The following is a 57,671-nucleotide window of genomic DNA, read 5'->3' on the forward strand; positions in this document are numbered from 1 at the left end:
CCCCGGCTGCCCCGGCGCGTCGACGCGCTCGAGCAGCGAGACCGCGCGCGTCCGCTCGCCGTCGCCGCTGTGGAACTCCAACGTCCACGGGCGCGTACCGTCGATCGATGGCACCTGCCGCACCGCACCCGTGATCACTTCGAGTTCGTCCGGTGTCCACTCGGTGGCATCCGTCGCACCATCATCGAGGCCGGCCGCTCTGCGGTCGGGCGCGGAAGCCGTCGCGTCGCTCATGGACCGCTCCGCACCATGTCGTCGATCGATGCCGACCGCAGGAGTGCGCCGAGCACGTCCCTGCGCGACACGACACCGACCAGCACACCTCTCGGGTCGACCACGTACAGCCGCCGAACGCCCTTGCGCACCAGCAGCCGAATCGCGGCGGTCACCGACTGGTCCTCACCGATCGTCACCACCGGGGTGGTCATCAGGTCACGTGCGGTGAGTCCGCCGTCCCGGTCCCGCCGGTGCCAGCCACGCCGGTGGTCGCCGGCGGCGGCCAGGTCCGCCTCGGACACCACACCGACCGGCCGGTAGGCGTTGTCGACCACCGGCACACCACTGATCCCGTACCCGGTCATCAGGGCCTGGAGTTCCCGGGCCGTGGTGCTCACCCTGGCCGTGACGACCTCGGTGGTCATCAGGGACGCCACCGCGGAGGAGGCCGGCGCGTGCCCACCGGACCCCGTGGTCCGGTGGGGGCCGCCCCGCTGCTGGTGCTCGTCACGGTAGGCAGCGGCACTGATCAACCGCTCCACGGTGCTGGCGCCGGGGACCCCGGCCCGCCCCGCGAGATCGGCGCGCGCTTCCTTGGCCATGCGATAGCTCTCGTCTGACATCGTGCGCACCTCCCGGATCAAGCAGACCAGGCCACCCCCGCACCCCACAGCGGCACGACGTCCCTCATGAACGGGACCTAGGACTCCCACCGGCGACCGGATCGCCGCCGAGCTTCCTGGTGCGTAGCACGAGGCGCCGCAACTCGTCGGCGCCCCACACCACCACCGGGAAGACCGCCAGGACCGCGAGGTGCCCGGCCGGGGGTGGTGCCGTGCCGAACACCTCGCGCAGCGGTGGCAGGGTCACCACCATCGCGGCGAAGGCGACCTCGAAGACGATCCCCCACAGCAGCATCGGTTGCTCAGCGGTCCGATCGCGCGCAGGGAGGCGTACCGGGTGCGGGCCGCGAAGGCGGTACCGACCTGACAGGCGACGATGCGGAGGAAGGTCATGGTGGTGGCCTGTACCCAGATGTCGTGCAGCGGGGTGCCCACACCGGTCGGCGCTCCCAGGTACCAGCCACCGGAAAGCAGGGTCACGAAGTAGCCGGCGACCACCAGGACCGCGGAGATGCCCCCGAGGAATCCCCAGCCGCGGATCAACATCTGGCGGTCGACCACGTTCTCGTTCCGGCGGCGGGGTGGCCGGTTCATCAACCCCAGCTCGGCGGGTACGTGGCCGAGTGCGAGCGCCGGAAGGGTCTCGGTGCCGAGGTCGATGGCCAGGATCTGGAGGACGGTCAGCGGGAGCGGGATGCCACCGCCCGACAAGGCGAACACCAGGAACGGGACCACCTCGGGAGTGAGGTGGGCGAAGATGTAGAGAATGAACTTGCGGACGTTGTCGTAGACCTGCCGCCCGGACTTCACGGCGGTGACGATGGTGGCGAAATTGTCGTCGGTGAGCACCATGGTCGCCGCCTCGCGCGCGACATCGGTGCCCGCCACCCCCATGGCCACCCCGATGTCCGCGCGCCGCAGCGCCAGGGCGTCGTTGACCCCGGTCCCCGGTCATGGCGACGACGTTGTCCTGGGCACGCAGCGCGTCGGCGACCCGCAGCTTCACCTCCGGTGAGCTGCGGGCGAAGATGAGCTCCTGCCCGCCGCGAAGCAGTTCGTCCAGCGCGGCCTCGCTCATGGACTCCAGTTCGGCGCCGGTGAGCACGGCGGTGCTTTCCCTGGCGATGCCCACCTGGTGGGCGATCTCGGTCGCGGTCAGGGCGTGGTCGCCGGTCACGAGGATCAGCCGGATACCCGCCGCGTGACACGTGGCCACCGCACCGGCGACCTCCGGTCTCGGCGGATCGAACATGGCCGCGAGGCCGAGCAGGGCGAGATCCCGCTCGGCGGCCGCACGCCGCTCAGGCACCGGTTCGGCGTCGGTGAGCGTTCGCTGGGCGACGGCCAGTACCCGAAGGCCGCGTTCGGCGTAGCCCGCGATCACCGAGGTGATCCCGGACCGGTCCACCTCGGTCAGCGGCCGCGAGCCCGTGCCGGTGGCGACAGCCGTGGTGAGCGCGAGCACCTACTCCGGTGCTCCCTTGACGTTGATCACCCGGCGCTCACCGTCCTGGTCCACGGTGGACATCAGACGGCGCGCGGGGTCGAAGTGGAACTGGCGCAGGCGTCGCCGCGCACGTCGGGACGGGGAGACGTCGGTACCCAGCGTCGCCGACGCCCGCAGCAGCGCCACCTCGGTGGGGTCGCCGGTCGCCGACCCGGGATCGTCGACACTGAGTTCAGCGTTGGAACACGCCGCCATCGACGCCGCGAGCGCGGACAGGGTGGGGTCGCCGAGGCGCGCACCGTCCGGGCTCGTCGGGCCGGACGCCGTCCACAGGTCGGTGACCCGCATCCGGTTCTGGGTCAACGCGGCGATCAGCCACGCCACCCGCTTGGCCTGACGCTCCAGTGGACTCTCGTCCCGGCCGACCCGCTGGGACAGCGCGGCGATGCGACCCAGTTCGGTGCGCATCCCGGTGGCGAACACCAGTGCCCGCGCCTGGCCGCTGGTACAGGAGGTTCCGCTGAACAGCAGATCCCGCGCGGTCAACAGCGTACCGCCCACATCGGTCAACTCGGCCGAGCGGAACGCGGGAAGCGACTCCCCCGTCAACGTCGACAGGTCCACCTCGATCCCACCGGACAGCAACCGCGCGTCCGCCGAGACCCGATCACCCTCCTCGACGACCAGAATGTCACCCGGCACCAGGTCCCGGGCCTGGACCGTCCTCCGTTCACCGTCGCGGATCACCGTGGCCCGCGCAGGCAGATAGGCCGCCAACGCCTCAACGGCACGCTCCGCCTGCTGTTCCTGCACAAACGCCAGCACCGCGTTCAACACGATCACCGCGACGATCGCCAGCCCGAGCACCACAGTGCCGGACAGAACAGCAAGGGCAGCCGCCAGCCACAGCAGCAGAGCGAGAGGATGGGTGAACTGGCCCAACAGCTGCCGTGGCCAGTCCCAGCCGGCCCGGCGTACCAGCTCGTTCGGGCCATGCACCTCCAGACGTCGGGTGACCTCGCGCTCCGACAGACCTTCCGGCCGGGCGCGCAGGTCCCGAAGCAGCCGCTCCAGCGGCTCACGGGAATCACCGGTTTCGAGTCCAGGATCCGCTGTCACCGGGCCAGGGTCCCAACGTCGACGTGGGACCGGCCAGGGACCAACGACCGCAGGTCGCCGGCAGAGGTCCCGAACACGCCCAGTACGTCAGGTCACCGGCCAAGGGAAACCAGGCGGCCGCGCGCGCTTCTCGGCGGGAGGCCGTCTGGGTCCGGAGAGTGCTTGGAGGTTGCCGCCGTGCTCACGGTGCTTGGTCGGCGAGCACATCGATGGTGCCAACGCGGTGACCTCGGCGTTCTGCCGGAACCATCGTAACCCCATCACCGCTTGACGAAACCAGGTCAGTGCCCTGCTGTTCTTGCGAGTACCGGGTCGACGGCGTTCGGTATGCAGTAGTGAGCTAGGTCACTGTTGAGGTTGACCTCAGGTCAAGGTGCACGCTCGTCCCAGCGGCACGACATACCGCGATCTGGGAAGCATTGATGCGAAGGAGCAACCGCCATGTCCACCACGAACCCCACCACCACCGCAGCCCGGCAGGATCGCCCGGAACTGCAGAAGGTGATTGAGGAGATCGTTGATTCCGGTTTCACCGGGGTGACGCTGCGCGTGCGCGATGAGCGGGGCGACTGGGTCGGCAGCGCCGGGGTCGCCGAATTGGGCAGTACCGCGAAGCCGCCTGTCGACGGCCATGTCCGGATCGCCAGCAACACCAAGACCTTCGTCGCGACCCTGGTGCTGCAACTGGTGGCCGAGGGCGAGGTCGACCTGGACGCCCCGGTAGCCGGCTACCTGCCCGAGTTCGGGCTCGACGGGCGGATCACGGTGCGGATGCTGTTGCAGCACACTAGCGGGCTGTTCAACTTCACCGGCGAGGTCTACGAGGACGGGTCGGTCGTGCACGGTGTCTCCGTGCCCTACGGCGTCGCGGGCAGGGAGTGGGTGGACAAGCGGTTCCACACCTACCAGCTGGAGGAGCTGGTCCGGCTGGCGTTGTCCAAGCCACCGCGGTTCGCGCCGGGGACGGGCTGGAGCTACTCCAACACCAACTACGTGCTGGCCAGGCTGCTGATCGAGAAGGTCACCGGCCACCGGCTGGCCGAGGAGATGCGGTCGCGAATCCTGGGGCCGCTCGGCCTGTCGGGAACGGTGGTGCCGGACGCCTCGCCGGAGATCCCCGAGCCGCACGCCCACGCCTATTACCGCTACGAGGACGACGGCCTGCAGAAGACGATCGACATCACCCGCTACAACCCGTCCTGGGTCTCCACCGGTGGCGACATGATCTCGACCACCGAGGATCTGGCCACGTTCATCTCCGCGTTGCTGGGCGGTGAGCTCCTTCCCGCCGGACTGCTGGCCGAGATGTGCACGCCGCGGCCGACGGGAATCCCGAAGATGAGCTACGGCCTGGGGGTGTTCGTGCAGGAAACTGACCGCGGCGGCACGATCATCACGCACAACGGCGGCCAGACCGGCCACGTGGCACTGATGTACAGCACGCCCGACGGCAGCAGGATCCTGACCGCCGCACTGAACTACGTGGACGACGCCGAACTGTCCACCGCCGCGGCGATGGCGAACGCCCAGCAGCGGCTCGTCAACGAGGTGTTCTGCGGCCAGCCGGCGGGGTGTGTGTAGTCACCGGGCTCGAGCACAAGGCAGGCTGAGCAGATGAGGCACGGGGTCACGATCGGGCAAGCGGCGGCATTCGTCGGCGTCACGGTGAAGACGGTGCGGCACTATCACAAGCTTGGCCTGGTCGAGGAACCGGAACGCGACAGCTCCGGCTACCGTCGGTACGGGTCGGCGGAGTTGTTGCGGCTGGTCCAGGTCAGGACGCTGGCCACCGCCGGCGTACCGCTGGCCGAGATCGGATCTTTGCTCGACGCCGACGCCGAGCAGTTCGCCGCCGCTCTCGCCGCCGCCGAGCGGCGGCTGACCGACCGGATCACGGACCTGATCGCGCAACGCGACACCCTGCAGCGGCTTGCCGACGGTGACCAAGCCCTGCTGCCCGACCGTGCCTGCGCGATCCTGGACCGCATGTCCACTCTCGGCTTCAGCCCCGACTACGTGGGAGCCCAACGCGAGGCCTTGGTGCTGACCCGTGCCCTGGTGCCGAACAGCTTCGACAACCTCCTGGCCCAGCTGGAACACCGGCTCGAGGATCCCGGGTACGTCGATCTGACCAAGCGCGCTTCGGCGGCCGAGACCTGGGAACAGGACGACCCGAGGATTGAAGAACTCGCGACCGCCATCGCCGACCACTACCTCGCCAACCCCACACTGCTGGGCAACCCCACCGGCCTGCGTACCTGGACCAACGCCGCCACCCAGTACACGCTGATCAACAACCACCGGGAGGACCAAGCACCGATCTCAGCCCGGCTCACCGCGCTCACCGAGATGAAACTCCGCTCCGCGGGCATACCCATCCCACGCCAGTGATGGGCACCTCGCAGCACAGTGGCCCACCCCAACGAAGACCGTCGACCGATCAGCGCTGGAAACCAAGCTCTCCAGCCTCGACAAGGCACGTCAGCACCACACGAGGGGTTTGGGGGCTTTCCCGTGATCGGTGTTTCCGGCGTGTCGATCAGTAGGTTTCGACTCCCGGCCAGCGGTCACCGAACGTGATGGCGAAGGCGTTGAGTACGGGTTTCCAGTGCATCGTCCATCGGCGCGGCCTGTGCCGGCGGGGTCCAGGCCGCGGGTCACAAGATACAGGCACTTCATCGCTGCCTGTTCGGTCGGGAAGTGCCCGCGGTGTATTTCTTCCCCTATTCCTCGTCGAGTGTGTCCAGTACCGCTAACTGTTACCGGCCAGTTCGACGATCAGGCTCTCAAAGCCATCGCAGAGATCGCCACCTGGACTGCCCGACCATGAACACCCACCCACCTGTCAGTACCGTCCTACAACCACCTGACCAGCGCGTCCAGCGACACACGCTCGACACATCGTCACAGAAGCCGCAGGTCAACCGCACAGGTCAGTCTGGGGACGTGGGGCTGCTCGGTCCTCGGACACGCACACTATTCACCCGCATCGAAATCTCAGCGGTGAATGTCTCCGGCTCATACAGAACCTGCAGGTCAGCCCCTGCGTACAGCTCTGCGAGCCCCTCCCCTGCCGCGTCGTTGAGCTTGGCCGCGACGTTGCCCAGCATGTCGATCCGCGCGTACACCTCCGCCGCGTCCATCAGGTCCGAAGGTGGCGCGTTGTCGACCTCGGCCTGAGCCACCACGCGCTCGGCGTGCGCGCCGTTGATCACCTCAACCAACGCCGCCGGATCCACGCCGGCTGTGATCGCCGCTTGATACTTCCTGAGTCGGCGCTCGGCATCCGCCAGCCGCTTCCGAGCCGCCTCTCCCCCGTCCCGTCTCTGCGACGCACCCTCCCAGGAGGCCACGAGAGCGGCCACCGCGCGATCCACATTGTCACGGTCGAACAGCTCCGCGAACCATCCATTCACGGCGTCCCGGATCGTGTCCTCACGCAGATACACGGCCGGCGGATGCTGAGCCAGAACAGGTGATTCCGGCGCGAGCGTGCGCGCGGGGCAGCGGTAGTACATGGCGTGCTTGCGTGGACTGCCCTCCACCTTCCGCGAGCACACCGCGCACCTGATGCGGCCTCGGAACAAGTACGGCCGCTTCACCGGCCGCCCCGTTCGCTCGGTCTTCCGCGCCGTCCGCAACCCGCCCGCCGCCTTCGATCGGCGCAGCAACTGAGCTTGGGTGAAATCCTCAACCGAGATGATCTCCGGATGAGCCGGCCGCCGTGACCGGACGACCCGGTCCGGTGTGGAGCGTCGGAACCGCACCACATGCCCGGCAGCGACGTCCTCCGGGTCCATCAGGACTTCGCGCTTGGTCCACCGCCCGAACACCGCATAGCCGGTATAACGCGGGTTCTCCAGCACCGACCTGCTCGCCCGCGCGCAACCGGGCCAACAACGCGCGCGGGTCGCCCTCCAGTTCCGCCAGGGTGGCCGACGCGCCGACCGGAAACGTCACTGGATCTGGACGGTGGGCACCGGCCACCGGATGACCGAACTACGCGCGGTGGCCGGACTGCTGGACGTGGAGCTGATCGTGATGGTGTGACCTTGAGTGTCCATGTCCTTTCGCCGAGTGACCTCAAGTGGTATAAACCAATCGGGAACCATGTGAAACGTGCCCCGGGCCCGGCAGGCCGGGTCCTGAGGGAAGGACGTCCATGACACGCTCACGACATTCGCGCCGGACCATCTGGGTAGCCGGGCTCGTCCTCGCAATCAGCGCCGGGACGCCATCGGTCGCCGAGCAGGAGCCCGCCCCGGTAAGCGACGTCGGGGTGCAAGCCATCCGCAACACGTTCAACGTCGATTTCAACCGATGGGCCGCCGGTCCGTACTCACGGTCGGAGGCGGCCGAGGACTTCGGCAACGTGTCCGACATGAACGAGGCTCGCTCCATGATCAGCGGGGGCAGGTTCCGCGCCACGCTGGAACCTGGCCTGCTCAGCGGGGCGGGCGGCAACCTCTGGTCGGTCGACGTCACCGACGGCACCGAATACGAGATGCGCTACACCATCAACTTCCACAGCCAGTTCGACTGGAGCCGCGGCGGCAAGGTCGGCTGGGGTTTCTCCGTCGGTGACGGCGCGTCAGGCTGCGTCAAGGCCAACGGAAACGGCGGCAGCCTGCGACTCATGTGGTACACCAACGACTCCGGGCGGACCTACTTCCAGCCCTATCTCTACCACGCGGGAATGCCGTCGAACTGCGGCGACACCTTCGGCAAGACCTACCCCTCATCAGGGTCGATCCAGCGCCAGACGAACTACGCGGTCACCATGCGGATCAAGAGCAACACCGGCACCAGCCGAAACGGCCACGCCCTGGTCATGATCAACGGCACCACCGTACTCGACACCCCCGTTCAGTGGACCTCCAACGACGTCAAGCGCCAGATCAGGAACATCTGGTCACACTCGTTCCGCGGTGGCAGCCAGGACTACTGGACATCGGACACCGTTGGCTACATCTACTACGACGACTTCTCCATCAGGCACATCGCCTCCTAGACGTGTCCAGCCGCCACGTCGTCCGGATCAAGCAGCGTCTCACCGCCCGAAGACCGCGTACTCGGTGTAGCGCGGGTCCCATGATCGGTGGTTACGGCGTTGTTGATCAGTAGGTCTCGGCTCCCGGCCAGCGGTCACCGACCGTGATGGCGAACGCGTTGATCACGGACGTCCACCGCATCGTCCACCTGGCGCGGCCCGTCCCGGTTGGGTCCAGGCCGCGGGTCACAAGATGCAGACACTTCATCGCGGCCTGCTCGGTCGGGAAATGCCCTCGAGCACGGATCGCCCGGCGATAGCGCGCGTTCAACGACTCGATCGCATTCGTCGAGCAGATCATCGGCCGGATCTCGACGTCGTAGTCGAGGAACGGAGTGAATTCTTCCCAGGCATTACGCCAGACAACAACGTGGGCCTGACCAGATCAGATCGAGATCTGGAAGACGGCACGGTCCTTGCCAGGTCCCTTGAAGTTGGCGATGACGGGGACCCCGTTGACGATGCGATCGCCGCCGGCGTTGGAGAAGCCCATCGATTCCCACGCGGCTTGTGCGGCCGCGTTCTCCGGTTCAGAGGTGAGGTATATCCGTGTGCAGTTCCAGGCGGTTGCCTGCTCTCGGACGTGGCCGATCAGCGACTGGGCGATGCCGGCGCGGCGGTGGTCGGGATGGGTCATGACGTCCTGGATGTAGACCTCGTTCGGGGCGTCCTGGCTGCGGAAAGCGATAGCCGCTCCGGCGAGTTCATCGTTGATGACGGCGGTGGGGCATGTGGAGGAGAAGAGGGTGGCGTAGAGCCAGTAGTCGGAGGCGGTACGGGCCCTGACGTAGGGTGCGCCGAGGTCCATGAGCGCGAGGATCTGTGGGATGAGGTCAATGCGCAGCGGCGTGATCTTCATGGTGCTCCTGGGGTCGTATCGCGGACGAGGTTGGTGAGGTGGCGGACGACATCGCTGGGATCAACGGCGTCGGAGACGCTGCGGCCGACGACAAGGATAGGTGGGAAGAGCTCTGCGTCGTGCTCGCCGCAACGATTCACCGGCCCCACGCGGCATGGCCCGGTAACGGCAGCCCATGAACTCGACTCGGCGATCGGCGAGAGACGGACACACCGACGGGCGCCCGGGAGCGGTACCGCGCTCACAAGCTGAACCATCACTCTCTGTGCCAAATATGACTCCTCGTAACAGTGAACTCCGGGAACCTTGGCCCGCCCGACGGCCCAGCACGTCACCGGCAGCGCACCGACGGCGATCGCGTTTGTGTCAGTGTGCGCGAAGACCGGTGTCGCGCCGAGCCGGGGAGAGCTCGTCGACCCTGAATCTGTTCGCGTCGCCGAAGAGCTAGCGGCACTCCAAGCTCAGCCGATGCAAGGATGCACCTGCCCGTGACCTCAGCTCAGGGCAGACGCCACAGCGTGATCCCGTCGTCGGTGTACGTTGCGAGGGTCGCGCCGTCCGGGCTGAACGCGAGGCGTGGCGTGTCGACGTGGTTCGGCATCGTCGTGACCGTCCGCCAGGTGCCGGTGTCCCACAGCCGGATAGTCCCGTCCTCGGCCGCGCTGGCCAGCAGCTTGTCCTCCGGCGCGAACGCCACCGCGCTCACCGGGCCGCTGTGCCCGGTGAGGGTCGTGACGACGTCCCCGGACGGCAGGGCGCGGATCTGGATGTCGCCGTTGCCCTGGCCGATGGCAGCCACGGTGCTCGCCGGGTCGATCGCGACCGAATTCGCGTAGTCCTCGGTCTCCATGGTGGTGACCGGAGTCCACGTCGCACTGTCCCAGTAGGTCAGCACCGAGGACGAGTACGAGCTGGTGAGGAAGTGCCCGTCCGGTGCGGCCAGGACACTGTCGTCCTGGTTGGGGGCGATGGGGTGCTCACCCGCGGGGGCGCCGGTGGCGGCGTTCCACAGTCGGAAGGCGGTCTCGGTCTTGGTGACAACCAGCTTGCTGTCCAGCGTGAACGTCCCACCCCCGCTGACGTCGGGCAACGGGAACTCAGCTGACGACACGGTTTCCGGGTCGCGGAGCAGCACGGTGCCGTCCCCGCCGTTGTCCACCACGATGCTGCGCCCGTCGGGGCTGATCGTCATGCCCAGCACGGACGTGTCGAACCCGATCGTCTTCGCCACGTCGTTCCTGTCGACGTCGATCAGGTGCAGCGATGGCGGCTGGTACGTGGTGACCACGAGGTACTTGCCGTCGGCGCGATAGGCCAGCCCGGTCGGGCTGCCCTCGACGGGAACCGTCGCCGCCGCCTGGGGTGCGGCCGCGACGACACCACCGCGTTGCGTGACGGCGGTCCCGCCGACCGTCGCATCGCCGCCAACCAGCCCGTAGCCACTCGCACCCAGCACCACCACCAACGCGGCCGCCATCACGGCGTACGGCCTGGGGTTGGCCTTCGCGTGGTTGACGACCCGCTGCCGGATGGTGACCGACTTGCCCCGTACGGAGCCGATGTAAGCGCCCGAGTTCACGGACGTGTCCCTTCTCATCGGACGAGCAACCGGTCGGCGGGCACGTCGATGTCCCCCGACTGGCCCCAGCACTCGGCCCGCCCGTCCTCCCGCAGCGCACAGGAGTACTCGCCGCCCGTGTTCTGGCCGAGGACCGCGAACGTGCCGTCCGGCGGGGTGGTCGCGCCTTCGTTTCCCTTTCCCCAGCAGGCGATCGTGTTGTCGGTGCGCAACCCGCACGAGTGCTCCTCGCCCGCGGACACGGCGCGGAACGTGCCCTTCGGTGCGACGGTCTGCCCGCGATCATTGCGGCCCCAGCAGGTCACGCTGTCGTCGGTGCGCAGGCCGCAGGCGTGGTGGCCGCCGACGGAGACCGTGCGGAAGGTGCCGGACGGTGGCTTCAGGTCGTCGTCCCCCCAGCAATGGATGGTCGCGTCGGTGCGGACCCCGCACACGGCGTCGTACATGGACGCGGTGACCATGGAGAACGTTCCGGTCGGGTCGGTGCCGTCGTCGCCGTTGACCTTCTTGTCCTCGTCCCAGCACGTCACCTTGCCGTCGCGCAGCACGCCGCACCCCGCGGTGACGGCCGTGAACCGGGCCCGGGGGCCGGGTTGCGGTATCTCCTTCTCCTCACGTGGTGTGGGACTCGGCCCGGTCGTCGTGTGCGCACCGTCGCTGTCCCAGCACGTCGCGGTGCCGTCCTCACGCAGGCCGCAGGCGATCCCGTTGCGGGTGGCGACCGAGGTGAACTGTCCCTCCGGTCTGAGGTACTCGGCCGACTGGCCCCAGCAGATCGCGGTGTGGTCGGTGCGCAGCCCACACGCGGACTTGTCGCTGACCGACAGGAGGCCCACGGTGCCGGCGGCTGTGGTGGAGGACGAGTCCTGGTCGTCCGCCGCGGTTGGGCTGACCAGGCCCCACGTGCCCCAGCCAAGCAGGGCGATCACGACCGCGAAGACGATGATCGCGGGCACGGGATTGCTCCGCACCCCGTTGATCACCCGCTGGGTGATCTTCACCTTGCCGCTGTCGCCGGCGTCCACCATCCCGATGTAGGCGCCGGAGTTGTCGACGATCGGCCCCTGCCCCTGCCCCTGCCGCGGCGCCGCCTGCCGGTAGGCGGCCGCGACCAGTCCAGCGGCGAACGCGGCGGCGTTGGCGGCGGCGGTGGGCTGCCAGCCCGCGGCGTCTTCGGCGAACTTGCCCTCGCCACCACCCGCGTGGTCGCCGATGCCGCGGATCGCGACGACCGGGGTGGACTCGGACAGGTGCGCGGCCAGGGCCACGCCGGAGCTCTCGGTCTCCACCGCCACGGCGTCGTTGTAATGCAGGCGCAGGCGGTCGCTCTCTGGTGCCGTGACCGAGTTGAGCACAACGTCACCGGCGGCGACCGGTTCGAAGTGGATGGACGGGGCGGTCTTCTTCTTCGCGCCCGGCCACGCCTGGCTCCGATGGACCAGCCTGGCCAGTTCGAGCAACCGGTGGTTGGTGTCCCACGCCCTCGGCCTGGCCTGGTACCGATCCTGGTCGATTCGCCCGCCCTGATAGGCGTAGATCCGGTTGGCCACGACCACGTCGCCGAGCGCCAGCCAGTCCCGCATGCCGCCCGCGATGCCGACGAACAACACCGCGGCGGGGGCGAACTCGGCGATCACGCGTTCGGTGAGCGCCGCGGCGTTCGCGGTGCCCATGCCGATGGCGGCCAGCACGACCTGCGCCTGTGGCTCGTCCTTCAGGCGTCCGATCTCGACGTACGTGCCGGCGGGCAACTGGTGCCACCGCAGGTTCCTCAGGTGCTTCTTCACCGCCAGGTACTCGATCTCGAGTGCGGTCAGGATCACGATCATCGCGGCTCTCCCATCCGGCGTCGTGCCCCGCACGCTAGCCAGCATACCCATTTTGCGTCAACATGACATGAAGTCTCCCGACCGCAACTTCGCCCTGCGTCGAGACCTACATCGCCAAAGGGGGGCGAAGCGTTGCTGTCGAACGGACATGAAATATGCTGCGGTTGTGACACAGAACGACGACGGCTGGACCATCCCCCTGGTCGCGATCGCGGTCGACCTCGTCATACTGACCATCAGGTCGGCGGCGTTGCACGTACTGCTCGTCGAACGCGCAGAGATGCCATACGAAGGGAAACCAGCACTGCCCGGCGGGTTTCTCGCGACCGAATCCGAGGACCTCGACACCGCGGCGGCCCGGGAACTGACCGAGGAGACCGGGCTGCGCGCCGAGTGGTTGCACCTCGAACAACTGCGCACCTACGGCACGCCCAACCGCGACCCGCGCGGCCGCGTGGTCTCCGTCAGCTACCTGGCCATCGTGCCGGACCTCCCGGAACCGGAGGCGGGCGGCGACGCGAGCGACGCCAACTGGATGCCGGTCAGACAGGTGCTCCGCCGCCGGGCCGGGCTCGCGTTCGACCACGACCGCATCCTCACCGACGGCCTCGAACACGCGCGGCGGAAACTGGAGCACACCACGCTGGCCACGGCGTTCTGCCCGCCGCAGTTCACGGTGACCGAGCTGCGGAACGTGTACGAGATCGTGTGGGGTGTGCGCCTCGACCACCGCAACTTTTACCGGAAGGTCACCGGCACGAGGGACTTCCTGGTCCCCACCGGCACACAGACAAAACAGCACGGTGGCAGGCCTGCGGCGTTGTTCCGCCGGGGCACCGCCACGGCGCTGTACCCGCCGATCCTGCGGGGCTCGTCGACCTGACGAACACCAGCGGACATGCGCTGGCGACTGGGCCATCCAGGCGGAAATCCATTACCAGGGGTTACACATAACGCTGTATGCAAGTACCTCGGTTGGTGACCCAGCGCTCGCCAACTGCCTGGTCGACCACGCCGCAGCCCGCAGCGCCATTCTCCCCGGCCGACCCGCTGCTGCGTTACCGCGACCAGCACCCACTCACCAGCCGACGCTACGACCGCCCCTGGTAACGACTCCCCTGGATCGCCACATCAACGGCCCTCTGATCCGCGTGGTAGACGATCTCCAGCCTCAGCGCTTCGTAGACCGAAGAACGCGTACCCGGTGTATCGCGGGTTGTCCAAGATCGCCCGAACAGTGCTGCCCTGCCAACCATCCGCCAGCCGGTACCTGTTCTGATGCGACGCACCACTTCCGCCGCCGGCCCATCAACCACCAGCACCCGCAGCCGGTAGCCCTCGGCGGCCTTGCGCGGATTCGGGTGCGGACCCCCGTCGACCGTCAACTATCGGTGACAGCCCGCGGCCGGCGGGAAAGCGGGAGTGCTAACCATACTGACGGGGTGTCCCCCGCTCAGTTCCTTGTCAGAAGGAAGCACCCCCATGGCCCGCCGGCCGCGGAGCCGAGGAAAGCACGGACGCTGTGTACCAGATCCGCCCCGTGGGGGCGGTCCCGAATCGAACGGAGTAGTAGGAAGCGTCCGCATGGCCTCGGCTGTCACTTGTCACGCTGGGATCAGCTCGTTGAGCCTGTCCAGCGTGTACACCTCCGATCCCTCCGGCAGGTCCTGCGGCGCGTCGATGCCGACGAAGGTCACCGGCTCGTCCGGCGCCTGCCCGTCCCAGGTGGTCACCTCGGCCCGGGTCCGCCACCGGTCGAACAGGTAGGACATGGTCAGGTACCGCCGCTCCACCAGCGCCCGCACCCGGTCAGCCGTGCTGAACGCGTTGTTCTCCACTCGGTTGAACCCCCGCATGCCGCGCAGGTACAGGTGCAGCCACACGGCCTGCCAGCCGTGCTCGCCCTTCGCGAACACCACCGGCAGTGCGACCCGGCCCTGTCCGCGCATCTGCGAACGCGACCGCACGGTCCTGGCGTCGAACGGCGCGCCCCGCTGTGCGACCTCCCGGGTCTGGTACCCGAACATCGACTCGGCGACCTCGTCGAACGACTCACCCGAGTAGATGTTGACCTGTGGCACCACGTAGCGCCCCGGCAGCGACAACGGCACGTCGATGAACTCGGTCGCGCCGTTCTCCGCGTGGGTGACGTCCCCGGAGTGCACCACGCCCGCGTGACGGTAGTTCGTCCACGACACCTGGCCCACCGAACGGAACTCGTCGTCGAGCAGCAGCGCCGACAGGTCGTAGTCCGTGCGCCGCTCCGTCTGCCGCCAGTAGGTGAACAACCGCACCAGCTCACCGGACACCGAGGCACGCGAACCCCGTGGCAGCACGGCGAACCCGCTCTCGGCCGCCTTGCCGGACAACGGCAACGCGACGTCGAGCACATCCGGGTGCACCAGGAGCGGCCGCTGCAGTTCCGGCAGCCGGTCGGTGATCTCGTTGTCCAGCGACGACTCCAGCTCGACCACCAGCTCGGCGGGCAGCGGCGGGCGTTCGTCCGGCCCGACCCACGCGCGCCGCGAACGGTTCGCGTACATCCGGACCGGCGCGGGCACCTGCCGGTTGCCGACGTGCTCCCGCAGCGAGCAGAGCACCCGGCCCGACGCCGAACCGAGCGCACCGGTGATCGCCTCGACCACCGAGTCCCGCTCGGTCGCGGGCGCGAGCCGCAGCAACCGGTCCGCGGACCGCAGGAGCAGTCCCGGCGCGTCCGACAGCACGGCCGCGGCCTGCCCGATCGAACCCGCGCGGAACGCCGCCTCCGCACGGCCCGGGAGACCGCGCACCCGGCGCTCCCCACGTGCGACCGTGAAGACGTCCTGTGCGTGCGGCCACTGGCCGAACTCGTGCGGGTGCAGCCGCTCCCCGAGCCGCTTCCACGGCTCCGCGTGGCGGGCGACGTCACCGAGCTTGCCCGGGTTCGCGGCGACGACCTCGTTCAGCGCGGCCAGCAGGATCCGCCGCTCCCGGCGCCGGAACGCCCGCAAGCGCGTCGGCGTCGCGAGCGACACGTCGCCGCCGGAGACCTGGCAGGCAACGCGCAGCACGTCGGTCGTGGTGTCCACGGCGACGAGCGGGGCGCCGAGGACGAGCCGGATGCCGTTGAGCACGGCACGGTTCTCCCGCACCGGGATCTCGGCGGGCTGCTCGCCGTCCATGCAGGCGACCGCCAGCTCGGACAGGATCGCGAGATCCGCCTCGCCGTGCGGTGTCACACTGCCGGCGAGGGCGAGGTAGAGCCGCGTGGCCTCCGCGTCTACGGTGTCCCCGAGGTTCAGCACGGTCAGCCGGTCACCGGCCGACGCGATCAGCTCGTCGTGCGCGGCCAGCAGTTCGGCGTAGGTGTGCTGGTAGGTGCCGTAGCCCGGCAATGCGAGCAGGTTGACCCCGCCCGAGGTGACCGCGTCGCGCAGCTGCTCGTCGGTGGCGCCGCCGCCGGTGAGCACGGCCGCACGCAGGCGCTCGACCCAGAACTCGACGGTGTCCGGCACGTCGTGCGGGAAACCGATGAAGTAGGCGTTGTGCTGGACGTGGTCGCCGACCAGCTCGCGCACCGCCGCCACGACGGTGGCCGCGAGGTCCATGGCCGGGCCGACGGCCAGCGCGCCGACGTGCGCCAGCAGCGCCCGCGACGCCGTGAACCCGGCGTCGAGCAGAGCGGCGTCGAGCTGCCGGGCCACCGGCGTGCCATCGCCTGCCGCCCCGGTGCTCGCCGGCACACGCAACGTCTTCTGGATGATCAGCTTCTCGAGCACGGGGCCCTCCCTTCCTCCGGTTGCGGCAGTCCACAGTGGAGCAGACCTGTCGCGCGTCCTGGTGTCGATCCAGGAAACCCGGGGCTATGAATCCCAGGTGACAGCCGTGCCACGCGCGTATGGGGTGGTCGACCGGACTCGCACCGGCTTCGACCGCGTCCACAACCCGGCGCCTCGACTCCTTCGGCTTCGACCACAGTGGAGAACGTGGGTGTCGAACCCACCACGGTGATCTTGCAAGGATCACCTGCGCGCCGGCGCGCCTCCCTTGATGTCACGCTCTCCCACCAGGACTCGAACCTGGACTTCCCGGGTAACAACCGGGTGTGCTGCCGTGTGCACCACAGGAGATGAAGCGCCCACAAGCATCATCGGGGCGCAGCGGAGGATGCAGGGTTCGAACCTGCGCGACGCTTCCGCGCCGACTACCGTTTTCGGGACGGCTGCCTTACCGGGCTCGGCCAATCCTCCAGGTGGGGTTACCGGGGACTCGAACCCCGGACCGGTCGATTAAGAAGGAGAAGGAAGCGCTCCCATGTCCGCGAATCGCGGTGAGCGGGCGCGCTACGCAGATCGACTGCTCTGCCACTGAGCTAGTAACCCCATAGCTACTTTCTGTCTGCTCCACTGTGAACTTGTCAATGAGGCCACGTCCCGAATGTGCCCCTTAGGACACCGCCCGCCACGCAACCGAACACGCAGTTCCCCTGCTGAGGTCAATGCTTTCGACAAACAACTCCGTGTTTGTGCACGGTAAACAAAGAAATCCGCCCTGGTCGGTTTCCCGACGGGCGGCTCCCTTGACGTGACATCACCTGGTCACGGCGGGGAGCCTCTGCCCTTCAGCCACGAACTGGCCGAGCAGGCGACGACGGCCATGGTGCCGTTATGGCCCCAGGTCGCTCGCTCATGCATTCGGCCGGTCATGGTTTCTCCTCAGTTCGTTCTGACAGGATCAATCATGGCCGACCAGCCGCGTGCCGTCAACGCGGTTAACCGAAGAAATCGCCGGAAACTTCCGCCGCCGACAATCAGGCGAGACTGAACTTCTCGGCGTGCACCTGCCTGACAGGACCCTCCAGGTGACGAACGCCGCGCCCACCTGCTGGCCGACCACTACTCCACGCCGCGCACGGGACGGTCGTCCAACAGCTCGACCAGCGCGTCGCGCAACAGGTCGGGTCGCTCGGCCAGGTACATGTGGCCGCCGTCCACCTCGACCAGGCGGAACTCGGCGGTGGTGGCGGCCGACCACTGTCGACACGACGCCGCGTCCACCAAGTCGTCGTCGCGGCCGCGCAGGGCGGTGACGGGGACGTCCAGGCGAGCATCCGGTTCGGCCTGGTAGTTCTCGCGCATCTGGACGTCCGCGCGCAGCACCGGCAGGAGGACTTCGCGCATCTCCTCCATCCGCAGTGCCTCGTGGACGTAGCCGACCAGTCCTTCGACGCGGGCCAGGAACTCGTCGTCGTTCAGCCCGGTGATGCCGTCCGCGCGAGGCTGCCACGGTCCGGGGGCTCCGCTCACCACGAGCCGGGCCAGCGGCACGGGCGAGCGCCGGGACAGCTCGCGGGCGAGTTCGAACGCCAGCAGCGCGCCGAGGCTGTGCCCGAACAGCACCACCCGGTCGGCGCCGTCCAGCCTCGGCAGGACCCACCCGCACGCCTCGTCGACCACGGCCGCCACCTCAGTGTGCGGGGACTCGACGAACCGCTCCTCGCGTCCGGGCGGCTGCACCGCCAGGACGGTGAACCCGGCCGGGACGGTGGCCGCCCATTGCCGGAAGAACGCCGCGCCTCCCCCGGCGAAGGGAAGGCATACCAGCGCGGTCGTCGTGGAAGTGCGGGTCATGTGGGTCTCCGCCGGCTCGTGTCGTGGCTCGCGTGGCCCAGAGAACGCTCACACGACCGGGGGCCGGCGTTCCAGTCGGGCAATCCACCGACTGCCCGGCGCCGGTCCGCCGGAATACCGTCGAAGGCGATTCCAGGTCTGGCCGGAGGAGGGCGACACCGGATGTCGGATCACCAGCCCGGGGCGGTGGTGCGCCCGATCGTCACGACCGGCGGGCCGCTCGAGAAGAAGGTCGAGGCGATCTGGTCGGAGGTGCTCCAGCGCGAGCACGTCGGCCCGCACGAGGACTTCTTCGACCTCGGCGGACAGTCGCTGCTCGCGGCCCGGCTGGCCGAACGGCTGCGGGACGAGTTCGGTGTCCACTTCTCCGTGCGGGAGCTGTACGGCGGCTCCACCATCGCCGACATCACGCGGGTGTTGTCGGACCGGACGACCACGACCGCCGAGGACCCGGACCAGCCGATCCCGGTGCTGCCGCGCCGGTCGGGCGGCCCGGTGCTGCCGAGTGTCCCGGGAGAGCAGTGGTTCCCCGCCGCGGTGTCGCAGGTGGGCATGTGGCGCGGCATCGCCGCGAAGGGTGGGCCGGCCCTCGCGATCACCAGCGGCCTGCGGATCCGAGGTGTGCTGGACCCCGAGCTGGTCGAGGTGGCGTGGAACGCCGTGATCGCCCGGCACGAGACGTTGCGCACCGCGCTCGTCGACCGTGACGGTCAGCTCACGCAGGTCATCGCCGAGGAGGTCCACGACCGGGTACCGGTGACGCCGGTGCGGGCCCTCGCCGAGTTCGACGACGCGGCCAGGCACGAGGTCGACCGCCCGTTCCCCCTCGCCCGGCGACCTCTCGCCCGGCTCCGGCTGTTCCGGCTTGCCGAGGACGATCACATCGCCCTGCTGTTGACGCACCACATCATCAGCGACGCGCGGACGCTGGAGGTGCTCGTCCGTGACCTGGCCGCCGGGTACGCTGCCGCCGCCACCGGCACGCCGGTGCCGCTGCCGCCGCTGCCGGTCCGCTGGGTCGAGTTCGCCGCCCGGCACCGGGAACGCCTGACCGGTCCCCGCGGGGCCGAGCTGCGCCGCTACTGGGCCCAACGGCTGGCCGGGGTGGTCCCGGTCGACCTGCCGAGCGACGTCGAGCCCCCGCCGGACCAGGACGCCCACGACGCGCAACGCGGCGACACACTGGTCACCGCGCTGACCCCGACGACGTTCCAGCTCCTGTCCGAGCTGGTCCGGACGTATCGCGTCACGTCGCACGTGGTGGGGCTCGTCGCCCTCACGGTGGTGCTCGCCCGCCGTTCCCGGCAGCGCGACATCGCCGTCGACGTCCCGGTCTCCTTCCGTGACCACAGCCAGCTGGACGACGTCGTCGCCGACTTCTCCAACGACGTGATCGTCCGGTCCGACCTGTCGGCCGACCCGACGCTCGCCGAGCTGATCGACGCCACCCGCGGCCGGCTCGCCGACGACTTCGCGCACCACGACCTGCCCCCGTTCCTGCTCGCCGAGCACCTCGGCGAGCAGGGCCTGATGGACCGCCTCGCCGAGGCCCTCTTCACGGCCGAGCACGACCCCGAGGTGGCGCCGCAGCTCGGGCCGCTACGGCTGGAGCCGCTCCACCCGCCTCGGCAGTACGTGACCCGGCCGTTGAGCGTGCGGCTGCGCCACAACGACTCCGGTGGGCGGCTGATCGTCCGGTACCGCACCAACCGGTTCACCGCCCGGCGGATCGCCGAGCTGGTGCACGACTACCTCGACCTGTTCCGCGAGATGGCGCACCACCCCGAGCACCGGGTCTTCGCGGACTCGGTCAGGGACGTCGGGTGACGGTGGCCTTCCGCCGTACGGCCTCGGCCGCCGCGGTGAGCTCGCCGGCGGACGCCGCGCGGTCACGCAGCGCCTGCGCCTGTTCCGCCACGGTGACCCGTTCGTAGAGCGCGCGCATCGGCAGGTCGACCAGCAGCGCCTGCCTGATCAGCGTGCGCAGCCGGCCGGCCGCGAGGGAATGCCCACCGATATGGAAGAAGTTGTCGTGCACGCCGACGTCCTCCACCCCGAGCAGGTCCTCCCACAGGACCGCGAGGGCCGCCTCCAGCTCGGTACGCGGTGGGACCGACCGCCCCGCGCGCACCGGCGCGGGTAGCCCGGACCGGTCCACCTTTCCGTTGGCGGTCAGGGGTAGCCGGTCGAGGACGACCACCGCGGCGGGGACGGCGTACTCGGGCAGGCGCCGGCGCAGCCAGGCCAGGATCACCTCGGGCAGGTCCGGTTCCGGTGCCGCGGTGACCGTGACGTAGCCGGCCAGCCGCCGGTCGTCGCCGCCGGTCCCCCACACCGTCACGGCGGCCGCGCCGACCAGCGGGTGCGCGGCCAGGCATGCCTCGACCTCACCAGGTTCGACCCGGAACCCGCGGAGCTTGAGCTGGTCATCGGAGCGGCCGTGGAAGTCCAGCGACCCGTCCCGCCGCCGGTGCACCAGGTCCCCGGTCCGGTAGAGGCGCCCTCCCCCTGGCCCGACCGGATCGGGCACGAACCGCTGTGCGGTCAGCCCGGGTTGCCCGAGATATCCCTGCGCGAGCCCTGGCCCGCCGAGGTACAGCTCGCCCACCTCGCCGGGCGGCGTCTCACAGAGCAACTCGTCCAGCACGTGCGCCCGGGTCCCGCGAATCGGCAGTCCGATGGGGATGGTGCGGGCGTCCGGCGCGACGTCGTGCACCAGGTGCCAGGTCGCGAAGGTCGTGGCCTCGGTGGGTCCGTACACGTTCAGCAGCCGCCGCGGCGGCCGGGCGCACACCGCGCGCACTCGCCGCGGGTTCGCGGCCTCACCACCGAACAGCACGACCCGCAACGACGCGAACGCCTCCGGTGTGGTCACGGCGATCTGGTTGAACAGCGACGTGGTCACGAACATCACGGTCACCCCGTGCGCCCGCAGCGCGGTGGCCAGGCGTTCCGGCACCAGCAGCGTCTCCCTGGGCAGGACCACCAGGCCGGCTCCGGAGCACAGCGCGCCCCACAGCTCGAAGGTGAGCGCGTCGAACGCCGGGTTGGACGCGAGCGCCACCCGGTCCGCCGTGCTCAGTCGGACGTAGTCGTCGGCGGTCACGAGGTCACGCACGGCGCCGTGGGAGACCACGACGCCCTTGGGTGATCCGGTGGTGCCGGAGGTGTAGCACACGTAGGCCGGCTCGTCGTCAGCCGGACGCGCCATCGGCAGCACGCCTGGCATCGCGGCCATCCGCGTGGTGTCCAGCTCGGTGATGATCGCCGCGGCACCGCAGTCCCGCATGACGGTCCGCTGCCGGGCCGAGGAGTCCTCGGCGTCGAGGGCGACGTAGGCCGCGCCGGTCCACAGCACCGCGACCAGTGCCACCACCAGGTCCGGCCCGGACGGCAGTCGCACGATCACCCGGTCGCCGCGCCGGACGCCCTGTGCCACCAGCACCTCAGCCAGCCGCCTCGCGCGGTCGGCCAGCGCCCGGTAGGTCAGCTCACCGTCCGAATGGGACACGGCGACCGCGTCGGGCCGTCGTTCGACCCAGCCGGCGACCAGACCGACCACACCGCCGGACTCAGAGGCGTTCGAAACCACGCGCCAGCTCCCAGTCGGTCACGGCGGCGTCGAACGCGGCGAGCTCGATCCGGGCGTTGTTGGCGTAGTGGTCGGTCACCTCCGGGCCGAAGACCTCCCGGACCACCTCCGAGGCCTCCCACCGGGCCAGGGCGTCGCGCAGTGTCGCCGGCACCCGGGGCGCGGCCTCGTCGGCGTAGGCGTTGCCGCTGAACACGGTCTCGGGGGTGAGCTCGCGTTCGAGACCGTGCACCGCGCCGGCGATCATGGCGGCGATCGCCAGGTGCGGGTTGACGTCCGCGCCGGGTGCCCGGTTCTCGAGCCGGACGCCGGTGCCGTGCCCGGCCACCCGTACGGCGCAGGTCCGGTTGTCGACGCCCCAGCGGATCGCGGTCGGGGCGAAGGAGCCCGGCGCGTACCGCTTGTAGGAGTTGACGTGTGGCGCGTACAGCAGGCTGAAATCCGGCATGGTCGCCAGCAGGCCGGCCGCGACCCGCTGCCCGGTGACCGACAGGTGGCCGGGCCCGGCGCCGGGCATCGCGGGCGTGCCGTCGGCGTCGCGGACCGAGAAGTGGATGTGGCAGGAGTTGCCCTCGCGCTCGTTCGGCTTGGCCATGAAGGTGATCGACATGCCTTCCTGGGCGGCGATCTCCTTGGCGCCGTGCTTGTAGATCGTGTGCTGGTCGGCGGTGGTCAACGCGTCGGCGTACCGGAACGCGATCTCGTGCTGGCCGAGGTTGCACTCGCCCTTGGCACTCTCCGGGACCAGCCCGGCGCCGGCCATCTCGTTGCGGATCCGGCGCAGCAGCGGCTCCACCAGGTCCGTGCCCAACAGCGAGTAGTCGACGTTGTAACGAGTCGCCGGAGTGAGGTCGCGATACCCGCGCCGCTGTGCGTCCCCATAGGACTCGCGGTAGAGCACGAACTCCACCTCGGTAGCCACCTGCGCGGTCAACGCGTGACCGGCCAGCCGGTCGAGCTGCCGGCGCAGGATCTCCCGGGGCGCGACGGCCACGTCCGCTCCGTCCGGCTTGACCGGGTCGGCGAGCAGCAGCGCGGTCCCCGGCTGCCAGGGTATCCGCCTCAGGGTGGCCACGTCCGGACGCGTCGTGAAGTCGCCGTACCCGGTCTCCCAGTTCGCCAACCGATAGCCGGGCACGGGGTTCATCTCGACGTCCACGGCCAGCAGGTAGTTGGACGACTCGCTGCCGTGGGCAAGGATCTCGTCGACGAAGTGCCGACTGTGGAACCGCTTGCCCTGCAGCCGTCCCTGCATATCCACGAGGGCCATGACCACGGTGTCGATGCCACCCGCGTCCACCTCGGCGATCAGCTCCTGCACCGTCAGCGGTGGGCCCACGGCGTTCCGGGTCGCTTCGATGGTCATGTCGAGTACGCCGGGTCGATGACGCTTCGCAGCTCGCGCACCGGAAGACTCGACGGCCGCGTCAGGCGGTCGAAACTCTCGAGCCGGCCGATGTGCGCGAACGCCGCGTGCACGGCCTCCACATACGCCTTGCGCCGGCAGACCGGCCGGCCGTCGGCGACCGCGTCCTCGACGCGCCGGCACACGTCCTGCCGGGGGACGTACGCCTGCACCACGGCGTCGCCGGGTTTCCCGGCCCAGTCGACCGACCGCGTCACGTCGACCCGGTCGTAGCTGCGTTCCCGGGGATCGAGGAAGCCGAGGTCGGCGTCGGAGACGGGGACGACGGCCCCGTCGCAGTTCCAACCGTCGCCGCGCTGGCCGATGCCGAGCGCGGCGGTCACGCCGTCGAACTCCGATCCGTCCGGCAGCAGGAAGGTCCGTTCGGGGTGGGACACCTTGTCCGAGGCGACGTTCCACGCCCGCTCCCAGCCCGACAGCACGGCGTAACTCATCTTCTCCCGGTCGATCGGGTGTTTGAGCGTCGACTCCACCTGATCGGGGCTGACCAGTATTCCGTACACGAAGAGGTACATGTCGCGATTCCCATCGAAGTCGTACCCCGGCGGTCAGGGACTGACGAACACCTTTTCCGGGAGCACGTTCTCCTGGTCGAGAAGTTCGAGAATCCTGGATGACGGAGCCACCATCGCGCAGTATCCGTCGAGCCATTCCAGCGCCCTGGCCGTGTCCTCCGGGCGCGCCGAGATCACGCAGTCACTCGGGACCCACACCTTGTAGTTGCGGAAGTAGGCGTCGGCCGCGGTCGTCTGCACGCAGATCTGCGTCTGCATTCCGGTGACGATCACCGTGTCGACCCCGATCTTCCGCAGTCGCTCGTGCAGGTCCGTCTCGTAGAAGCCGCTGTCCTTGTTCTTCTCCAGCACGATGTCGCCCTCGCCGAGGAACTCCGGCAGAATGGCGGCACCCTCGGTGCCCTTCTGCACCGGGAGGACCCCGTTGTAGCGCTCGGCGACCGGGTCGTCCGGCGGGTTGATCATCTGCAGGTGCACGACCAGGTGACCGCGGGCGCGCATCGCACCGAGAAACTCGACGTACCCGGGCGTTGCCTTCTCGACCGCGGCCTTCCGCTCCTCGTTCTTGTTGACGAGATCGCTCTGGAGGTCGTTGGTGAGAACGGCGATTGTGCTCATGCGAGCTCCTTTGTGCGTTGGGCTGGGACAGGGCGGCGGAACGGTGCCGGACGTGGTAACCGTGGCACGCAACAGCACGGGTCCGTAGTCGGGGGAATCCCCGACTCCTGGGCTCACGGGACGACCCGATGCGACAGGTCGGTCGTCAGCTCCGCGAGGATGTCCACGAAGTCGGTGGCGAGCCGCTCGATCCGTTCGCGCGAGAACAGGTCCTGCTGGTAGTTCCACAGGCACTTCGGCCGGTCCCCGCCGTACCTGAGCCGAATCCTCAGTGGACGGTAGGCGTACGGGAACATCGGGGCGTAGGTGCTGACCGACAGGTCGTCCACCGCGAACGCCGGTGTCATCTCCCGCTCGGTGGTGAACTGGATTCCGGACAACCGGGACAGCAGGCCGGGGTCCGGCAGGTGGGGTTCGAGCAGGTGTGGCGGGAGCTCGCGGTGCGCGAACCCGCTGGCCGTGACCTCCTCGACCTGACCCAGCAGGTCGGCGAAGGTGGGCTCGCCCGACAGGTCCAGCCGGATGACGACGTCGTTGGAGAAGTCGGCCACGAGGTCCTGCACCCGCGAGTCGTCGCGATAGGACACCGGTGCGCGCAGGCAGATCTCGCGGTCACCGGTCGCGCGGGCGAGCACGGCACTCAGCGCGGTCAGACCGACCAGGTAGAGCGTGACCCGGTGGTGGGCGGCCAGCCGGACGACGGCGTGGAACGTGTGCGGCGGGATCGGTGTCTCCAGCATCGCCGCGGGTGACCAGGATCCCGTGGACGGCGTCAGGTCACTCGGGATCGTCCCCGGGGTCGCCCCCGCGAGCCGGTCGACCCAGTAGCGGATCTGCTCGGCGCCACGCGGCCCCTCCAGCACCTCGCGGTGCCACCGGGCGAACTCGGCGAACCGCACCGGGAGCTCGGGCAGCATGGCCTCTCGGCCGACGTAGCACGCCCAGGTGTCGCGGGCCAGGATCTCGACGGTCTGCCCGTCGCCGATGAGGTGGTGGAGCACGACCAGCACGGCGTGGTCGTCCTCGGCGAAGCGCAGCACGACGATCCGGGCCGGGACCTCGTTCTCGAGGTCGAACCCGCGGTCGACCTCCTCCCGGACGATCTTCGGGTAGTCGTCGGGGTCCGCGCCCCGGACCGTGAACGGGATCCGCGCGTCGGGCGAGATTACCTGGACCAGCTCGCCTCCGGTCTCCTCGCGGTGGGTGCTGCGCAGCGTCTCGTGCCGCGCCGCCACCGAGGCGAACGCCCGCTCCAGACGTTCGACGTCGAGCGCGCCCCGCACCCGGACACCGCTGAGCACCAGCGGCGGAGGAGCCTCGGGTGTCAACCTCGCCCACACACCATCCTGCGCGGGTGCGGCCCGGAAACGCGTCCGACCGGACTCGCGTGGGCCTACGACCAGGGGATGTCCAGGCTCGACCGGCCCGGCACGCCTCGTGTCGAGGTTCGCGGCGACGCGTTCGGCGACGAGCTTGGCCACCGCCGCGACCGTGAAGTCGGCGTAGAGGTCGCCGGCCACCGCCACCTCGACGCCGAACGCCTCGCGCAGCCGGGTGGCCACGCGGACCGCCGCGAGCGACTGGCCACCGAGGTCGAAGAAGTTGTCGTGCACGCCGACGACGCTCACGTCCAGCAGCTCCGTCCAGATCCGCGCGATCCGCTCCTCGAACGGGGTCCGCGGTGCCACGTACGGTTCGCTGACCAGCCGATCCACCCAGCCGGCGTTCCCCAGCGTGCCGCCGGCCGGTGTCTCCTCGTCGCGCACGACGATCTCCGGGACGAGGTGCGGGGGCAGCCGCCGGCGGAGCTCCTCGTGGATCGCCGGGACGTCCACCTCCGTGCCGGGCACCGGCAGGACCGAGGCGACGAGCCGGCTGGTGCCGGCCGCCGGCGTCACGGTGCAGCCGGCCACGCCGTCCAGGGCCAGGAGTGCGAGCTCCACCTCCTCGGGGTCGACTCGGCGCCAGGCCAGGTCGAGCAGCCGGTCCACCCGCCCCACCAGTTCCAGGGATCCGTCCGCCCGGTACCGGACGCGGTCGCCGGTACGGTGGAGCCGGCTGCCCGGCCGGTCTCCGTACGGGTTGGGCACCAGCGTCGCCGCGGTGAGCCGGGGCTCGTGCCGGAGCGCCACCGCGCCGCCGGGCTCGTCCTCGTACAGCTCACCGACCACACCGCCGGGCAGTGGTCGCAGGTCGCGGTCCAGCACGTACCACCGCCGGCCGGACGAGGGACGACCGCTGGAGCGCCGCGCGGACGCCGGGTCGTGGTCGAGGTCGACCGGCCCTACGGCGACCGCCCCGGTGCCGGCGAAGCGGTGCAGGCGGACCAGCCGTCCGGGCCATGATCGCCACCAGTGGGTGTCGGCGGCGGACAGGACCGGGTCGGAGCTCAGGACGACCTCGCGCAGGTGCGTGGGGACGAGCGGGTGGCCGTCCGGGCTGTGCGACGGGGGCATGGGTCGGGCCGACAGGACGTGGGTGGCGCCGGTCTCGGCCACGTCCGCCCAGGACCAGGCGCCGTCCGCAGCCGCCAGCACGAGGGTGGCACCGGCGGCGAGCACGGCGAGGATGTCGCCGGACAGGACCTCCGGGCCGTGGACGGCGGCCAGGCATCGGTCCTTCGTTCGCAGTCGCAGTGCCTGGGCCGTCGCCGCCGCGTCGCCGGCGAGCCGGGCCCGTGTGGTGGGGACGAGCACGTGCCGTCCCGCCCCGACGGGTGTGTGGCGGAGCTGGGCGACCTCGTCGGGTGAGTGCTGGGCGACCTCGTCGGGTGGACGCGGGGCGGCCGGGTGGGTGCCGAGGATCGGGATGCCGAGGTCCGCCAGCCGTGTGTCGTCCGGTTCGCCGACGACCAGCGCGGGGTTCGCGGCGTCGACCGCCTCCCGGACGCGGGCGATGGGTTGCGCCGGATCGAGCACCAGGAACATGCCACCGGCCTCGATCACCGCGAGGAGGGTCACCACCAGCTCGGTGGCGGGTCGCAGCAGCAGAACGGCGGTGCTCCCCCGCCGCAGGCCGTGCGCCCGGAGCTGGGCCGTCCTGTCCGCGACCCGCTCGGCCAGCGAGGCGTAGTCGGTCACCTCGTCCCCGTGGACGACCGCCAGCGCGTCCGGCCGTTCCCGCGCCCAGCGCGTGTGGAACGCCGGCGTCCCAGGCTCCACGGGGTCTCCGGTGCCGGCCCGCCAGCGGGCCAGGATCTCCTGCCGCTCCGCCGCCGAGGCCAGCGGCACCCCGGACACCGGGAGACGCGGGTCCTCGGCCACCGCCTCGAGGACGAGCCGGAGGTGGTGCGCCAGGCCGGCGATGGTGTCCGCGTCGAACAGGTCGGTGCTGTACTCGATCCGGCCGGCGTAGTGGTCGGGCCCCGGCTCGAAGTCCAGGAGGAGGTCGGCCTTGGCCGTCGCGGTGTCGACCTCCATCGGTTCGACGACCAGGCCGGCCGCGCGCAGCGGTGCCCGCCCCGCGTTCTGCAGGGACAGCATCACCTGACGCCGCAACGTGTCCGTGCCGCGGTTGGCCTGCCGGCGCAGGATGTTGACCACGAGCCAGAAGGGCAGCTCCTGGTGGTCGAACGCCTCGGCGCAGGTGGTCCGGACGCGGTCGAGCAGGTCCGCGAAGGTGGGGTCGCCGCCGGTGTCCACCCGGAGGAACACCGGGTTGACGAAGTAGCCGATCAGTCCTTCCAGTTCCGGCCTGGTCCGCCCCGCGACGGGTGTCGTCACGGTGATGTCGTGCTGCCCCGTGCAGCGGGTCAGCAGCAGGTCGAGACCGGCCAGCAGGACCATGAACAGGGTGGCCCTACGCGCGCGGGCCAGCTGCTCCAACCGGTCGACGAGGTGGCTCGGCAGGGTGAAGCGGTGGGAGCCGCCGCGGCCGGTCGCGGCCTGGCGTGGTGACCGGTCGGTCGGCAGTTCCAGCGGCACGGCCCCCGCCAGCCGGTCGCTCCAGTAGCCGCTCAACGAGTGCAGAGCGGGACCCTGCAACAGGTTCCGCTGCCACGCCGCGAAGTCCGCGTACTGGATGGGCAGCTCCGGCAGGTCCGGCGCCTGGCCGGCGGACAGAGCGGCGTAGGCCGCGGTGAGCTCGAGCAGCAGGACCGTCGACGACACGGCGTCGGTGATGATGTGGTGCATCACCAGCACGGCGATGTGCTCGGTCTGGTCGAGCCGCAGCAGGCGCATCCGCAGCAGCGGGCCCCGCTCGAGGTCGAAGGGCGCGGTCGCCTCGGCGCGGACGATGTCGGAGACGGTGTCCGGAGCGACCGGTGTCACGGACAGCGTCACCGGCACGGGCGGCTGGATGACCTGGACCAGGTCATCCTCGTGGAGCTGGAAGACGCTGCGCAGCACCTCGTGCCGCTCGACCAGCAGCGCCAGCGCCCGCTCGACGAGGTCGACCCGCAACGGTCCCCGCAGCCGCACGACGACCGGGATGTTGTACGTGGGTTGGTCGGGGTGCAGCTGGTGGTGCAGCCAGATGCTGTGCTGGGCGAAGGAGCTGTCGACCACGACCGCCTGGTCTGTCATCCGGACCCCCTGGTTACCGCCGGCACGCCGAACCGGGCCGGTCCGAACGTCTCGAACCGTGCCGGCGGGACGGGCTCCACCAGCGCCCGGACCACCAGGTCGGCGGTCAGCGGGGTGAGCAGGATCCCGTTCTGGTGGTGGCCGGTGGCGACGACGACCCGCGGCTGCCCGGGGAGCGGGCCCAGGATCGGGGCGCTGTCCGGTGTCGCGGGCCGGTGCCGGACGCACACCTCGGTCAGCTCGTAGTCGGTCAGCTCAGGCACCAGCGCGGTCGCGGCGCCCAGCAGCTCCAGCACGGCACCCGCGGTCGCCAGGTGGTCGGTCCGCTCCTCCATGGTGGCGCCGACGACCACCTCCCCGTCGAGCCTGGGCACCACGTAGACCGCGCGCCCGTCGGTGTACCCGCGGACCACGTGCCGCAGGCCCGGTGCCTCCCGGCCCGGGGAACGCAGCCGTAGGACCTGCCCCTTGACCGGGCGAACCGGTAGGCCGGTCAGCGCGGCCGAGCCACAGCCGGCAGCGACCACCACCCGCGCGGCCGGCAGGTCCGCCAGGTCGGTCACCCGGGTGTGCTCGACGACCACGCCGGCGGACCGGCAGGCGGCACGCAACGCGACGACCATCCGTCGGGGGTTCACCTGCCGGTCGCCGGAGGAGTACACGCCGCCGTGCGGCCGGGGCGCCAGCGACGGCTCACGCGCACGCAGCTCGGCGGCGGTCTGCTGGCGTGCCGGCAGCCCCAGGCCGGTCTGGTGGTCGCGCAGCCGCAGCACCTCGGCCCGATCGCCGGCGGTGAGCGCCACGACCAGGGTCCCTTCGGCGCGGTAGCCGATGTCCAGCCCGGTGGCGGCCTCCAGTTCGGCGGCGAAGGCCGGCCAGGACGCGGCGGAGTCCACCAGCAGGCCGGTCAGCTCCGGTTCGCCGACGGTCTCCTCGGACACCGGCGCCAGGATGCCGGCCGCGGCGTACCAGGCCCCCGAGTCGTCCGGTTCCGGGTCGTACATCGTCACCGCCAGGCCGCGCCGGGCCGCCCGCCAGGCGACCGCCAGGCCGATCGGCCCCGCCCCGACCACCGCGAGGTCAGACACGGCCAACGGAGCCGTTCTCCCGGTACCGCGCGAACCGGGTGCCCAGCTCCCGCGCGCGATCCTCGGCTTCGGACAACGGCATGGTGGTGCAGTCGTAGCCGAGCTCGCGGCGCATCACGTCCATTGTGGACTCTTCGAACAGCACGGTCCCGTCGTCGCCGATCGCGCGGACTCCGTCCTCGACCTGGCCGCTCCGGTTGACGTCCACGGCCTCCTGCTCGGTCATGCCGGAAGGGAGCGCCAGTCGGACCGGCCCCGACCCGACCGCGACCGGGTAGCCGCCGGGCAGACCGAGCGGGCCGGGCGCGTGCACCACGGCCTCGCGCTGCTCCAGCAACGGGACCAGCACGCTCATGGCCGACGCCGCGGTCATGGCCTGGCCGGCCATACCGCCCGTACGGCGGTACTCGGTGGTGAGCGGCTTCAGCAGCCGGGACAGCCCGATGTCCGGCAGGGCGTCCCGACCCTCGGCCAGGATCGCGATCCGCAGCTGGGTCGGGCTGATGTCGGTCGTCCGCGAGAGCCGGTGGCTGACGTAGTGGTGAGTGACCAGCCGGACGTCCACGTCCGCCGGGTCGGTGCCCAGGATCGTGCCCGCCGAGTGGCGAAGCGCCGGAACGTTGTTCGCGACGTTCCCGATCCCGACGTGCGGCGCGAGCCCGGCGGTGGCCAGCACCGGGTGCACCACGTCGGGGTACGCGGCGTTCACCACGACCGCCTGGGACCCGGCCGCCCGGACGGCCCGCATCGCCTTGTGCACCGGTACCAGGTGCATGGGCAGCCAGGGACCGAAGTTCGCGGCGTAGAGCCGCTGGAACCGCTCGGCCGGCAGCGTCGTGATCACCCACCACGACTGCAGGCTGGCGGCGAGGAACACCACGTCCGGCGCGAACTCGGCGATCACCTCGGCGGTCCTGGCGACGTCGTCGAGGTCGGTCAGCGCGTAGTCGACCCGGCTTCGGCATCCCTGTTGCAGGGCGCTGAAGCGGATCAGGTTGACGTCTCGCTGCAACGCGTCCTCGGTGCGACCGACGAGACGGACCTCCCAGCGCCGGTCGCGGTGCGCGAGCTCGCCGCACACGCGCCGGCCGAGGTCGCCCGCTCCGATGATCATGATCTTCCGCATGCCCCCTCCTCTCTCGATAGGTCACTCCGAGTGGGGTGCTGCTCGCCGTCAGATCAGGCTGGGCAGCTCCGCCATGTGGGCGAAGGTCACGACGCCGTCGCTGTGCGCCGCGACCGCCCGGCCGTTCGTGAACTGCAGAACCCGCATTCCGGCGCGCACACCGGCCCGTACCCCGACCGCGCTGTCCTCGATGACCGTGCACCCCGACGGCAGCACCTGGTGGTCGGCCGCGGCGGACAGGAACAGGCCGGGATCGGGCTTCCAGACGTTCGCGTCGTAGGCCGAGGACAGGCGGTCCTCGAAGTAGTCGAGCAGCCCGCTCGCCCGGAGGCGGCGCTCGATCAGGTCACGTGGGCTGTTGGAGGCGACGCACTTGGTCACCGTGATGCGCCGCAGGGCCTCCTCGACACCGTCCACCGGGTCGATCCGCGGGCCGAGGATCCGCTCGCACTCGGTGCGCACGAACTCGACCGCGTCCGCCGGGGCGGGGCGGTCGGAGAGGGTCTCCAGCAGTTCGATGCAGGTGGCGAGCCGCTTGCCGGAGAACAGCTCCCCCGCCTCCTCGTCGCCGAGCAGCAGACCCATCCGCCGGCCCAGCCGGGCCAGCGCGACGTCCTCGGCGTACTGCGTGTCGACCAGCACGCCGTCGAGGTCGAACACCACCAGGCGTACCGGAGCTTCGTGTTCCGCGTCGCCCGACATGTCGTCTCCTCGTCCTGGTTGTGGTTCGTTCTCAATCTGCACCGTCGAGAGGTCGTTGGTACGTCGGTACTTCTCCCGACAACTCAGCGGTCGAGCGCGTTGCCGAGAATTCCGTCGGCGAGCCCGTCGCGGAGGGCTCTTGCGGGAGAGCTGGCCGGCTTTCGGTCGGCCTGGTCCCGGAAACAGGCCAGGAACTCCTTCGCGATGCCCGCCCGGGGCAGCAGGTCCAGCACGCCGGCCTTGAACCCGGCGGAGAAGTCGTCCATGTACCGGCCGGAGATGTCCATGCTGGTGGACCGCTCCAGCAGGAACCCCTCCGGATGCACGTCGACGTCGACCACGTCCCAGGTGTGGCTGAGCACGACGTCGACCAGTTGGGCACGCCTGGCTTCCGGCCAGCCCGCTCCGGCGGAGAACACGTAGGCCACGTGGCCGCTCACGTCGTCGAACCCGAGGGCGTGGCTGTCGAACTCGGTCACCAGTCCGATGTCGTGCAGCAGGGCTCCGACGTACAACAGCTCGGGGTCGTAGGGCACGCCTTCGCGTGAACCGTGGGCCGCGGCCCACAGGTAGGAACGGAGGCAGTGGTTGAGCAGCGCCACAGAGCAGTACTTCTCGGCGACCTCCCGGGCACCGGCGCAGGCCGGTGTCCGGGGAAACGCGGGCAGCTCGGGCTCCATGGAGTCTCCCTTCGTGCGGTCATTCGTTCCGGATGGACGCCACGCTGAGCTCGGCCGGCACCTCACCACCCCGGCGGGACAGCGCGGCGGCGCACAGCGCCAGCGCCCGGCGCACCAGCGGCGACCGCGGGTCGGCCGCCTCGCCGTACCGGGCACGCCGGGGCAGCCGGGCCACCCGGGCGGCGAGTGTCTCCGGCGGCTCGGTCGCCAGTACCGCGGCGGTGAAGACGTCGGCGAGCTCGTCGAGCTCGGGCCCGGCCAGTCCGCGGTAGGTGGGCTCGTTGAGCCCGATGCGGACCGCTTGGCCCGCGACCCGGGGCAGACCGCCCATGAAGTTGACCCGGAGTCCGGCCCGGAAGAGGCGGTCGCTGGCCACTCGGGGCGCGACGCCGTCCGCGTCGGTGTCCAGCCACAGCTGGTGCCCGGCGGAGTAACCGCGGTCCGCGGCCATCACGGTGAGGCCGCGCTCGGTCAGCAGCGCGCCGAACCGGCGGGTGTTGTCCACGACGGCACGCGCGTACTCGGCACCGAACCGGCGGAACTCCAGCAGCGCGATGCCGAGGCTGATCGTCGCGGCGAAGTGGTGGCTGCTGATCAGGTACTCCTGGGTCTCCTCGACCTGTTCGGCGACCCGCGGGTCACGGGTCAGGAAGACGCCCTTCTGCGGGCCGGGGAAGGTCTTGTGCGTGGAGCCGCCGAAGCTGTCCGCGCCGCAGTCGAGGGGGTTGTCGAACACGCCGCCCAGGACGAGTCCGAGCCACTGGCTGGTGTCGATGTGCACGCGGGTACCGGGCGAGGCCCGCCGCACCGTCTCGACCAGACTCGCCACATCGACGGGGAACAGGCAGTGGGACTGGTCCACGTAGACGAGCGCGGGCCGCACCGCGGCCAACCGCTCACGGGCGTGCTCGAGGTCGAGCCCGTGCGGATCGGGGCCGCCAAGCTCGTGGACCCGCAGGCCCAACCGGGTCGCGAGCCGCGCGGTCGCGTAGTGGCCGCCGACGTCCGGGGACAGCGTCATGACGTCCGAGCCGGGTGGTCCGCCGAGCGAGGCCAGCACCAGCGTCATCGTGCCCAGCCCGCTCAACGGTCGCACGGACACCCGACCGGCCCTGCCCAGCTCGGCCAGCAACGGCACGGTCAGGTCCGTCTCCAGCTCGCGCAGGTTCTGTCCGCCGCGGAAGTGCCAGCTCGCCGGGTCGCCACCCTCGTTGAAGAAGTACCGGTGGTACACGTCGAGCAGCAACGGCAGCTTGGCGATGCCCGACATCGCGGCTTCCGAGGGCACCATGCTCAGTGCCCGGTCCGCGCTCCGCTCGTGGTCCTCCAGGAGGCGCAGCACATCCGTCAGCTCGAGCACGGGTTCCTCCATCAGTCGGTCCTCGGTCCGTTCTTCTCGCTTCCCCGCTCGGCCCCGATCCGGGAGCTGGCCACGGTGACCTGGCCGAGCGAGATGCCGCCGTCGTTGCAGGGCACCAACCGGTGGCCGTACGCGGCGAGCCCGGCGCGGCGCAGCTCAACCAGGCAGTTGACGGCGAGGAACTCGTTGAGGAACACCCCACCCGAGAGCACGACCTGATCGGTGCGGTGCACCCGCGACAGTGCGGTGCACCGCCGTACCACCATGTCCACGACGGCCGTGTGGAACCGGCGGCTGATCTCGGCGAGGTCGACGCCGGCGGCCAGGTCCTCGGCGACCCGCCGGATCACCGGCCGGGGATCGACCCGCGTGCCGTCCTGGCCGGTCAGCTCACCGAAGGGGTATCCCTCGCCGAGGGTGAGGTCGCGCTCCAGCAGGCCCTCGAGCTCGATCGGGCCCTGCGCCTCGTACTCGGCGAGCGAGCAGATCCCGAGCAGTGCTGCCACGGCGTCGAACAGCCGGCCCATGCTCGACGCGAGCGGCGCGTTGATCCGCCGGTGGAACATGACGCCGAACACGTGCCGTTCCCGCCGCGCCAGCCGCCCCAGCACCGGGAAGGCCGCGGTCACCGCGTCGTCGTCGCCCAGCGCGTCCAGGGCGAAGGCGAAGCCGGACCGGACGGGTTCGCGCACCGCTCGGTCGCCACCCAGCAGCGGGGTCGGGCGCAGCCACGAGACGCGGTCGACCGCGGTGACGTCGCCGACCAGGAACTCGCCGCCCCAGACCGTCCCGTCCACGCCGTAGCCGGCGCCGTCGAACACGACGCCAAGAGTCGGACCGGACAGCCGGTTCTCGGCGATGCAGGACGCCATGTGCGCGTGGTGGTGCTGGACGGGGTACACCCGTTCCGCCGGCGTGGCGGCGGAGAACCGCGTGGTGCGGAAGTCCGGGTGCAGGTCGCAGGCGACGTAGCGGGGCCGCAACTCGTACAGCCCGGTCAGGTGGGTCGCGGTCTGTCCGTGCGAGTCGGCGGTCTGGTGGTTCTTGAGGTCGCCGATGTGCTGGCTGAGGTAGACCGCCGTGCCGTCGGCGAGCGCGATCGTCGTCTTCAGCTCCGCACCGAACGCCACGACCGGTTCCTGCTCCTCGGCGACCCGGACCGGGTACGGCGCGTATCCACGGGAGCGGCGCAGAAAGATGGTCAACGGCTCGGCGAGGTCCGGGTGCTCGGCGCAGAGCACGACGGAGTCGTCGACGCGGACCTCGATGTCCCGGTCGTGGTGCAGCACGAGGTCGGCGACCTCGAACAGGTCGGTGAGCGCCTCCAGGTCGCGGTAGACGATCGGCTGGCCGGAGATGTTGGCGCTCGTCATCACGAGGACGTCCAGCCCGGGGCGGTCCAGCAGCAGGTGGTGCAGGGGGGAACAGGGCAGCATCACGCCGAGCTTGGGGTTGCGCGGTGCGACCGTCTCTGGCAGCGCCCCGCGCCTCTTGGTCAGCAGTACGATCGGGCGGGCCGGCGAGGTGAGCAGCGTCGACTCGGCCCGGGTGGGATCGGCGACGGTGTCGACCGCGGTCAGGTCGGCGGCCATCACGGCGAAGGGCTTCCAGTCGCGCTTCTTGCGCCGGCGCAGCCGGGCGACCGCCGCCTCGGCGCGCGCGTCGACGGCCAGGTGGTACCCGCCGACGCTCTTGACCGCGACGACGCGGCCGGCCGCGAGCGCGGCCACGGCCGCCGTCACGGCCTCGTCGCCGGTGGCCCGCGGTCCCTCGGGGCCGGACAGCGTCACCTGTGGGCCGCAGTCGGGGCACGCGTTGGGCTGTGCGTGGTATCGGCGGTCCAGCGGGTCGTGGTACTCGGTGGAGCACCGCTCGCACATGGCGAACGACGCCATCGAGGTCTCGGCACGGTCGTAGGGGAGCCCGCGGATGATCGAGTACCGCGGTCCGCAGTGGGTGCAGTTGGTGAACGGGTAGCGGTGGCGGCGGTCGGTGGGGTCGAACACCTCGCGCAGGCACGCGTCACAGATGTGCGCGTCCGGGGCAACGACCGTGTCGGTCCGGCCGGCGCGTTCGCTCTGCCGGATCTCGAAGCGTGCCGGCGCCTCGTCGACGGGCTCCCGGTGCTCGACGCGGGTCTCGTCGACGCGTGCCAGTGGCGGTGCCTGCTCGCGTAGCGCGGCGAGGAAGGTGCCCAGCGCCGGCGGCGGGCCATAGGCCGCGGCCTGGACTCCCAGCGTGTCGTTGAGCACCCAGCCGGTGATGCCGTGCGTCTCGGCGAGCTGGTGCACGAACGGCCGGAAGCCGACGCCCTGCACCAGACCGTGGACGCGGATCAGCCAGCGTTCGGACCGTACGGTCATGTCGGGCCCGTCAGCACAGTCGGGGCAGTTCGGCGCCCTGGAGCTCGTCGAGGAGGTCGACGCGCCCGTCCGGCCTGGTGACACGCACCTCGCCACCCTCGCCCTCGACCATCGTCCCGACAATCACCGCCTGGCGTCCGTAGGGGTGGCCGCGCAGGACCTCCAGCACGCCGTCGGCCGCGGCCTGCTGGACGAACAGGCACAGGCAGCCCTCGTTGGCGGCGTTCATCGGGTTGATGCCGAGCATGTCGCACGCCATCCGGACCGCTCGCTCGATCGGCAGCGCCTCCTCGACCAGGTGGGGTGTCAGCCCGGTCGCCCGCGCGTACTCGTGCATGACCGCGGTGAGCCCGCCCCGGGTGACGTCGCGGATGGAGTGCACCGCCTGGCCGAACGGCGACCGCGACACGTCGGCGATCAGCCCGTTCAGCGGCGCGCAGTCACTCAGGACGTCGCGTTCGAACCCGAGCCCTTCCCGCACCGACAGCAGGTGCACGGTGTGGTTGCCGATGGGTCCGGTGAGCAGGATGCTGTCGCCGGCCCTCACGTGGGCCATGCGCAACGGCGGGCGCCGGAACACGCCGATGCCCGCCGTGTTGAGGTAGATCTGGTCGGCCTCGCCCGGCCGCACCACCTTGGTGTCGCCGGCGACGATCACCACGCCGGCCTCGCGTGCCGCCTCGCCGACCGACCGCAGGACGGTGGCGTACCTGGACAGCGGCAGTCCGGTCTCCAGGATGACGCCCAGTGTCAGGTACCGGGGCTCGGCGCCGAGTACCGCCAGGTCGTTGACCGTGCCGCAGACCGCCACCTTGCCGATGTCCCCGTTGCCGAACAACGGCGGGTCGACGACGAACGAGTCGGTCGTGATCGCCAGCTGTTCGCCGGCCGTCCGCACGATCGCGCTGTCCTCCATCTCGCCGACGTAGACGTCGCCGAGCAACTCGGCGGTGAGCTCGACCAGCTCCCGGCTCAGCCGCGCACCGGTGCCGTGGTCGAGGACGATCTCCTGGTCGGCGATGGTCGTGTTCAGCATCGGCGGTCCAGCCAGTTGCTCATCGGCGCTCCGATTCCGTGCGCGGTACGTCCCATGTGGACAGTCCCGGGCGAGACCGTGCGCTCGCCGCCCGACGAACGTCCCATCCGGCGCGCGGCTCGGGACAGTCGGGCGAAGCCCTGACAGGGCGGACCTGTCAGGTGTCGAAGGAGTCGACGACCAGCCGTCGGTGCCGGTGGACGAGCCGCTGGATGAGGACCACGACGACGAGCTGGGCGAGGCCGGACACGGCGAACGCGGTGGACACGCTGGTGTGGCCGGCCAGCACGCCACCGGCCAGGGCGCCGAGCGGGATGCCGCCCCACAGCACCACCCGGTTGGCGCCGAGCACCCGGCCGAGCAGCCCGTCCGGGATCATCGCCTGCCGCAACGACATCGACAGCACGTTCCACATCGTCACGCCCACCGCGACGCCGAAGAACCACACGCCGGCCGCCCACAGGTTCGTGACGGTGCCGAGCAGGACGAACATCACCGGGGCGATCGCGACGGCGACCATGATCGCCCGCGGCCGGCCGAGGCGGGTGGTCAACGGCCCGACCGCGGCGGACCCCGCGAGGCCGCCGACACCCATGGCGACGAACAGGACGCCGTAGAGCGACGGGGTGAGGTGCAGGGTGTCCAGGGCGTACAGCACGGTGAGCGAGGTGGCCATGGACATGAACCCCGCGATCAGTCCACTGAGGATGGTCAGACCGCGCAGCACGGGGTGGCGCCACAGCCAGCGCAGTCCCTCGCCGATGTCGGCGCGCAGGGTCGTCGGCTCGGTGCGCTCGGCCCGGAACCGGCCGGGGACGGCGAGCACGAGCATCGCGGCGACCGCGAACCCGATCGCCGTGCCGATGAACGGGGCGGCGCGGAACCAGCCGAAGAGCGCCGCGCCCACCGGTGGTCCGACGAAGCTCTGCCCGACGGTCTCCTCGACGGTCAGCCAGCTGTTGGCCCGGTCCAGGCCGCGGCGGTCGACGACCTGGGGCAGGATGGCGCGGACCGCCGAGTCGTACACCACCTGGCACAGCCCGAGCGCGAACGCGGTGACGTACAGCACCAGGATGTTCCCCACACCGGCGACGACGAGCAGGACGAGGGCACCGAGCAGGGCGGCCCGCATGATGTTCACGGTCGACATGGCCCGCCGACGGTCCAGCCGGTCCACCAGCGCCCCGCCCGGCAGGCCGAACAGCAGCCACGGCAGGAACGCGAACGCGGTGAGGCCGGAGATGAGCAGGGGGTCGTCGGTCAGCGACGCGGCGAGCAGGGGCAGCGAGATCTTGGTGATTCCATCGGCACTGGTGGCCGTGGCGGACGCTGCGAACAGTTTCCAGAACGAGCGATCGAGCGCGGGCGCGGAATTGTCGGACGCCGTGGTACGCCGAAACACAGTATTTCCACCTTCGGAAACGAAGCGTCGTTTCCGCTCAGGCGGCGGTCGGCCTCCTGCTGGTGCGGAAACGCATGACATCAACCAGGTCCATCGTTACCGCCTCCCATCAATTCCCGTGAGGACAACGCGGGAAAGCATAGCATCGCCCGCCGGGAAGGCGAGTCGAACACCCGCGATGTCGGGCGTTCCCCCGACTCTCGCGCCACGCCCCGGGCCGGCACGATCGGCCGTGGAGATCCCGTGTCCGCGAACAGGAGACCTCGATGGCAGACGACGCGCCGGACGAGGCGACGGCGTTGCGGCGCGCGGTGGACGAGCTGTCCCCCGAGCGGCGCGCCCTGCTCAGCCTGCGGCTGGCCGGTAAGCGGGCGGCGGCCCGGGACCGGATCCCGCCACGACCGCGCGAGGCCGGGGTCAACCGCTTCCCCGCGTCGCCGGGGCAGGAACGGCTCTACTACCGCCAGGAGCTGGCGCCGGACGCGGTCACCTACCTGATGCCGTTCCAGGCCCGGATCACGGGCCGGCTCCGGGTCGACGCGTTGCGTACCGCCCTGACCGACGCGGTGGACCGGCACGAGGTGCTGCGCACCGGCTTCGAGATCACGCCCGAACTGGGCCTGACCCAGGTCGTGCGCCCCGCCGCGACGGTGCGGATCGACCTGCCGGTCGAGGAGATCCACGCCGACGACGTGCCGGACCGGGTCGCCCGGCTGACGAGCCGGCCGTTCGACCTGGGCGCTCCCCCGCTGCTGCGGGCGGGGCTGTGGCGGCCGCGCGGGACCGGTGTGGCCGACGAATGGGTGTTCGCGCTGTGCGTGCACCACATCGTGGTCGACGGCTGGTCCATCGGTGTGCTGGTGAACGAGGTGATCGAGACCTATTCGGCGACCGTACGGGAGCACCCTCCCCGGCGGGCGCCGCTGCCGGTGCAGTACGGGGACTTCGCGCACTGGCAACGCGACAGGCTCACCGGTACGGCCGCCACCGAGCACCTCGCCCACTGGCGTGCCACGCTCGCCGGTGCCCGGCCGCTGACGTTGCCGACCGACCGACCGCGCCGGTCCGAGCGGACCTGCGGGTACGACTCGGTCGCGCTGCCGCTGTCGCCGGGGACGGTCACCCAGCTCGACACCCTGGCCCGCTCGGCCGAGGCGACCCCCTTCATGGTGCTGCTCGCGGCGTTCGCCGTGGTGCTGCGGCGCTGGTCGGGTCAGGACGACGTGCTGCTCGGCACCCCGGTCGCCGGGCGTGACCGGCCGGAGCTGGAGGAGCTGGTCGGGTTCTTCGTCAACACCGTCCCGCTGCGGCTGCGGACCGCCGGGGCGACGACGTTCCGCGAACTGATCGGGCTCGCCCGCGCCACCTGCCTGGACGCCTACGAACATCAGGAGGTGCCGTTCGAGCGGGTCATGCGGGAGGTCGGCGTCGAGCGCCGGGGTGGGACCGCCGGCCTGCTGACGGTGATGCTCGCTCTGGGCAACGTCCCGGCCGGTCGGGTGCGGCTGCCGGAGCTGGACGTCGAGGTCCGGGACCTGCCCACCGCGGGCACCGACTTCGACCTGACCGTCGAGCTCACGCCGGTGCCGGAGGGCGGTCTGTCCGGCTGGCTGGTCTACTCCCGTGACCTGTTCGACCGGGACACCGCCGAGCGGATCGCGGTGGCGCTGCACGAGGTGTTGGCCGCCGCGCTCGCCGACCCCGACACCGCCCCGCACGACCTGCCCGTCATGCCGGCAACCGACCGGGACACGGTGGTGCGCGGGTTCGGCGTGGCCTCCGAACCCGGTTGCCCGGTCCGGCCGCCGCTGGACTGGTTCACCGACCACGTGCGCGCCACGCCCCACGCCACCGCGGTCGTCGCCGGGTCGGACACCGTGAGCTTCGCCGAGCTGTCCGACCGGACCGACCGGCTCGCCCGGCGGCTGCGCCGGCTCGGTGCCGGGCCGGAGGACCGGGTGGCCGTGTGCCTGCCACGCGGTCTGGACCTGGTGGTGAGCCTGCTCGCGGTGCTGCGGGTCGGGGCGGTGTTCGTCCCGCTGGAGGTTGAGCATCCCGACGAGCGCCTCAGGTGGCTGGTCACCGACGCCGCACCGAAGCTGGTCCTGGCCGACCCAACGACCGCCGGCCGGCTCTCCGTGCCCGACTCGGTCCTGGTCCCGGTCATGCCCGACGAGCGTGACGGGGAGCACGGCCGGAACGACCTCGACGAGCCGCCGGCGCACCCGGACAACGCCGCCTACGTGCTCTACACGTCGGGATCGACCGGCCGGCCGAAGGGCGTCGTGATCACCCGTCAGGCGCTGGCCAACCGGGTTCGCGGGATGTGCACGGTGTTCCGGATCGACCGGCGGGACGTCGTCCTGCACAAGACCCCGATGAGTTCGGACACCGCCATGTGGGAGCTGCTGGTGTCGCTGTTCAGCGGTGGCCTGCTGGTGCTGGCCGACCCCGGCCGGCAGTCCGACCCCGGCCACGTCTTCGACCTGATGACCCGCCACCGCGTGACGACCTGCTTCTTCGTGCCGTCTGCTCTGCGCCCGATGCTGGCGGCACCCGGGTTCGCTGAGGCGGCCCGCACCCTGCGGCTGATGGTCTGTGGTGGTGAGGAGCTGCCGGCAGCGCTGGGCGAGCAGCTGATCGAGGCGGCTCCACACGTCGGCCTGTACAACTCCTACGGGCCGACCGAGGCCACGATCAACGTCGCCGAGTACGAGGTCCGCTCCCCCGTGCCGGACCCGGTTCCCATCGGCGGCCCGGTTCCCGGCGCCGACCTGTACGTGCTCGACGAGCTGCTGCGGCCGCAGCAAATCGGCGTACCGGGCGACCTGTACGCCGGCGGGGTCCAGGTCGCCCGCTGCTACCTCGACCGTCCCGGCCTGACCGCGCAAAGTTGTGTGCCGCACCCGTTCGCTCGTGGGGAGCGGCTGTACCGCACAGGTGACCGGGCCCGCTGGCGGGGTGACGGGGTGCTGGAGTTCCTCGGGCGGGCCGACCAACAGATCAAGATCCGGGGTTTCCGCGTCGAGCCGGGCGAGGTGGAGTCGGCGCTGCGGAGTCATCCGGAGGTCGCCGAAGCGGTGGTGGTGGCCAGGCCGCTGGCCCGGGACGATCTCGGACTGGTCGCCTATGTCACCGCGCGGGTGCCCGGGCCGCTGGGCGTCGACAGCCTGCGTGGCCACCTGACCCGGCTGCTGCCGGGGCCGATGGTGCCGGCCAGGTTCGTGCTGCTCGACGCGTTCCCCCTGACCGCGTACGGCAAGGTCGACCGGTCGAACCTGCCCGACGACCCGGGGCTCACGCCGTCCGGCGCGACCCACGTGCCCCCGTCCGACGACCTGGAGTCGGTGCTCGCGGGGATCTGGGCGGGGGTTCTCGACATCGCCGAGATCGGCGTCCGCGACGACTTCTTCGCCCTCGGCGGTCATTCCCTGCTCGCCACCGTGGTGGTGTCCCAGGTGCGGGAGCTGTTCCGGATGGACCTGCCGCTGCACTTCTTCGTCGAGGCCCCGACCGTGGCCGACCTCGCCGGCCTGGTCAGGGCCCAGGGGCGCCGCGACGGGGTGGACGTCGACCGGGTCGCCGAGCTGGTGCTCCGGGTGCGGCGGATGTCGCCCGCCGAGGCGGCGGAGCTGCTCGGCGACTGACGCCGGGCCCGGGTCAGCTCGGTGGCGGCAGGCGTTTGCGGTCCACCTTTCCGTTGGGGGTCAAGGGGATTCGCTCCAGGGGGACGATCACCGCCGGCACCATGTAGGCCGGCAGCCGGGTGGCGAGCCGACGGCGCACGCCGACGGAGTCGAGGTCGGCGCCGGGTTCGGGGACCAGGTAGGCGACCAGGACCGGGGTGCCGCTGCCCCGGTGTGCGGCCGCCACGGCCGCGGCGACCTCGGGGAGCTCGCGCAGTGCCACCTCCACCTCGCCGAGCTCGATCCGGGCGCCGCCGATCTTGACCTGGAGGTCGGCGCGTCCGAGCAGCTCCAGGGTGCCGTCGGGTCCGTAGCGGGCCAGGTCGCCGGTGGCGTACCGGCGGCCGCCCGGGATCGTGGCGTGGGGGTCGGGACCGAAGCGTGCGGCGGTCTGGGCAGCGTCACCGGCGTATCCCCAGGCCAGTCCGAGCCCACCGAGGTACAGGTCGCCAGGGACGCCGACCGGTGCGAGGTGACCGTCGACGTCCAGGACGTAGGCGCGTTGGTTGGCCATGGGCCGCCCGTAGGGAACGCTCGCCCACCGCGGGTCGACCTCGCCGATCGGGTAGATCGTGGAGTCCATGGACACCTCGGTGGCCCCGCCGAGGCTGATCACCTCGGCGTCCGGGGACAGCGCCCGGAGGCGCTCGGCCAGGTCCACGGGAATCCAGTCGCCGCCGAGCAGGACCAGTCGCAGGTCGGGCAGCGCGGACACACCGAGCTCGGTGGCCGCGAACAGGAGCATGTCCAGCAGCGCGGGAACCGAGTGCCACACGGTGACCCGGTGGGTGGTCATCAGGTCCAGCCAGTGCGCGGGGTCGCGCTCCAGGGCGGGGTCGGGCAGCACCAGGCACGCGCCGGAGACGAGCGGCCCGAACACGTCGTAGGCGGTCATGTCGAAGCCGAGGGAGGACACCGAGAGGACGGCGTCGCCGGCGCCGACCAGGAACCGCCGGTTGAAGTCGGTGAAGTTGTTGACTCGGCCGCGGTGGTCGAGCAGCACCCCCTTGGGTCTGCCGGTGGAGCCGGAGGTGTAGATCACGTAGCAGAGGTCGGCGGCGTCGGTGGCCGGCGGTTCGAGGCCGGTCGGGTCCGGGCCGTCGTCGTCGACCGGGACCAGGACGGGTCCGTCGGTGGGGAGCCGGCCGGCCGCACCGGGTGTCGCGAGCACGACCGTGGCCCCGGCGTCGTCCATCATCAGGCGTAGGCGCTCGTCGGGGTGGGTCGGGTCGAGCGGCAGGTACGCGGCGCCGGCGCGCAGCACCGCCAGCAGGGCGACGGCCAGTTCCGGGGTGCGTTCGGTGGCCACCGCGACCACGCCGCCCCGGCGGACCCCGGCGGCCAGCAACCGGGCCGCCAGCCGGTCCGCCCACCGGTCGAGGACCGCGTAGGTGACCTCGTCGTGCGCGGTGCGCAGGGCGGGCGCGTCCGGGGCCGCCGCCACCCGCTCGGCGACCAGGCGCGGCAGGGTCGCCTCGGCGGGGAAGTCGACCGCGGTGGCGTTCCACGTCCGCGCGGCGCGTTCCTGCTCGGCCTCGGTGAGCATGGGCAGGGCGCCGATGGTCGACCCTGGCGCGGCGGCCATGGCCTCCAGCACCCGTTCCAGGTGACCGAACAGCCGGACGATCCGCTCCCGGTCGACGATCTCGGCGTCGTAGTCGCAGTGGACGCGCAGCCCCTCGGGCAGGTCGACGACCGACAGGACGAGGTCGAGGCCGCCATCGCCCGGCCCGGCCGGCGTCCCGAGTTCGAGTCGCTGGACGGTCAGTCCGGGCGGCGCGGACGGTTGTTCGGGCCGGCGGTAGGCGAACCCGACCTGGTGGGGAACCCCGCCGATGGTGTCGGCGGGGGCGTGCCAGCGGGCGGCGGCGCGGACGGCGTGCGTGTGCCGGAGCAGTTCGGTCACCTGCCGCCCGCCGTCGACCGGCAGCCGTACCGGCACCGGCCCGGGTCCGGTGCCGACCCGGTCGGCCCGCTCGCGCACGTCCACGGTGGTGCCGACCACGAGGTCGGACTTCCCGGTGTAGCGCCGGAGCACGATCCCGAACGCGGCGAGCAGGACGGTCGCGGTGTCCACTTCGGACACTTCGGCCACCTCTCGGGCGGGCTCGGCCGGTAGCCGGTGCTCCGCGGCGGCGCGGCGGCGGCTGGAGAAGGCCGGCCGCGGGTGGTCGGTCGGCAGGTCGAGTGCCGGGTCGGCACCGTCGAGGACCTCGTCCCAGTACGCACGGCGTCGCGCCGACGACGGCCCGCCGTCCGCGGTGGCCGCCGTGGTCGACATGGATCCGTTGTACGCGGCGGAGAACTCCGAGCACAGGACGTCCATGGACGCGTGGTCGGCCACGATCGGGTGGGCGACCAACACCAGCAGGTGCTCGGCCGGCCCGGTCTCGAACAGCGCCACGCGGACCGCTGCCTCGGTCAGGTCGAAACCCGCGCCGACGTACGCCTCCGCGGCGCAGGCGGGCGACTCCACCTCGAGCGACCCCATCGGCCGGAGGTCGACGCCGGGATGCCCGTCGGTGATGGGGAACCGGCCGCGCAGGATCTCGTGCCGGTCGAGCAGCGCCAGCACCGCACCCTCGACCCTGTCCCGGTCGAGCGGTCCGCTCAGGCGCAGGACCAGTGACACGTTGCCGGTCGCCTCGCCGGGATCCTGTCGCCACCGGTGGAACAGCCGCCGCTGCGCGGCGGACGGCCCGCTCACGCGGGGGCGCCGGTGTCTGCCGGCACCCGGCGGGTGTACCGGGGCAGCGGGAACTCGATCGCCAGCTTGCGTACCTCGGTACGCACGGCGTCGGCGGCGAACTCGTCCAGGTCGAACTCCCGGTCAGAGACGGGCCGCACCGCCCGCAGGACGCGATGGATCAGCTCCGCGCACCGGCGCATCTCCCGCGCGCCCAGGCCGCGCTGCGCGACCGAGTTCGTGCCGATCCGGATACCGCTGCAGGTCGCGGCGGCCCGTCGGTCACCGGGCACCCGGTTCTTGTTCACGATGATCCCGGTCCGCTCCAACGCCTGCTCGGCCACCAGACCGCTGATCCCGGTGGCCGACAGGTCGACGAGCACGATGTGGTTGTCGGTGCCGCCGGAGACGACCTCGTAGCCGAGCGAGACCAGCCCGGCGGCCAGCGCCGCCGCGTCGTCGACCACCTGCCGCATCGCCGCGCGGTACCGGTCGGTCCCGAGCAGCGCGAGCGCCCTGGCCTTCGCGGCGATGACCGGCATGATCGGCGCGCCCTGGAAGTAGGGGAACACGGTTCTCGCGAGCTGTCTGGCGATGGTACGGCCGGTGTCGAGGCAGGGCAGCTCGAAGTCCCGGCCGCTCATGATCAGGCCGCCGCGCGGGCCGGCGAGCTGTTTGTGGGTGCAGGTCGTCGTGACGTGGGCGTGGTCGATGGGGCTCGGGTGCAGGCCGGCGGCGACCAGTCCGGCGATGTGCGAGATGTCGGCCATCAGCAGGGCGCCGACCTCGTCGGCGATCTCACGGAACCGCCGCCAGTCGACCTGGCGGGGGTAGGAGGTGGCACCGCAGATGATCAGCTTGGGCAGGTGGAGCCTGGCCAGGGCCGCGGCCTCCGCGTAGTCGATCCGCCCGGTCTGGTCCAGGCCGTAGCCCACCGCGGTGAAGTAGCTGCCCGAGTACGCGGCCGAGAAGCCGTGGGTGAGGTGACCACCCTGGTCGAGCCGCATGCCCATGATCACGTCTCCCGGCCGGAGCAGGCTGGACAGCACGGCGTAGTTGGCGGTGGTCGCCGAGTGCGGCTGGACGTTGACGTACCGGGCACCGAACGCCTTCCGTGCCCGGTCGACCGCCAGCCGTTCGATGACGTCGATCTGCTCGCACCCGGCGTGGTAACGGGCGCCGGGATAGCCCTCGGCGGTCACGTTCATCGCCGAGGACGCCAGGCAGGCCAGCACCGACGGGTCGGTGATGCTCGACGAGGCGACGAGCATCAGGCCGGTCTCCTGGCGCCGGTGCTCGGCGTGCAGCGCGTCGTGCAGCTCGGGGTCCTCACCGGCGAGGAGGTCGACACCGAGCAGCGCGGACGAGCCGAGTGAGGTGTCGTCGCCGTTCATCGCGCACTCCGCTCCAGGTGCAGGTCGGACATGGCGACGAGGATCCGGCGTTCCCCCTCGAAGGGCTCCCGCGCGTGGCTGGCCAGCCAGTTGTCCACCAGGAGCACGTCACCGCGCTGCCAGGGGAACGACACGGCGGCGTCGCGGTACAGCTGCCGGACGAGCCCGGCGACCTCGTCCTCGATCGGTGTCCCGTCCCCGTAGTAGGCGTTGCGCGGCAACCCGTCGAGGCCGAACTCCTCGACGAGCACCGCCGAGACCTCCGCCGGCAGGTTGGACACGTGGAAGATGTGGGCGTGGTTGAACCAGACGGTCTCCCCGGTGGCGGGATGGCGGGACACGGCCTGGCGGACCGACGTCGTGCGCAGGGCGTCGTCGCCGATCCACTCGAAGTCCATCTGGGACTCCCGGCAGTAGCCGGCCACCTCGTCCCGGTCGGTGGTCTGGAACACCTCCTGCCACGGCAGGTCGATGTCGGGTCCGTAGTTGCGGACGTAGCGCACGCCGTGCCGGAGGAACCGCTCCCGCACCTCGGCCGGGATGCGCGGGTACACCGTCCGCTCGCTGGCGACCGGCGTCGCACCTCCTCGCGTGGGGGGGACGTCACAGTAGAAGTACAGCCGGCTCGGCCAGTTGTGCGCGTAGCTCATCTCGTGGTGGAACGGGATCCACTGGTCGGCGGCGAACTCGGTCGAGGTGAACACCTTGTCGGCGACCTCGGTTCGCGGTGCCGCGCGTTCGAGGTAGTCCAGCAGCCGGGGCGAGAACGCCCGCGCCGCCTGGCCGAAACCGTCCGGGCCGGCGACCGTGAAGCCACGGAACAGGACCGAGCCGTGCCGGTGGAGCTGGTCGAGGACCCACTCCCGGTTGCCCTCGATCCATTCGGCGAGCGGCGGGCCAGGCGGGTCGGACTCGACCCTCAGCAGGAAGGGCTCGTCATGCAGTGGGTGGACGCGGATCTGCTCTGTGACGGGCATCTGGTCCCCTCGGTCACCTACGGAGGTCACGGATCGGGTCGCACATCGCGGCGAGGATTCGGCGCGGGCCCTCGAACGGCTCGCGCGCGTGCGCGGTGATCATGTTCTCGACCACGAGCACGTCGCCTGTCTGCCAGGTGAACGCGACGGTCTCCCGGTCGAGCGCGGCTCGGAGCTCGGCCAGCGTCGCCGGCTCGATGGGCGTGCCGTCCCCGTAGTAGGTCTGGTACGGGAAGTCGTCCTCGGACAGCAGTTCGGTCAGCCCGGCGCTCACCTCCTCCGGCAGCGAGGTGACGTGGAAGAACACGGCATGGTTGAACCAGGTCCGGTCGCCGGTCGCCGGGTGGGTGTGGATCGCGGGGCGCTGCTGGTAGGTGCGCAGGTGGTCCTCGCCGACCCAATCGGCGACGATGCCGGCCCGCTCGCAGTAGGCGTCCACTTCGGACCTGCTGTCGGTCTGGAACGCCTCCTGCCACGGGAGGCTGATCCCACGCAGGTAGTTGCGCACGTACCGGACGCCGAGCCGCTCGAACCGCTCCACCGTCGCCGGGTCGAGCGCGGCGAGGACCCGCCGTGAGTCGGCGAGCGGTGTGCGGCCGCCCACGGCGGCGGGGCGCTCGCAGCAGAACACGATCCGCACGGGCCAGTTGTCCGTGTAGGACTGTTCGTTGTGTAGCAGGATGTGTTGGTCGGCCGGGTACTCGGTGGAGGTGTAGACGCCGGTCGACACCTCGGTCCGCGGCGAGGAACGCTCGCCGTAGTTCAGCACCGCGGGTGACAGGGCGTCCATCACTGCCCGGAACGCGGTGGCCCCGGGCACGGCGAACCCGCGCAGCAGCACGGCACCGGCGGTGTGGGCGAGCCGGTCGAGCGTGCCGGTGTTGGCGGTGATCCAGGCGGCGAGGTCGAGGTCGGGCCGCTCGGCGCGCACCAACGCGGGCAGTGAGCGCCCCTCCCAGCTCTGGGACACGGCGACCGGCATCGCGCCGGTGCGCGGTACATGCGTCATCACGAACTCCCGGTATCGGTGGACTTCGATCCTGTTCGGCCCGCCGGGCGGGCGGCAGTCGGTACATGCCCGGACAGGCGGGCCGGGTCAGGGTCGGGGGCGGCGCCGGTCGACCTTGGGGATCGGGGCGGCCGACGGGGTCACCTGGCCGTCCCGCCGTTGCCGCTCGATCAGCTCGGCGATCGAGGCGACGTCCGGGGAGTCGAAGAACTGCGCCACCCGCAGGTCGACCTGGAGCCTGGCCCGGATCCGGGAGAGCGCCCGGATGGCGAGCAGCGAGTGCCCGCCGAGGTCGAGGAAGGAGTCGTTGACGCCGATCCGTTCCTGGTGCAGCAGCTCGGCGAACACGCCGGCGACGACGTGCTGCACGGGGGTGCTGGGCGCGACGTAGGTGGACCCGGCGGCCGGCCTGTCGCCGTCGGGTGGCGGCAGCGCGGCGCGGTCGACCTTGCCGTGCACGCCGACCGGCCACCGGTCGACCTCGGTCAGGTGGGCCGGGACCGCAGGCCCGGGCAGGCGCTGCCGGAGGAAGTTCAGCAGTTCCGCCGGCTGTACCCGGCCGGAGAAGTACCCGCGCAGCCGAGGATCTCCCGTTTCGCCGGTGTCGACCACGACGACCGCCCGTTCCACGCCGGGGTGCGCGGCCAGCTCCGCTTCGACCTCGCCCGGCTCGACCCGGTTGCCGCGTATCTTGACCTGCTCGTCGAGCCTGCCGCGGAACTCCAGGGACCCGTCGGGCAACCAGCGGACCCGGTCCCCGGTCGCGTAGAGCCGCTCCCCCGGCACGAACGGGTCCGGCACGAACCGCTCGGCCGTGCGGCCGGGTTGGCCCAGGTAGCCGCGGGCCAGCTGTACGCCGCCGAGGTGGAGCTCACCGGCGACCCCCACCGGCTGCGGTCGGCACAGCTCGTCGAGCACGTAGCCGCGCACGCCGGGGAGCATGCCGCCGATCGGCACTCTGGCCGGGACCGGTGCGCTCACCGCCGTGGCGGTCACGTCCACGGTGGTCTCGGTCGGTCCGTACTGGTTGACCAGCTCCGCGTTCGGCAGCCGCCGCAGAGCGGTCGCCGCGAGATCGGCCGGCAGTTCCTCCCCACCGGAGAGCAGCAGCCGCACGCTGTCGTGGGCGCGGTGGGGTCCGTCGAGGAACTCGCGCAACATCGACGGCACGAAGTGGCAGACGGTGACCCGCTCCCGGTCGATCAGCTCGTGCAGGTGTTCGGCGTCGCGGTGTCCGTCGAGGCCGGCGGGCACCACGGCGGCACCGGTCAGCACCGGCAGCAGCAGCTCCCAGAGCGAGACGTCGAAGCCGAGTGGCGCCTTCTGCAGCACGCGGTCGCCGGCACCGACCCGGAACGCGTCCCGCATCCCGGCCAGCCGGTTGACCAGGCCGCCGTGTGTGCCGAGCACCCCCTTGGGCCGCCCGGTCGAGCCGGAGGTGAACAGCAGGTACGCGACGCTGTCTGGCCAGGTCCTGGCCGGAGCCGGCCGGTGGGTGGGTTGCCCGGACACCGCGGACAGGTCACGCACCGGCGGCCCGGTGTCGAGCCGTGCCCGAAGACCGGGAGTGGTGAGGATCAGCCGGGGTGCGCCGAGCTCGACCAACAGGTTCACCCTGCCGGGTGGATAGCCGGGATCCAGCGGCAGGTACACCGCACCGGCCTTGAGCACGCCGAGCACCGTGGCGAGCAGGTCGGCGCCGGGCGGGAGGAACACCCCGACCCGGTCCTCGGGCCCGGTGCCCGCCGAGCGGAGCAGGTGGGCGATCCGGTTCGCCCGCTCGTCGAGCTCCCGGTAGGTGAGTCGCTCGCCGTCACCGCCGACGGCCGGCGCGTTCGGCGTACGGTCCACCTGCTCCTCGAACCAGGACACCAGTCCCGGTTCCGTCGTCGGGACCGACCCGGCACCGCTGTGCCGCTCGAGCAACTCCTGCCGGGAAGCCGTTGGCAGCACGGGAAGTTCGGCCACCGCTCGGTCCGGGTCGGCGACCGCGGCGCCGAGGACGGTGTGCAGCGCGTCGACGATCCGTTCGGCCGTGTCCCGGTCGAACAGCTCGGTGGAGAACTCCAGCCAGCCGGCGATCCCGCCGTCCTGGTCCGGGACCAGCTGGAAGGACAGGTCGCAGCGGACCGAGCCGACCAGCGCCGGTTCCAGCTCGGCGGTAAGCCCCGGCGCGTCGAAGCGCAGGGGCGGGGTGTTGTGCAGCACGATCCAGTGGCGGGCGAGGGTGGTCTGGCCCGAGGCGTCCCGGTCCGACGCCAGCTCGTGCACGATCCGTTCGAACGGCACGTCCTGGTGCGCGTAGGCCCGGACACACACCTCGCGGACCCGGCGGACCAGCTCGCGGAAGGATTCGTGCCCGGTGTGCCTGACCCGCAACGGCAACGTGTTGACGAAGAAGCCGACGACCGGTTCGAGCTCGGCGCGCCGACGGCCCGCCATCGGGGTGCCGACCACGACGTCCCGTTCGCCGGACCATCGGCCGAGCACCACCGAGAGCACCGAGACCATCGCCATGAACAGGGTGGCCCGGCTGTCGTCGGCGATCGTCCGCAGCGCGCGCAGGACCGTCGGGGCGACCGTGATGGGGACGGTGGCGCCGGCATAGCTGCGTTCGGCCGGCCGGGGCCGGTCGGTGGGCAGGTCGCCGCCCGGCAGGTCGGTCAGTTCGTCACGCCAGAAGCGCAGCTGTTCGGCCAGCGTGGCGCCGCTGAGCCGCTCGCGCTGCCAGACGGCGAAGTCGACGTACTGCACCTCCAGCTCCGGCAGCCGGGGCCGGTCACCCTCGGCGAGTGCCCGGTAGACCTCGGCGAGCTCGGCGACGAGGAGCCCGAGGGACCAGCCGTCGACCACGATGTGGTGCACGCACAGCAGCAGCACCCATTCCGGACCGAGCGCGTCGCCGACCCGCACCAGCTCCGCGCGCAGCAGCGGTGGCCGCGTCAGGTCGAACCCGGTGCCGGCCAGTTCGGCCACCCTGGCCCGGACGTCGTCGCCGGGCAGCTCACGGACCGGGAGGTCCACCGAGGACGAACCGGGCGGGTGCACGACCTGCTCGACGCCGTCGGGGCCCTCGACGAACCCGGTCCGCAACACCTCGTGCCTGGCCAGCATCGCCGTGATCGCCTGCTCGATCAGGTCCACCCGCAGCTCGCCGCGCATCCGCAGCGCGCCGCAGAGCTGGTAGGCCGGTGAACCCGGGCGCAGCCGTTCGACGTAGTGCAGCCGCTCCTGCCCGAAAGACAGCGGCGCGTGCTCGCGGTCGCCGGTCCAGCGCGGCACCCCGGCGGGTGATCCGGCACGATCTTCCCGTTCCAGCAACCGATCGAGCAGCGCGCGCTGCTCGGCGGACAACCGTGACGCCATGAAGCTCCCCCTCAGGCCTGGTTCGCCTGCTCCATCTGTCGTCGCAGGCTCAGCGGGCGCATGTCGGTCCACACCTCGTCGATGTGCGCGAGGCACTGTTCGCGGGTGCCGCTGGTGCCTGCCGGCCGCCAGCCGGCCGGCAGCTCCAGGTCCGACCGCCAGATCGAGTACTGCAGCTCGTCGTTGATCACGACGAGGTAGGTCTGCTCCTGGGCCATGGTCCACTCCTCGTTCGCGGGCTTCGCGCGTCTGGAGTGAATGTGTCGCATCGGCGGGTCCCTGTGATGTCCGTACTTCTCCCGACCGGCCTCCTGGATCAGCCGGCGACGCCCCTCGACCGGCGGGCCACCTGTCCGGCGAGCCCGACGAGCGCCGCGACCTCGGCGCGGGAGGAGACGAACAGCTTCTTGAAGATCCGGCCGAGGTAGGTCTCCACGGTCTTGTGGCTCAGTTCCAACCTTCTGGCGATCTGTTGGTTCGTCCGCCCGTCGCTGACCAGGACAGCGACCTCGAGCTCCCGCTCGCTCAGACCGTCGAGCCTGATGCTCGCCTCGTCGCGTTGGGACTCCGGTTCGCGGGCGAGTCGCGTCGGTTCCGGCTCCGCCTCGAGGATGTCGAGGTTGTCGAGGTGGTCGAAGACCTCGACGTCCCTGCCCCCGTCGGCGCCGGCGATCGCGGCCTCCAGGGCGACGGCCCTGGCCAGCAGGGCGGCGCTGCCGGTGGCGGCGGCAGCCGTCCGGCCGCACGCGGCGTGCCGGATGGCCCCGTCCGGGTCGCCGAGGCGGACCTGCGTCACCGCGAGGGCGGTGGCGAACTGGGGGACCAGGCCACCGAGGCGGCGTCGTTCGGCCGTCCGCAGGCCGTGTTCGTAGTGGGCCGCGGCCGGTCCCGGCCAGCCGAGGCCGGTTTCCGCGCCGGCCAGCCAGTAGAGCCCGTCGAGCTGCTGTGCGACCTCGTCGTCGGCGAGTTCCTCGTACAGCTCGGCCGCCGCCTCGGCGTGTCGCCTGGTCTGCTCCCGGTCGCCGAACCGGAACGTCGCGACGGAGAGCACGGCGAACACACCGGCCGCGGTCGCCGCCGGCATGGCGGCGACGTGCCGGCGCAGCACCGACTCGTCGGCCTCGTCCGGCCGGGTGCCGGTGTCCAGTGCGAGCGCGAGCCGCGCCCGGTGCACCTGGACCACGTCGGGCACCTCGCCGGGTGAGAGCAGCCGCAACGCGGCCGCGAGGTCTCTGGCGGCGTCCTCGATCCGGCCCGTCAGGCGCCACACCCACGCACGCCAGCAGAGGGCCTCGATCCAGACCGTCGGGTCCTGCTGTTCGGTCGGGACCAGCTCGCCGAGCAGGTAGCCGGCCTCGGGGAGCCGACCGGCCAGCGCGAGTGCCTTGCCCAGCATGAGTTTGCGCTCCGGTGTGGTCCCGGGGCCGTCGGTCTCCAGCTCGATGACCGTGCGCAGCCAGGACGCCGACTGTGCCGGATGGTCCCACAGGCACTGCTCCGCCCCGTCCAGGAGCAGCCGCACGCTGTGGTTGTCGCCGATGGTGGCGGTGCGCACGACGTGCCTGGCCACCTGGCCGGCCCGGTCGCCCCGGTCCAGGAGCGCCTGTGCCGCGCGGGCGTGGGCGCCGAGGAGCCAGCCCGGCCCGGCCGACTGGTAGGCGGCCGCACGCAGCAGCGGGTTGGCGAACGACAGCCGGCGCGAGGATCCCCGCGTGCTGATCAGGTCCTCGGCGATGAGCTCGTCGATGGCCGTCAGCACCCGGGTGGCGTCCAGCTCGGCGACCCGCGCGAGCAGCTCGGGGTCGAACGGGTCGTCGAGGACGGCCGCCGATCGCGCCACCAGCCAGACCGGTTCGGACAGGGCGTGGAAGTCGCGCAGGCACTCGGCGAGCACGTCGGCCGGCAGGACGGCCGGTTCGCCGGCCGACTGCCCATCGATCCCGAGGGAGGTGAACACGCGCAGCAGTCCCGGATTGCCGCCGAACTTGCGCAGCAGGTCGGTGCACCGCGCGCGGCTGAGGTCACTCGGCAACAACGCGGACGCCTCCTGCTCGGCGAGCGGCGCGAGCTCGACGCGGCGCGCCATGCCGGTCGTCACCGCGGCGTCCAGCAGCCCACGCAGCGCCTGGTCGGTCTGGCGGGCTCGGTGCGCGAGGACGAGCACCACCTGGCCGTCTGGCGGGTGCCGCAGCAGATGGCTGATCAGCTGCACCGACGCCTCGTCGGCCCAGTGCACGTCATCGAGCACGAGCAGCAGGTCACCGAAGGCGGCCAGGGCGCCGACCAGCCCTCGGATGGCGTGGAAGACGTGGTACAGCTCGGCCGGGTCGGTCGGCCGGGTCGAGGGCAGGGCGGTGGCGAGCGCGGGGAACACCCCGCCGAGCCAGCGGGCGTGTTCGGTCGGGCAGCCAGCGACGAGGTCGTCGCGGTGCCTGCCGACCAGGGTGTTGAGGGCGTCGACGAACGCGCCGAAGGGCACTCCGGGCGGCGGGGAGGTGGCCGATCCGACCGCGACCCGCCAGCCGATCGCGCCCGCGGTCCTGGCCATGTCCGCGAGCAGGGCGGTCTTGCCGCTCCACCGGTCGCCGCGGACCTCCACCACCGGGACGCGGCCGACGTCACCACGTAGCAGCCAGTCGAACTCGGTGAGGGCGTCCGCGCGGCTGTGCAACACATCGGGGTACGACTCGTGGTCGGTTGCGAAATCCTGTAGGGACAAAGCCCTGAGGATCATCAGCGAGTCCTCCTCGACCCATGCAACGGCACGGACATAAACCGGGCAGATTGACAAGCAATCTGACCAGCAAAGTCAGACAAAAGGGTTCTTCAAAGACACGAGCGCGTCGGCGAAATCACGGGACCGATTCGCGTCGAGGTACGTCAAGAATCCATTTCACCCACAACGCGAAGCGCCTGAGCGAGTCCGCCTCGGACTGATCGTCTTCGACGAGATCGATCACGTCTTTTCCACCCCAGGGATCACCCGAACCCGCCGGTTATTTCTTAACCCAGTGTACCCAGTCCACCACACTGAGACAAGTGAGAAAGCGCTGGAGCATACCCTCGGATACTGCCATCCCTATTGGGCCGATCAGCGTAAGAATGCGCATTCAAACCGACGATTTATGGCTCGACGGGATCGCCGCCCGCCGATTCGGCCAGGAGTCGGCTGACGTGGTCGTCCGGCAGGTCGGCGAGATCGGCCAGCAGCTCGGCGAGATCATCCTCGGACGCCTCCTCGATCTCGGCCCGACGTACCCGGTCGGCCAGCCGCTCGATGGTGAGGCCGCCGCCGAGCAGACCGGCGACCGGAAGCTCGACACCGAACTCGGCGCGCACCCGCACCACGATCCGGGTCGCGAGCAGCGAGTGGCCGCCGACGTCGAAGAAGTCGCTGGTCACCGAGACCTCGGGCAGATCGAGAACCGCACACCACATCTCGACCAGCCGCCGCTCGAGCTCGTCGCGCGGCGCCACCAGGGCCGCTCGCCCGGCCGGCACGACGGTGTCCGGTGGGGCGAGCGGCTCGACGGTGCCGCCGGCACGCCAGCGGCCGCGCTCCCCGGTCCGGTACAGCCGCCCGCCCGGAATGACGGGGTCGGGGACGAACCGGCCGGCCGTGTGGCCGGCCCGGCCACGGTAGCCGCGGGCCGACCACGAACCGCCGGCGTGGATCTCACCGACGGCACCCGCCGGCACCAGCCGCCCCCGGTCGTCGAGGACCATCCGGTGCCCGGGGTCGGCCAGCAGCAGGCGCGCGTCCGGCAACACCGACCGCACCTCCGCCGCGAGGTCGGCGGGCGGCGTGCCCAGGCACAGCACCCGCCTCAGCGCGGTGGTCCCGGCCGGCGGGTCGGCGACGAGGGCACGCAACGCGGCCGGGTCGGCCAGCCAGGTAGTCACCCCACGCTCGGCGAACGACTCCGCCGCGGTCGACCGGTCGAGCACGACCTCGGCGCCACTGCCGAGACACCAGACCAGCGCCGGCACCGACGGCTCGACCAGCACCACGTCCTCGGCGGTCAGCGGGCATGACGCCGTCCAGGCCGCGACCCGGCGCAGGACGTCGGCCCGCTCGGTCATCAGCCCGGAGTCGGTCACGGCGGCCAGCGCCCGGGGAAACGCACCGGTGTCGACCCGGACCGAGGGCTGGTCGGCGTGGGGGGCGGCGTCCAGACACAGAACCGGCCGGCCGGCGGCGCGGTAGCGGGCGGCGAGCGCCAGGGTGGTCACCACCGCAACGGGCTCCAGGTCGTCCCACTCGGTCAGGGCCACCGCCGCTCCCGCCTTCAGCACGGCCAGCACGGCGACGGCGAGCTCGGGGACCGGCGGGAGGGACACGACGACGAACCGCTCCGGCGCGGCGCCGGCGCCGCGCAGCAGCCACGCGAGCCGGTTGGCCTCCTCGTCGAGGTCCCGGTAGGTCAGCACACCTCGGGGCGAGCGCAGGGCTGGTGCGGACGGACAACGGTCCACCGCGCGCTCGACCGCCTCGTTCGGGGACGTGGTCACCGGGCCGTCCGAACGAGCGGCGGTCAGCTCGGCGAGGGTCCGGTCCCGCTCGTCCTCGGTGAGGATCGGCAGGTCGGGCAGGCGGGTGCCGGGCGACTCCTGGGCGGTCCGCAACACCAGCCCCACCGCGTCGAGCAACCCCCGCATGGTCGCGGCGTCGAACAACTCGGCGTCGTAGACGAGGTGGCCGGCCAGCCGGCCGTCCGGCTGCTCGCTCACCCGCAGGTACAGCTCGAACTGGGCGCCCGGCGCGGGCAGCTCGAACGGTTCGGCACGCGTCCCGCCGGCCTGCCACCGCGACATCGGCAGGTTCTGCAGTGCCAGCACGACGCGCACCAGCGGGGCGCGCCCATCGGAGCGGCGTGTACCGGCCTGGCGCAGGATCCGCTCGAACGGGAGCCGCCGATGCCGGTAGGCGGCGAGGGTGGAGGTCCGCACCCGGCGCAGCAGCTCATCGAAGGCCGGTGCCCCGGCGGCGTCCACCCGTAGCGGCAGCACATTGACGAACATCCCGATGGACTCGGCGGTGCCGGGATCACGGCCGGACCCTGGCGTGCCGATGACGATGTCGTCCTGGCCGGTCCACCGGGCGAGGGCGGCACCGAGCCCGGCGAGCAGGACCGTGAACAGCGTCGCGTCCTGGGTCGCTCCGTACCTCCTGAGCCCGGCCGTCCGCTCGGCGCTCAGCTCGAACGGCAACGCCGCCGACCGCCACGTCGGGGCCGCCGGCAAGGGGTTGTCCAGCGGCAGGTCCACCGGGTTCGCGCCCGACAGGTGGTCGCGCCAGAACTCCTCGTCGGGGGCGAGGTCGCCGGGCACCGGTGCCGGCACGGTCTCGCGGCCGAGGTCGGGCACGGGTGCCTTGTCCACCAGTGCTCGGTAACAGGTGCCGAGGTCGCGCAGCAGCAGCCCGAGCGACCACCCGTCGACGATGATGTGGTGCGCGCACATCGCCAGGCACCACGAGCCCGGGTCGAGGCGGATCAGCATCGCTCGCAGCAGTGGCCCTGTGGCCAGGTCGAACGGTGTCGCGGCCAGCTCCTGGATGACCGGCTCCAGCTGGTCGGGCCGACCGGACAGGTCCCGTTCGGTGAGCGTCACCGGCCGGGCCGGGCCGGTGACCCCCTTCGGGAGCCCGTCGGCACCCGGCGGGAACGTGGTGCGCAGCGCGTGGTGCTGACGAACCAGCTCGTCCAGCGACCCACGCACGGCCGCGGTGTCGACCAGGCCCGTCAGACGCACCCCGCCGACCACGGTGCAGGCGCCGCTCGCG

Annotated in this window: 36 protein-coding genes, 4 tRNA genes and 3 pseudogenes (2 of these 43 cut by a window edge); 6 read left to right on the plus strand and 37 right to left on the minus strand. The window is 71.3% G+C overall.

Annotated elements, in window-relative coordinates; all coding sequences use genetic code 11:
• The 3 genes and pseudogenes from BLA60_RS15125 to BLA60_RS46225 form a co-directional block, all read right to left on the minus strand.
• Nucleotides 1-234, minus strand: the 5' portion of a protein-coding gene (locus BLA60_RS15125; protein ID WP_084734955.1) for a nitroreductase family protein. 615 nt of this gene lie to the left of the window's left edge; the window shows 234 of its 849 coding nt (coding positions 1-234); it begins with the start codon at nucleotides 232-234; its stop codon lies beyond the left edge, outside the window.
• Nucleotides 231-839 carry a CBS domain-containing protein gene (locus BLA60_RS15130; protein ID WP_084734956.1) on the minus strand — a complete coding sequence of 203 codons (609 nt, stop codon included), beginning with the start codon at nucleotides 837-839 and terminating at the stop codon, nucleotides 231-233. The genes BLA60_RS15125 and BLA60_RS15130 overlap by 4 nt, the downstream gene beginning before the upstream one ends.
• A 64-nt stretch (nucleotides 840-903) precedes the next feature.
• Nucleotides 904-3,405, minus strand: a pseudogene (locus BLA60_RS46225) (cation-translocating P-type ATPase).
• Between the two features lie 441 nt (nucleotides 3,406-3,846).
• On the opposite strand from BLA60_RS46225, the gene BLA60_RS15140 reads away from it, so the two are divergent.
• Both BLA60_RS15140 and BLA60_RS15145 read left to right on the plus strand, forming a co-directional pair.
• The gene (locus tag BLA60_RS15140) at nucleotides 3,847-4,986 is read left to right on the plus strand and encodes a serine hydrolase domain-containing protein (RefSeq protein ID WP_075133508.1); all 1,140 of its coding nucleotides are present in this window, start codon (nucleotides 3,847-3,849) and stop codon (nucleotides 4,984-4,986) included.
• Between the two features lie 33 nt (nucleotides 4,987-5,019).
• Nucleotides 5,020-5,796: a MerR family transcriptional regulator gene (locus BLA60_RS15145; protein WP_075133509.1), complete on the plus strand. Its 777-nt coding sequence runs from the start codon at nucleotides 5,020-5,022 to the stop codon at nucleotides 5,794-5,796.
• Nucleotides 5,797-5,944: 148 nt separating this feature from the next.
• On the opposite strand, the pseudogene BLA60_RS43255 reads toward BLA60_RS15145, so the two are convergent.
• Both BLA60_RS43255 and BLA60_RS15150 read right to left on the minus strand, forming a co-directional pair.
• Nucleotides 5,945-6,114 (minus strand): annotated as a pseudogene (locus BLA60_RS43255) (IS256 family transposase); the annotation flags it as partial.
• Between the two features lie 224 nt (nucleotides 6,115-6,338).
• The gene (locus BLA60_RS15150) at nucleotides 6,339-7,271 is read right to left on the minus strand and encodes a recombinase zinc beta ribbon domain-containing protein (protein ID WP_154814364.1); all 933 of its coding nucleotides are present in this window, start codon (nucleotides 7,269-7,271) and stop codon (nucleotides 6,339-6,341) included.
• A gap of 515 nt (nucleotides 7,272-7,786) precedes the next feature.
• On the opposite strand from BLA60_RS15150, the gene BLA60_RS15155 reads away from it, so the two are divergent.
• Nucleotides 7,787-8,416 carry a polysaccharide lyase gene (locus BLA60_RS15155; RefSeq protein WP_154814365.1) on the plus strand — a complete coding sequence of 210 codons (630 nt, stop codon included), beginning with the start codon at nucleotides 7,787-7,789 and terminating at the stop codon, nucleotides 8,414-8,416.
• Nucleotides 8,417-8,522: 106 nt separating this feature from the next.
• Here the strand turns inward: BLA60_RS15155 and BLA60_RS15160 are convergent.
• The 4 genes and pseudogenes from BLA60_RS15160 to BLA60_RS15175 all read right to left on the minus strand — a co-directional run.
• Nucleotides 8,523-8,831 (minus strand): annotated as a pseudogene (locus BLA60_RS15160) (transposase); the annotation flags it as partial.
• 9 nt (nucleotides 8,832-8,840) lie between these two features.
• Nucleotides 8,841-9,314, minus strand: a complete 474-nt coding sequence (locus tag BLA60_RS15165) for a GNAT family N-acetyltransferase (protein WP_075133512.1) — start codon at nucleotides 9,312-9,314, stop codon at nucleotides 8,841-8,843.
• Between the two features lie 499 nt (nucleotides 9,315-9,813).
• On the minus strand, nucleotides 9,814-10,893 hold the full coding sequence (locus BLA60_RS15170; protein WP_075133513.1) for a WD40 repeat domain-containing protein: 1,080 nt from the start codon (nucleotides 10,891-10,893) through the stop codon (nucleotides 9,814-9,816).
• A 14-nt stretch (nucleotides 10,894-10,907) separates the two neighbouring features.
• Complete coding sequence (locus BLA60_RS15175) at nucleotides 10,908-12,722, minus strand: phosphorylase family protein (RefSeq protein ID WP_075133514.1); 1,815 nt, start codon at nucleotides 12,720-12,722, stop codon at nucleotides 10,908-10,910.
• Between the two features lie 166 nt (nucleotides 12,723-12,888).
• On the opposite strand from BLA60_RS15175, the gene BLA60_RS15180 reads away from it, so the two are divergent.
• The gene (locus BLA60_RS15180; RefSeq protein ID WP_245811998.1) at nucleotides 12,889-13,605 is read left to right on the plus strand and encodes an NUDIX hydrolase; all 717 of its coding nucleotides are present in this window, start codon (nucleotides 12,889-12,891) and stop codon (nucleotides 13,603-13,605) included.
• Between the two features lie 248 nt (nucleotides 13,606-13,853).
• Here BLA60_RS15180 and BLA60_RS45525 read toward each other — a convergent pair whose 3' ends face one another.
• The 7 genes from BLA60_RS45525 to BLA60_RS15200 all read right to left on the minus strand — a co-directional run bounded on the left by BLA60_RS45525 (nucleotide 13,854) and on the right by BLA60_RS15200 (nucleotide 18,334).
• Nucleotides 13,854-13,985, minus strand: a complete 132-nt coding sequence (locus BLA60_RS45525) for a recombinase family protein (RefSeq protein WP_245812011.1) — start codon at nucleotides 13,983-13,985, stop codon at nucleotides 13,854-13,856.
• A gap of 341 nt (nucleotides 13,986-14,326) precedes the next feature.
• Complete coding sequence (locus tag BLA60_RS15185) at nucleotides 14,327-16,483, minus strand: TerD family protein (RefSeq protein ID WP_075133516.1); 2,157 nt, start codon at nucleotides 16,481-16,483, stop codon at nucleotides 14,327-14,329.
• Nucleotides 16,484-16,603: 120 nt separating this feature from the next.
• Nucleotides 16,604-16,680: transfer RNA gene (locus BLA60_RS43265), tRNA-His, on the minus strand.
• 82 nt (nucleotides 16,681-16,762) lie between these two features.
• Nucleotides 16,763-16,834 (minus strand) — tRNA-Asn (locus tag BLA60_RS15190).
• Nucleotides 16,835-16,865: 31 nt separating this feature from the next.
• Nucleotides 16,866-16,954 (minus strand) — tRNA-Ser (locus BLA60_RS15195).
• A 3-nt stretch (nucleotides 16,955-16,957) separates the two neighbouring features.
• Nucleotides 16,958-17,087 (minus strand) — tRNA-OTHER (locus tag BLA60_RS43270).
• A 512-nt stretch (nucleotides 17,088-17,599) separates the two neighbouring features.
• Nucleotides 17,600-18,334: a thioesterase II family protein gene (locus BLA60_RS15200; protein WP_075133517.1), complete on the minus strand. Its 735-nt coding sequence runs from the start codon at nucleotides 18,332-18,334 to the stop codon at nucleotides 17,600-17,602.
• 162 nt (nucleotides 18,335-18,496) lie between these two features.
• Here BLA60_RS15200 and BLA60_RS15205 point away from each other — a divergent pair, with 162 nt between their 5' ends.
• On the plus strand, nucleotides 18,497-20,161 hold the full coding sequence (locus BLA60_RS15205; protein ID WP_075133518.1) for a condensation domain-containing protein: 1,665 nt from the start codon (nucleotides 18,497-18,499) through the stop codon (nucleotides 20,159-20,161).
• Here the strand turns inward: BLA60_RS15205 and BLA60_RS15210 are convergent.
• The 13 genes from BLA60_RS15210 to BLA60_RS15270 all read right to left on the minus strand — a co-directional run bounded on the left by BLA60_RS15210 (nucleotide 20,145) and on the right by BLA60_RS15270 (nucleotide 38,768).
• Nucleotides 20,145-21,926: a non-ribosomal peptide synthetase gene (locus tag BLA60_RS15210; protein ID WP_084734959.1), complete on the minus strand. Its 1,782-nt coding sequence runs from the start codon at nucleotides 21,924-21,926 to the stop codon at nucleotides 20,145-20,147. The two genes, BLA60_RS15205 and BLA60_RS15210, sit on opposite strands and share 17 nt — an antisense overlap.
• On the minus strand, nucleotides 21,907-23,292 hold the full coding sequence (locus BLA60_RS15215; RefSeq protein ID WP_154814366.1) for a glutamine synthetase family protein: 1,386 nt from the start codon (nucleotides 23,290-23,292) through the stop codon (nucleotides 21,907-21,909). The genes BLA60_RS15210 and BLA60_RS15215 overlap by 20 nt, the downstream gene beginning before the upstream one ends.
• A complete protein-coding gene (locus BLA60_RS15220; RefSeq protein ID WP_075133520.1) occupies nucleotides 23,289-23,867 on the minus strand; it encodes a hypothetical protein in 579 nt (192 codons plus the stop codon). Before BLA60_RS15220 ends, BLA60_RS15215 begins: the two co-directional genes overlap by 4 nt.
• A 33-nt stretch (nucleotides 23,868-23,900) precedes the next feature.
• Nucleotides 23,901-24,485, minus strand: a complete 585-nt coding sequence (locus BLA60_RS15225; RefSeq protein ID WP_075133521.1) for a cysteine hydrolase family protein — start codon at nucleotides 24,483-24,485, stop codon at nucleotides 23,901-23,903.
• Nucleotides 24,486-24,598: 113 nt separating this feature from the next.
• Nucleotides 24,599-29,011: a condensation domain-containing protein gene (locus BLA60_RS15230; protein WP_075133522.1), complete on the minus strand. Its 4,413-nt coding sequence runs from the start codon at nucleotides 29,009-29,011 to the stop codon at nucleotides 24,599-24,601.
• Nucleotides 29,008-30,099 (minus strand): glycine oxidase ThiO, encoded by a 1,092-nt coding sequence (gene thiO, locus BLA60_RS15235; RefSeq protein ID WP_075133523.1) that lies wholly within the window; start codon nucleotides 30,097-30,099, stop codon nucleotides 29,008-29,010. The genes BLA60_RS15230 and thiO overlap by 4 nt, the downstream gene beginning before the upstream one ends.
• Nucleotides 30,092-31,225: a Rossmann-fold NAD(P)-binding domain-containing protein gene (locus tag BLA60_RS15240; RefSeq protein ID WP_075133524.1), complete on the minus strand. Its 1,134-nt coding sequence runs from the start codon at nucleotides 31,223-31,225 to the stop codon at nucleotides 30,092-30,094. The genes thiO and BLA60_RS15240 overlap by 8 nt, the downstream gene beginning before the upstream one ends.
• A 48-nt stretch (nucleotides 31,226-31,273) precedes the next feature.
• Nucleotides 31,274-31,927, minus strand: a complete 654-nt coding sequence (locus BLA60_RS15245; protein WP_075133525.1) for an HAD family hydrolase — start codon at nucleotides 31,925-31,927, stop codon at nucleotides 31,274-31,276.
• 83 nt (nucleotides 31,928-32,010) lie between these two features.
• Nucleotides 32,011-32,607: an HD domain-containing protein gene (locus BLA60_RS15250; RefSeq protein ID WP_075133526.1), complete on the minus strand. Its 597-nt coding sequence runs from the start codon at nucleotides 32,605-32,607 to the stop codon at nucleotides 32,011-32,013.
• 19 nt (nucleotides 32,608-32,626) lie between these two features.
• A complete protein-coding gene (locus tag BLA60_RS15255) occupies nucleotides 32,627-33,967 on the minus strand; it encodes a PLP-dependent aminotransferase family protein (RefSeq protein WP_211288736.1) in 1,341 nt (446 codons plus the stop codon).
• Between the two features lie 11 nt (nucleotides 33,968-33,978).
• Nucleotides 33,979-36,330, minus strand: a complete 2,352-nt coding sequence (gene hypF / locus BLA60_RS15260; protein WP_075133528.1) for a carbamoyltransferase HypF — start codon at nucleotides 36,328-36,330, stop codon at nucleotides 33,979-33,981.
• Nucleotides 36,331-36,340: 10 nt separating this feature from the next.
• Nucleotides 36,341-37,366, minus strand: a complete 1,026-nt coding sequence (hypE, locus tag BLA60_RS15265; protein ID WP_075133529.1) for a hydrogenase expression/formation protein HypE — start codon at nucleotides 37,364-37,366, stop codon at nucleotides 36,341-36,343.
• Between the two features lie 157 nt (nucleotides 37,367-37,523).
• Complete coding sequence (locus BLA60_RS15270; RefSeq protein ID WP_075133530.1) at nucleotides 37,524-38,768, minus strand: MFS transporter; 1,245 nt, start codon at nucleotides 38,766-38,768, stop codon at nucleotides 37,524-37,526.
• Between the two features lie 266 nt (nucleotides 38,769-39,034).
• Here BLA60_RS15270 and BLA60_RS15275 point away from each other — a divergent pair, with 266 nt between their 5' ends.
• A complete protein-coding gene (locus tag BLA60_RS15275) occupies nucleotides 39,035-42,415 on the plus strand; it encodes a non-ribosomal peptide synthetase (RefSeq protein ID WP_075133531.1) in 3,381 nt (1,126 codons plus the stop codon).
• A gap of 13 nt (nucleotides 42,416-42,428) precedes the next feature.
• Here BLA60_RS15275 and BLA60_RS15280 read toward each other — a convergent pair whose 3' ends face one another.
• The 8 genes from BLA60_RS15280 to BLA60_RS15315 all read right to left on the minus strand — a co-directional run.
• Nucleotides 42,429-45,161, minus strand: a complete 2,733-nt coding sequence (locus BLA60_RS15280; protein ID WP_075133532.1) for a non-ribosomal peptide synthetase — start codon at nucleotides 45,159-45,161, stop codon at nucleotides 42,429-42,431.
• A complete protein-coding gene (locus BLA60_RS15285) occupies nucleotides 45,158-46,534 on the minus strand; it encodes a serine hydroxymethyltransferase (RefSeq protein ID WP_075133533.1) in 1,377 nt (458 codons plus the stop codon). The genes BLA60_RS15280 and BLA60_RS15285 overlap by 4 nt, the downstream gene beginning before the upstream one ends.
• Nucleotides 46,531-47,511: a TauD/TfdA family dioxygenase gene (locus BLA60_RS15290; protein ID WP_084734962.1), complete on the minus strand. Its 981-nt coding sequence runs from the start codon at nucleotides 47,509-47,511 to the stop codon at nucleotides 46,531-46,533. The genes BLA60_RS15285 and BLA60_RS15290 overlap by 4 nt, the downstream gene beginning before the upstream one ends.
• Nucleotides 47,512-47,524: 13 nt before the next feature.
• Nucleotides 47,525-48,520 (minus strand): TauD/TfdA family dioxygenase, encoded by a 996-nt coding sequence (locus tag BLA60_RS15295; RefSeq protein WP_075133535.1) that lies wholly within the window; start codon nucleotides 48,518-48,520, stop codon nucleotides 47,525-47,527.
• A gap of 87 nt (nucleotides 48,521-48,607) precedes the next feature.
• Nucleotides 48,608-51,886, minus strand: a complete 3,279-nt coding sequence (locus tag BLA60_RS15300) for a non-ribosomal peptide synthetase (protein WP_075133536.1) — start codon at nucleotides 51,884-51,886, stop codon at nucleotides 48,608-48,610.
• A gap of 11 nt (nucleotides 51,887-51,897) precedes the next feature.
• Complete coding sequence (locus tag BLA60_RS15305) at nucleotides 51,898-52,104, minus strand: MbtH family protein (protein ID WP_084734963.1); 207 nt, start codon at nucleotides 52,102-52,104, stop codon at nucleotides 51,898-51,900.
• Nucleotides 52,105-52,202: 98 nt separating this feature from the next.
• Nucleotides 52,203-54,557, minus strand: a complete 2,355-nt coding sequence (locus BLA60_RS15310; protein WP_162292965.1) for an ATP-binding protein — start codon at nucleotides 54,555-54,557, stop codon at nucleotides 52,203-52,205.
• A 452-nt stretch (nucleotides 54,558-55,009) separates the two neighbouring features.
• Nucleotides 55,010-57,671, minus strand: the 3' portion of a protein-coding gene (locus tag BLA60_RS15315) for an AMP-binding protein (RefSeq protein ID WP_245811999.1). It continues 2,009 nt past the right edge of the window; only the last 2,662 of its 4,671 coding nucleotides appear in the window; its start codon lies off the right edge, out of view; its stop codon occupies nucleotides 55,010-55,012.

This window comes from Actinophytocola xinjiangensis, assembly GCF_001921215.1.
Lineage (GTDB): Bacteria > Actinomycetota > Actinomycetes > Mycobacteriales > Pseudonocardiaceae > Actinophytocola > Actinophytocola xinjiangensis.

Coding starts and splice junctions, on each gene's coding strand:
- BLA60_RS15220 (WP_075133520.1), bottom strand. CDS start 23,867: ATGTACCTCTTCGTGTACGGAATACTGGTCAGCCCCGATCAGGTGGAG.
- BLA60_RS15130 (WP_084734956.1), bottom strand. CDS start 839: ATGTCAGACGAGAGCTATCGCATGGCCAAGGAAGCGCGCGCCGATCTC.
- BLA60_RS15175 (WP_075133514.1), bottom strand. CDS start 12,722: ATGATCGTGATCCTGACCGCACTCGAGATCGAGTACCTGGCGGTGAAG.
- hypE (WP_075133529.1), bottom strand. CDS start 37,366: ATGCTGAACACGACCATCGCCGACCAGGAGATCGTCCTCGACCACGGC.
- hypF (WP_075133528.1), bottom strand. CDS start 36,330: ATGACCGTACGGTCCGAACGCTGGCTGATCCGCGTCCACGGTCTGGTG.
- BLA60_RS15240 (WP_075133524.1), bottom strand. CDS start 31,225: ATGCGGAAGATCATGATCATCGGAGCGGGCGACCTCGGCCGGCGCGTG.
- BLA60_RS15290 (WP_084734962.1), bottom strand. CDS start 47,511: ATGCCCGTCACAGAGCAGATCCGCGTCCACCCACTGCATGACGAGCCC.
- BLA60_RS15300 (WP_075133536.1), bottom strand. CDS start 51,886: ATGGCGTCACGGTTGTCCGCCGAGCAGCGCGCGCTGCTCGATCGGTTG.
- BLA60_RS15230 (WP_075133522.1), bottom strand. CDS start 29,011: ATGACAGACCAGGCGGTCGTGGTCGACAGCTCCTTCGCCCAGCACAGC.
- BLA60_RS15200 (WP_075133517.1), bottom strand. CDS start 18,334: ATGACCCGCACTTCCACGACGACCGCGCTGGTATGCCTTCCCTTCGCC.
- BLA60_RS15275 (WP_075133531.1), top strand. CDS start 39,035: ATGGCAGACGACGCGCCGGACGAGGCGACGGCGTTGCGGCGCGCGGTG.
- BLA60_RS15225 (WP_075133521.1), bottom strand. CDS start 24,485: ATGAGCACAATCGCCGTTCTCACCAACGACCTCCAGAGCGATCTCGTC.
- BLA60_RS15305 (WP_084734963.1), bottom strand. CDS start 52,104: ATGGCCCAGGAGCAGACCTACCTCGTCGTGATCAACGACGAGCTGCAG.
- BLA60_RS15285 (WP_075133533.1), bottom strand. CDS start 46,534: ATGAACGGCGACGACACCTCACTCGGCTCGTCCGCGCTGCTCGGTGTC.
- BLA60_RS15165 (WP_075133512.1), bottom strand. CDS start 9,314: ATGAAGATCACGCCGCTGCGCATTGACCTCATCCCACAGATCCTCGCG.
- BLA60_RS15295 (WP_075133535.1), bottom strand. CDS start 48,520: ATGACGCATGTACCGCGCACCGGCGCGATGCCGGTCGCCGTGTCCCAG.
- BLA60_RS15250 (WP_075133526.1), bottom strand. CDS start 32,607: ATGGAGCCCGAGCTGCCCGCGTTTCCCCGGACACCGGCCTGCGCCGGT.
- BLA60_RS15145 (WP_075133509.1), top strand. CDS start 5,020: ATGAGGCACGGGGTCACGATCGGGCAAGCGGCGGCATTCGTCGGCGTC.
- BLA60_RS15205 (WP_075133518.1), top strand. CDS start 18,497: ATGTCGGATCACCAGCCCGGGGCGGTGGTGCGCCCGATCGTCACGACC.
- BLA60_RS15245 (WP_075133525.1), bottom strand. CDS start 31,927: ATGTCGGGCGACGCGGAACACGAAGCTCCGGTACGCCTGGTGGTGTTC.
- BLA60_RS15215 (WP_154814366.1), bottom strand. CDS start 23,292: ATGACCATCGAAGCGACCCGGAACGCCGTGGGCCCACCGCTGACGGTG.
- BLA60_RS15140 (WP_075133508.1), top strand. CDS start 3,847: ATGTCCACCACGAACCCCACCACCACCGCAGCCCGGCAGGATCGCCCG.
- BLA60_RS15155 (WP_154814365.1), top strand. CDS start 7,787: ATGAACGAGGCTCGCTCCATGATCAGCGGGGGCAGGTTCCGCGCCACG.